42 protein-coding genes are annotated in these 51,866 nt (G+C 60.2%); 18 read left to right on the top strand and 24 right to left on the bottom strand.

Features of this window, described 5'->3' with window-relative positions; genetic code table 11:
• The 7 genes from ACIPLA_RS19400 to betI form a co-directional block, all read right to left on the bottom strand.
• Positions 1 to 297 (bottom strand): DEAD/DEAH box helicase (locus ACIPLA_RS19400; protein WP_401175166.1); only part of this gene is annotated, 297 nt, incomplete at its 3' end.
• Positions 298 to 528: 231 nt separating this feature from the next.
• A complete protein-coding gene (gene mdtD, locus ACIPLA_RS19395; RefSeq protein ID WP_401175118.1) occupies positions 529 to 1,956 on the bottom strand; it encodes a multidrug transporter subunit MdtD in 1,428 nt (475 codons plus the stop codon).
• Between the two features lie 163 nt (positions 1,957 to 2,119).
• Entirely contained in the window at positions 2,120 to 3,469 is a 1,350-nt protein-coding gene (locus ACIPLA_RS19390) for a TldD/PmbA family protein (protein WP_401175116.1), read from the bottom strand.
• Entirely contained in the window at positions 3,469 to 4,911 is a 1,443-nt protein-coding gene (locus ACIPLA_RS19385) for a TldD/PmbA family protein (protein WP_401175114.1), read from the bottom strand. The genes ACIPLA_RS19390 and ACIPLA_RS19385 overlap by 1 nt, the downstream gene beginning before the upstream one ends.
• Before the next feature lie 283 nt (positions 4,912 to 5,194).
• Positions 5,195 to 6,898 carry a choline dehydrogenase gene (gene betA, locus ACIPLA_RS19380; protein WP_192344860.1) on the bottom strand — a complete coding sequence of 568 codons (1,704 nt, stop codon included), beginning with the start codon at positions 6,896 to 6,898 and terminating at the stop codon, positions 5,195 to 5,197.
• Positions 6,899 to 7,079: 181 nt separating this feature from the next.
• On the bottom strand, positions 7,080 to 8,552 hold the full coding sequence (gene betB / locus ACIPLA_RS19375; RefSeq protein ID WP_401175111.1) for a betaine-aldehyde dehydrogenase: 1,473 nt from the start codon (positions 8,550 to 8,552) through the stop codon (positions 7,080 to 7,082).
• Between the two features lie 106 nt (positions 8,553 to 8,658).
• Positions 8,659 to 9,252: a transcriptional regulator BetI gene (gene betI / locus ACIPLA_RS19370; RefSeq protein ID WP_192344858.1), complete on the bottom strand. Its 594-nt coding sequence runs from the start codon at positions 9,250 to 9,252 to the stop codon at positions 8,659 to 8,661.
• 380 nt (positions 9,253 to 9,632) lie between these two features.
• Between betI and ACIPLA_RS19365 the strand changes: the two genes are divergently transcribed.
• Positions 9,633 to 11,582 carry a BCCT family transporter gene (locus tag ACIPLA_RS19365; RefSeq protein ID WP_401175163.1) on the top strand — a complete coding sequence of 650 codons (1,950 nt, stop codon included), beginning with the start codon at positions 9,633 to 9,635 and terminating at the stop codon, positions 11,580 to 11,582.
• A 221-nt stretch (positions 11,583 to 11,803) separates the two neighbouring features.
• Here ACIPLA_RS19365 and choV read toward each other — a convergent pair whose 3' ends face one another.
• The 3 genes from choV to ACIPLA_RS19350 all read right to left on the bottom strand — a co-directional run bounded on the left by choV (position 11,804) and on the right by ACIPLA_RS19350 (position 14,837).
• A complete protein-coding gene (gene choV, locus ACIPLA_RS19360; RefSeq protein WP_218395248.1) occupies positions 11,804 to 12,982 on the bottom strand; it encodes a choline ABC transporter ATP-binding protein in 1,179 nt (392 codons plus the stop codon).
• Entirely contained in the window at positions 12,979 to 13,824 is an 846-nt protein-coding gene (gene choW, locus ACIPLA_RS19355) for a choline ABC transporter permease subunit (RefSeq protein WP_218395247.1), read from the bottom strand. Before choW ends, choV begins: the two co-directional genes overlap by 4 nt.
• Before the next feature lie 65 nt (positions 13,825 to 13,889).
• A complete protein-coding gene (locus tag ACIPLA_RS19350) occupies positions 13,890 to 14,837 on the bottom strand; it encodes a choline ABC transporter substrate-binding protein (RefSeq protein ID WP_008072543.1) in 948 nt (315 codons plus the stop codon).
• A 437-nt stretch (positions 14,838 to 15,274) separates the two neighbouring features.
• Between ACIPLA_RS19350 and ACIPLA_RS19345 the strand changes: the two genes are divergently transcribed.
• Together ACIPLA_RS19345 and ACIPLA_RS19340 are read left to right on the top strand one after the other, a co-directional pair.
• Positions 15,275 to 16,651: an L-serine ammonia-lyase gene (locus ACIPLA_RS19345; protein ID WP_123497247.1), complete on the top strand. Its 1,377-nt coding sequence runs from the start codon at positions 15,275 to 15,277 to the stop codon at positions 16,649 to 16,651.
• Positions 16,652 to 17,183: 532 nt separating this feature from the next.
• Entirely contained in the window at positions 17,184 to 18,287 is a 1,104-nt protein-coding gene (locus tag ACIPLA_RS19340; RefSeq protein WP_008072536.1) for a GlxA family transcriptional regulator, read from the top strand.
• A gap of 115 nt (positions 18,288 to 18,402) precedes the next feature.
• Here the strand turns inward: ACIPLA_RS19340 and ACIPLA_RS19335 are convergent, their stop codons facing one another.
• The 6 genes from ACIPLA_RS19335 to choX all read right to left on the bottom strand — a co-directional run bounded on the left by ACIPLA_RS19335 (position 18,403) and on the right by choX (position 23,859).
• The gene (locus ACIPLA_RS19335; protein WP_095633693.1) at positions 18,403 to 18,666 is read right to left on the bottom strand and encodes a hypothetical protein; all 264 of its coding nucleotides are present in this window, start codon (positions 18,664 to 18,666) and stop codon (positions 18,403 to 18,405) included.
• Between the two features lie 373 nt (positions 18,667 to 19,039).
• Complete coding sequence (locus tag ACIPLA_RS19330; RefSeq protein ID WP_401175105.1) at positions 19,040 to 20,203, bottom strand: gamma-butyrobetaine dioxygenase; 1,164 nt, start codon at positions 20,201 to 20,203, stop codon at positions 19,040 to 19,042.
• A gap of 13 nt (positions 20,204 to 20,216) precedes the next feature.
• Positions 20,217 to 20,693 (bottom strand): thioesterase family protein, encoded by a 477-nt coding sequence (locus tag ACIPLA_RS19325; RefSeq protein WP_401175102.1) that lies wholly within the window; start codon positions 20,691 to 20,693, stop codon positions 20,217 to 20,219.
• Between the two features lie 129 nt (positions 20,694 to 20,822).
• Entirely contained in the window at positions 20,823 to 21,788 is a 966-nt protein-coding gene (locus ACIPLA_RS19320) for an L-carnitine dehydrogenase (protein ID WP_401175099.1), read from the bottom strand.
• A 141-nt stretch (positions 21,789 to 21,929) separates the two neighbouring features.
• On the bottom strand, positions 21,930 to 22,817 hold the full coding sequence (locus ACIPLA_RS19315) for a 3-keto-5-aminohexanoate cleavage protein (protein ID WP_008008106.1): 888 nt from the start codon (positions 22,815 to 22,817) through the stop codon (positions 21,930 to 21,932).
• Positions 22,818 to 22,914: 97 nt separating this feature from the next.
• Positions 22,915 to 23,859: a choline ABC transporter substrate-binding protein gene (choX, locus tag ACIPLA_RS19310; protein ID WP_401175096.1), complete on the bottom strand. Its 945-nt coding sequence runs from the start codon at positions 23,857 to 23,859 to the stop codon at positions 22,915 to 22,917.
• A 223-nt stretch (positions 23,860 to 24,082) separates the two neighbouring features.
• On the opposite strand from choX, the gene ACIPLA_RS19305 reads away from it, so the two are divergent.
• Complete coding sequence (locus ACIPLA_RS19305) at positions 24,083 to 25,030, top strand: GlxA family transcriptional regulator (RefSeq protein WP_218395242.1); 948 nt, start codon at positions 24,083 to 24,085, stop codon at positions 25,028 to 25,030.
• A gap of 116 nt (positions 25,031 to 25,146) precedes the next feature.
• Here ACIPLA_RS19305 and ACIPLA_RS19300 read toward each other — a convergent pair whose 3' ends face one another.
• The 4 genes from ACIPLA_RS19300 to ACIPLA_RS19285 all read right to left on the bottom strand — a co-directional run bounded on the left by ACIPLA_RS19300 (position 25,147) and on the right by ACIPLA_RS19285 (position 26,772).
• Complete coding sequence (locus ACIPLA_RS19300; RefSeq protein WP_218395241.1) at positions 25,147 to 25,563, bottom strand: DUF3010 family protein; 417 nt, start codon at positions 25,561 to 25,563, stop codon at positions 25,147 to 25,149.
• Positions 25,564 to 25,595: 32 nt separating this feature from the next.
• Positions 25,596 to 25,919, bottom strand: coding sequence for a helix-turn-helix domain-containing protein (locus ACIPLA_RS19295; protein ID WP_123719627.1), 324 nt, complete (start codon positions 25,917 to 25,919; stop codon positions 25,596 to 25,598).
• Positions 25,903 to 26,157 carry a type II toxin-antitoxin system RelE/ParE family toxin gene (locus ACIPLA_RS19290; protein ID WP_123497261.1) on the bottom strand — a complete coding sequence of 85 codons (255 nt, stop codon included), beginning with the start codon at positions 26,155 to 26,157 and terminating at the stop codon, positions 25,903 to 25,905. Before ACIPLA_RS19290 ends, ACIPLA_RS19295 begins: the two co-directional genes overlap by 17 nt.
• Positions 26,158 to 26,370: 213 nt before the next feature.
• Complete coding sequence (locus tag ACIPLA_RS19285; protein ID WP_218395240.1) at positions 26,371 to 26,772, bottom strand: lysozyme inhibitor LprI family protein; 402 nt, start codon at positions 26,770 to 26,772, stop codon at positions 26,371 to 26,373.
• A gap of 236 nt (positions 26,773 to 27,008) precedes the next feature.
• Between ACIPLA_RS19285 and ACIPLA_RS19280 the strand changes: the two genes are divergently transcribed.
• The 7 genes from ACIPLA_RS19280 to ACIPLA_RS19250 all read left to right on the top strand — a co-directional run bounded on the left by ACIPLA_RS19280 (position 27,009) and on the right by ACIPLA_RS19250 (position 35,639).
• Positions 27,009 to 27,986 (top strand): dipeptidase, encoded by a 978-nt coding sequence (locus tag ACIPLA_RS19280; protein WP_007907542.1) that lies wholly within the window; start codon positions 27,009 to 27,011, stop codon positions 27,984 to 27,986.
• Positions 27,987 to 28,148: 162 nt separating this feature from the next.
• Positions 28,149 to 28,679, top strand: a complete 531-nt coding sequence (locus ACIPLA_RS19275; RefSeq protein ID WP_007926354.1) for a DUF5943 domain-containing protein — start codon at positions 28,149 to 28,151, stop codon at positions 28,677 to 28,679.
• 15 nt (positions 28,680 to 28,694) lie between these two features.
• Positions 28,695 to 30,755, top strand: coding sequence for a dimethylglycine demethylation protein DgcA (dgcA, locus tag ACIPLA_RS19270; protein WP_008008115.1), 2,061 nt, complete (start codon positions 28,695 to 28,697; stop codon positions 30,753 to 30,755).
• A 173-nt stretch (positions 30,756 to 30,928) separates the two neighbouring features.
• On the top strand, positions 30,929 to 32,878 hold the full coding sequence (dgcB, locus tag ACIPLA_RS19265) for a dimethylglycine demethylation protein DgcB (protein WP_218395239.1): 1,950 nt from the start codon (positions 30,929 to 30,931) through the stop codon (positions 32,876 to 32,878).
• On the top strand, positions 32,878 to 34,098 hold the full coding sequence (locus ACIPLA_RS19260; protein WP_401175089.1) for an electron transfer flavoprotein subunit alpha/FixB family protein: 1,221 nt from the start codon (positions 32,878 to 32,880) through the stop codon (positions 34,096 to 34,098). Before dgcB ends, ACIPLA_RS19260 begins: the two co-directional genes overlap by 1 nt.
• 15 nt (positions 34,099 to 34,113) lie before the next feature.
• Positions 34,114 to 34,884: an electron transfer flavoprotein subunit beta gene (locus ACIPLA_RS19255; protein ID WP_030128552.1), complete on the top strand. Its 771-nt coding sequence runs from the start codon at positions 34,114 to 34,116 to the stop codon at positions 34,882 to 34,884.
• 188 nt (positions 34,885 to 35,072) lie between these two features.
• Complete coding sequence (locus tag ACIPLA_RS19250) at positions 35,073 to 35,639, top strand: GNAT family N-acetyltransferase (RefSeq protein ID WP_401175086.1); 567 nt, start codon at positions 35,073 to 35,075, stop codon at positions 35,637 to 35,639.
• Between the two features lie 404 nt (positions 35,640 to 36,043).
• Here ACIPLA_RS19250 and ACIPLA_RS19245 read toward each other — a convergent pair whose 3' ends face one another.
• Positions 36,044 to 36,274 (bottom strand): hypothetical protein, encoded by a 231-nt coding sequence (locus ACIPLA_RS19245; RefSeq protein ID WP_401175083.1) that lies wholly within the window; start codon positions 36,272 to 36,274, stop codon positions 36,044 to 36,046.
• A 500-nt stretch (positions 36,275 to 36,774) separates the two neighbouring features.
• Here ACIPLA_RS19245 and ACIPLA_RS19240 point away from each other — a divergent pair, with 500 nt between their 5' ends.
• The 3 genes from ACIPLA_RS19240 (at position 36,775) to ACIPLA_RS19230 (ending at position 43,512) form a co-directional block, all read left to right on the top strand.
• Positions 36,775 to 40,233: a GMC oxidoreductase gene (locus ACIPLA_RS19240; protein WP_401175081.1), complete on the top strand. Its 3,459-nt coding sequence runs from the start codon at positions 36,775 to 36,777 to the stop codon at positions 40,231 to 40,233.
• Between the two features lie 139 nt (positions 40,234 to 40,372).
• Positions 40,373 to 42,241: a hypothetical protein gene (locus ACIPLA_RS19235; RefSeq protein ID WP_401175078.1), complete on the top strand. Its 1,869-nt coding sequence runs from the start codon at positions 40,373 to 40,375 to the stop codon at positions 42,239 to 42,241.
• A 26-nt stretch (positions 42,242 to 42,267) separates the two neighbouring features.
• On the top strand, positions 42,268 to 43,512 hold the full coding sequence (locus ACIPLA_RS19230) for a metallophosphoesterase family protein (protein WP_401175076.1): 1,245 nt from the start codon (positions 42,268 to 42,270) through the stop codon (positions 43,510 to 43,512).
• A 123-nt stretch (positions 43,513 to 43,635) separates the two neighbouring features.
• Here ACIPLA_RS19230 and gbcA read toward each other — a convergent pair whose 3' ends face one another.
• Positions 43,636 to 44,931, bottom strand: a complete 1,296-nt coding sequence (gbcA, locus tag ACIPLA_RS19225; protein WP_401175073.1) for a glycine-betaine demethylase subunit GbcA — start codon at positions 44,929 to 44,931, stop codon at positions 43,636 to 43,638.
• A 284-nt stretch (positions 44,932 to 45,215) separates the two neighbouring features.
• Here gbcA and gbcB point away from each other — a divergent pair, with 284 nt between their 5' ends.
• Complete coding sequence (gene gbcB / locus ACIPLA_RS19220) at positions 45,216 to 46,316, top strand: glycine-betaine demethylase subunit GbcB (protein WP_123497283.1); 1,101 nt, start codon at positions 45,216 to 45,218, stop codon at positions 46,314 to 46,316.
• 101 nt (positions 46,317 to 46,417) lie between these two features.
• Here gbcB and ACIPLA_RS19215 read toward each other — a convergent pair whose 3' ends face one another.
• Together ACIPLA_RS19215 and ACIPLA_RS19210 are read right to left on the bottom strand one after the other, a co-directional pair.
• Positions 46,418 to 47,242, bottom strand: coding sequence for an NAD(P)-dependent oxidoreductase (locus ACIPLA_RS19215; protein ID WP_218395232.1), 825 nt, complete (start codon positions 47,240 to 47,242; stop codon positions 46,418 to 46,420).
• 204 nt (positions 47,243 to 47,446) lie between these two features.
• Positions 47,447 to 48,487, bottom strand: coding sequence for a low specificity L-threonine aldolase (locus tag ACIPLA_RS19210; RefSeq protein WP_218395231.1), 1,041 nt, complete (start codon positions 48,485 to 48,487; stop codon positions 47,447 to 47,449).
• 131 nt (positions 48,488 to 48,618) lie between these two features.
• On the opposite strand from ACIPLA_RS19210, the gene ACIPLA_RS19205 reads away from it, so the two are divergent.
• The 3 genes from ACIPLA_RS19205 to ACIPLA_RS19195 form a co-directional block, all read left to right on the top strand.
• Positions 48,619 to 49,335, top strand: a complete 717-nt coding sequence (locus ACIPLA_RS19205) for a TraX family protein (protein ID WP_401175068.1) — start codon at positions 48,619 to 48,621, stop codon at positions 49,333 to 49,335.
• Positions 49,336 to 49,619: 284 nt separating this feature from the next.
• On the top strand, positions 49,620 to 50,873 hold the full coding sequence (glyA, locus tag ACIPLA_RS19200; RefSeq protein ID WP_401175065.1) for a serine hydroxymethyltransferase: 1,254 nt from the start codon (positions 49,620 to 49,622) through the stop codon (positions 50,871 to 50,873).
• A gap of 23 nt (positions 50,874 to 50,896) precedes the next feature.
• A partial coding sequence (locus ACIPLA_RS19195) for a sarcosine oxidase subunit beta family protein (protein WP_401175062.1) occupies positions 50,897 to 51,866 on the top strand: 970 nt, incomplete at its 3' end.

Raw genomic sequence — 51,866 nt, 5'->3', positions numbered from 1 at the left:
GAAGGACACGCCGCCACACAGGGTCAGGACCTTGATGTTGTCTTCGGCGCGGGCCAGACGACGGATTTCCTTGGCGACCTGGTCAGCCAGCTCGCGAGTCGGGCAAATGACCAGCGCCTGGCAACCGAAGAAGCGCGGATTGATCGGGTTCAGCAAGCCGATACCGAAGGCGGCGGTTTTGCCGCTGCCGGTCTTGGCCTGGGCGATCAGGTCCATCCCCTGGAGGATCACCGGCAAGCTTTGCGCCTGGATCGGCGTCATCTGGGCATAACCGAGGGAGTCGAGGTTAGCCAGCATGGCGGCGGACAGCGGCAAAGTATTAAAAGCGGTGGCGATGGTGGTCACGGGACTGGCCTGCAAAACAAAATGTCGCGCAGTGTATCAGTCTCATGGCCATTCGCCTGAAGTTTCCGGACGAGAAGTCGTAGCAGCTGCCGAGGCACGAGGCTGCGTTGGGCTACGAAGCAGCCCCCGAGGGCGGTCCTGCGGACACGCAACGCAGCCTCGTGCCTCGGCAGCTGCTACAAATCAATGTTCTATATCGTGCTCGCGGCTGACCATCCGTCGGCCATCCTTGGGTGAAAGCTGCGAGAAGATGGTTGCAGCGAGCATCGCCATGATTCCAACCGTCACAAACGTCAGCTGGAACGCGCCCAGAACCGTGTCCACGCCGTCATTGCCGATCTCTGCCGTGAAGCCACCGAGCAGGGCGCCGGCGCAGGCCACACCGAGGCTCAGGGACAATTGCGCGACCACCGACAGCAAACTGTTGCCGCTGCTGGCGCTGGCGTCGTCGAGGTCGATCAGGGTGACGGTGTTCATCGCGGTGAACTGCAAGGAGTTGATCGCCCCCAGAACCGCCAACTGAGCCAGCAGCAGCCAATACGGCGTCTGCTCGCTGACCAGGCCCATGCTGGCCAGCATGATCCCCAGCGCCAGTGTGTTGCCGGTCAGCACGCTGCGATAGCCGAAGCGTTCGATCAGCGGCCGCGCCACCGACTTGGCGACCATCGCGGCCGCAGCCAGGGGCAGCATGCTCATCCCGGCCTGAGACGGCGAGTAACCCAGCGCCACTTGCAGCAGCAACGGCACCAGAAAGGGCAGGGCGCCGCTGCCGAGGCGAGCGAACAGGTTGCCGAGGATGCCCACGGCGAAGGTTCGGGTCTTGAACAGCGAGGGCGCAAACAGCGGATTGTCGATGTGCCCGGCCCGCAGCCAATACGCCGCCAGACACGCCATGCCGCCGAACAGCAGCAACATCACCCGCAAGTGCGGCAGGTGCAGTTCGCCGAGGCCTTCCATGGCGATGGTGATCAATACCATCGCCGCGCCGAACAGCAAAAAGCCCAGGCTATCGAAGCGCGTGCGTTCACTGCCGCGCAGGTCAGGGATGAATTTCCACACCGCGTAGCAACCGAGGACACCTACCGGCAGGTTGATCAGAAAGATCCAATGCCAAGTCAGGTATTGCACCATCCAGCCGCCCATGGTCGGGCCGATCAGCGGGCCGAGCAGGCCGGGAATGGTGATAAAACCCATGATCCGCACCAGTTCCGAGCGCGGATAGGCGCGCAGCACCACCAAACGCCCGACCGGCAACATCAACGCGCCACCGAGGCCCTGGATCACCCGGGCGCCGATGAGCATGCTCAGGGTGCTGGACAAGGCGCAGAGCAATGAGCCGAGGCTGAACAGGAGGATGGCGCCGAAAAAGATCTTTTTGGTGCCGAAACGGTCGGCGATCCAGCCGGAGGCGGGGATCAGTAAGGCGACGGTGAGCATGTAGGCGATGATGACGCCCTGCATGCGCAGCGGGTCTTCGGCCAGGTCCCGGGCCATGGCGGGGAGCGCGGTGTTGAGGATCGTCCCGTCGAGGGACTGCATGAAGAAGGCAATGGCCACAACCCACGGTACCCAGCGGGCGGTGATGGCGTCGAGAGGTGGGCGGTCGGGCATGGGACCTCTTGTGGGTGTAAGTCAGGTAAACCGTGGTGACTTCTTCGCGGGCAAGCCTCGCTCCTACAGGTTTGGAGCCGGCCGCAAAATCCACGACAACGTTTGCCGCAAATCCGCGGCAACCCCCGATCCTGTAGGAGCGAGGCTTGCCCGCGAAGCTTTTTTACAGCGTCAACGTCAGTCGGCTGACGAGCGCGCCCGGCAACAGTGCCGAAGCAGTCGCCCGCTGACTGTAGGTGCTGGCCGACAGCAGCAATTCACGCTCCTCGGTCAACGCTTCCAGCTGCGAACCGAGCAGGCTGTAGACGCTGTCATCAAACCGCATAGTGCTCACCGGCGCCTGAATCTCGCCGTTCTCGACCCAGAAGGTCGCAAATCGGGTCATACCGGTCAGGCGCGCTGCCGGTTGGTCCGAGTAGTTCAGGTACCAGAGGTTACTGATGTAAAGCCCGGTGCCGAGGCGCTTGAGGATGTCCTTCTGCTCCAGATCGCCGCCGTTCATGACCAGCGCCGTCGGGTACTCATGGCTGCTGGCGCCGTTGGCAGCGAGGCCGTATTCGGCGGCGCTGCGGGAATTGATCAGTCGGGCATTGGCCATGCCTTTGGCGATCAACCCCAGATCATCGCGGGGATAACCTTCGTCGGAAAACGCCGGGCTCAAGGAACCGCTGACCTGCTCACTCAACCATACGTTGGGGCTGAAGCAGGCTTCGCTGGCGTAGAACTTCTGCAATGGGCTCTGTTTGCTGGCAATCGCCTGGGCCGAAAAACCGCCCCAGCTCAGCATGCCCATGATTTCTTCCAGCGCAGCCGGCGCCAGGTAGGCGCGGTATTCGCCGGGCGCCAGCGTGCGCAACGGCCGACCCAGAAACGCCAACTGCTCGCGGGCCTGCTGGAAGCGCCTGGCAAAGCCTTCGCTGCTCCAGTCGTGCCCGGCATAGCTGGCTTTCACCGCCTGACCGTTTTCATGAAACAGGCTGAAATCGAAGTTGAAGCTGTTGGCCTGATGCCAGCCGAACGCGCCCGAGGAGCTGGCGAAACCGCGACTGATCGGCCCGGCGGCATAGAAGCCGACCAGATCCAGCCCTTCGGCAGCCTGGGTGATTTCAGCGACCACTTGCTCGGTGTCCGGCAGCGGATGCTCCTGCACGTTGTTGCTCTGCCAGTCGTTCTGGTTAAGCAGCAGGTATGGATCCTGAGGCAACAGTGGCAAGGTTTCGCGCAACTGTTGCAGGCCTTCGGCCAGACGCTGAAGATCAACTTCGTGGTCGCCCGACAGCGTGATATTCAGATCGGCATGACGACCATCGTTAATCAGTTTGAACCCGACACTCGCTTGCTGCACCTGCCCGGCCTGACGGACCTTGGCGTGGTTGAAACGCACGAAAGCCGATGACTCGGCGGCGTAGCTGAGGGTGAATTGCTCCGGCGTGCGCAGTGCATCGCGCAGCCAATTGACCAGGTCCTTGAACGACTCGGCCTGGCTATTTGAAGTGCTCGTGGCAGTACTCATCAGGCATCTCCCCCAAACACATCCACATTGCTGAACACACAGGCCGGCGACGCGTGACCGACGCGGATCACCTGGTTCGGTTCGCCCTTGCCGCAGTTCGGCGTGCCTAGCACTTTGACGGTGTTGGCATCGCCGACAGCGCTGAGGCTTTTCCAGAATTGTGCGGAAATTGCCCGGTAGTTCGGGTTCTTCACCACACCCTTGAGTTCGCCGTTTTCGATCAACTGGCCCCATTCGCAACCGAACTGGAATTTGTTGCGCGCATCGTCGATGGACCACGAACGGTTGGTGCTCATCAAAATGCCGTGCTCGATGTTGCCGATCAGCTGTTCCAGCGGCTGATCGCCGGGCTCGATGTTGAGGTTGGCCATGCGGTCGATCGGCGGCCGGTTCCAGCCGCAGGCGCGGCTGTTGGCAACGCCATCCATGCCGGCGCGAAATTGCGACAGCGCACCGCCCAATGGCCGCAGCAGCAAACCTTCCTTAATCAGAAATTGCTTGCTGGCGGCGCTGCCATCATCGTCATGGCCGTAGCTGGCGAGTTGCTCGGGGATGTCCGGGTCGAACGTCACGTTGAGCAGTTCGGAGCCGTATTGCAGGCTGCCGAAGTCTTCTGCCTTGACGAAACTGGTGCCGGCATAATTGCGCTCATCGCCCAGGATGCGGTCCAGTTCCAGCGGGTGACCGATGGACTCGTGGATCTGCAGCATCATTTGATCGGGCATCAGCAACAGATCGCGGGGGCCTTGCGGGGTGTTCGGCGCCAGCAGCAATTGCAGCGCCTGATCGGCGACTTTCGGGCCGGCACCGATCAGGCCGCAACGGCTGATCACATCAAAGCCGCCCTGCTGGCCGAAGTTCTCGCGGCCCAGGCTACGGGTCTGGCTGTCGCTGCCGTCGAAGGCGGTGACGTCCATGCTCGGGTAGACGAAGCGCTGGGCCTGACGCAACTCGGCACCGGCGCTGTTGAGGTAGATTTGCTCGACGTTGGTGATGCCGATGCTCGCCTGCCAGTTCACCAATCGCTCGTCCTTGGGCACGGCGGCAGATTCGGCGCCGAGCAACTGGTAGCAATCGCTCAGGGACGGGAAGGGCTGGTCAAGATTGGGTGATAAGTAGTCGGCGCGGTCGCTGGAGACGGCTTGCTCGCGCAGGTCGAGCAGGGCGTGAGGTTTGAGTCGACGGGCTTGTTGCTCGGCTTTCTCCAGCGCGGCTTGCAGACCGGATTGGGACAGGTCATTGGTCGCGGCATAGGCTTCGACGCCGTTGACCCGAACGGTCAGCATCGCGCCTTCGTCACGGCTCAGGCTCGGCGGTTCGGCGACGTTCTTGCGCACCGACAGGTACTGGCCGGATTCGCGTACATAACGCAGCGAAAAGAATTCAGCGCCCGTGCGCAAGGCAGCAAAACGCTGCTTGAGCTGGGGGTGGAAATCGAACATTCGGGAACCTCCTTGGCATGGAGTTGCGATGTATCGGTATTGCGAGGGGGAGAAACGTTTGCGTGGCGCTAGATTAGGCCTGCGCAAGGGGAGGATCAAGGGCGTAGCGGAGTAAGAGAGGATTGCCCGGTATGGAGCAGGAAATTATGTATTGTTTGTTGGGGCCCCTTCGCGAGCAAGCCCGCTCCCACATTTGATCTCTGGCGTTCACAAAATTTGTGTTCACTACCGATCTAATGTGGGAGCGGGCTTGCTCGCGAAGGCCGCGCCTCGGTATTACGCCTTACTGAGCAGTCAGGCTCACATCCCGCAACGGCTTGCCACGCACCGGTGCATCACCGGCCACGTAGTAGGCAGCCTTGCTACGCGGCAATGGCTTGCGACCGCGGATCTTGTCGGCGATTTTCTCGGCCATCATGATTGTTGGCGCGTTCAGGTTGCCGGTGGTGATGATCGGCATGATCGAGGCATCGACCACGCGCAGGGCTTGCATGCCGTGCACACGACCTTCGCCATCGACCACGGCCATCTCGTCGGTGCCCATCTTGCACGAGCAGGACGGGTGGAACGCGGTTTCGGCGTGTTCGCGGATGAACTTGTCCAGCTGCTCATCGGTTTGCACCTCGATGCCCGGGCTGATTTCGCGGCCACGGAAGGCGTCCAGCGCTGGTTGCTGCATGATTTCACGGGTCAGGCGGATGCCATCGCGAAATTCCTGCCAGTCCTGCTCGGTGGCCATGTAGTTGAACAGGATGCTCGGGTACTCGCGCGGATCCTTGGACTTGGCCTGGATGCGACCTCGGCTTGGAGAACGCATGGAGCCCATGTGCGCCTGGAAGCCGTGCTCTTTCACACCGTTGCTGCCGTTGTAGTTAATCGCCACCGGCAGGAAGTGGTACTGAATGTTCGGCCAATCGAATTCCGGACGAGTGCGGATGAAACCACCGGCCTCGAACTGATTGCTGGCGCCGATGCCGGTGCCGTTGAACAGCCACTCGGCACCGATGGCTGGCTGGTTGTGCAGCAGCAGCGAGGGGTACAGCGAAACCGGTTGGGTGCAGGCATATTGCAGGTACAGCTCAAGGTGATCCTGCAGGTTTTCACCAACGCCTGGCAGGTCGTGGACCACCGGGATGTCGAGTTTTTTCAGCAGTTCGGCCGGGCCGACGCCGGAGCGTTGCAGAATCTGCGGCGAAGCGATGGCTCCGGAGCACAGCAATACTTCTTTGCGGGCGCGGGCTTCAACGCGCTCTTCAGCGGCGCCGATCAGGTAACGCACGCCGACCGCACGCTTGCCTTCGAACAGGATCTTGTCGGTCAGGGCATGGGTGACGATGGTCAGGGTCGAACGCTTCTTGGCGACGTCCAGGTAACCACGCGCGGTGCTGGCGCGACGGCCGTTCGGCGTCACGGTGCGGTCCATCGGGCCGAAACCTTCTTGCTGGTAGCCGTTGAGGTCTTCGGTGCGCGGGTAACCGGCTTGCACGCCGGCTTCAACCATCGCGTGGAACAACGGGTTGTTGCCGGCTTTCGGCGTGGTCACGCTGACCGGACCGTCGCCACCGTGGTAGTCGTTCGGGCCGATGTCACGGGTTTCCGCCTTGCGGAAATACGGCAGACAGTCGAGGTAGGTCCAGTCTTCCAGACCGGGCAGCTTCGACCAGTTGTCGTAGTCCATGGCGTTACCACGGATGTAGCACATGCCGTTGATCAGCGAAGAACCACCCAGGCCCTTGCCGCGACCGCATTCCATCCGGCGACCGTCCATGTGTGGCTCTGGATCGGTTTCATAGGCCCAGTTGTAGCGACGACCTTGTAGTGGGAATGCCAGGGCGGCCGGCATTTGCGTGCGGAAGTCGAGACGGTAATCCGGGCCGCCCGCTTCGAGCAGCAGGACGGTGACGCCTTCGTCTTCAGTCAGACGGGTCGCCAGGGTGTTACCGGCCGAGCCGGCACCGATGATGATGTAATCGAATTCTTGGGACATTGAATGCACCCTCTTTGAAAGTGGTCAGGTCATGGCCGTGGCGAGTGCTGCGCACTCGATTCGCGGGCAAGCCTCGCTCCTACAGGTTCGGCGTCGTGCACAAACCTGCGGCAAACCTCGATCCCGTAGGAGCGAGGCTTGCCCGCGAAGGCGGCCTCGCGGGCAACACAAGACTCGGGGCTTAGAACACCGAGGCGTAATCGCCCAGTTCGACCTGTACCGATTTGATGCGTGTGAAGTTGTTCAGCGAGCTGATGCCGTTCTCACGACCCACGCCCGACTGCTTGTAGCCGCCGACCGGCATCTTGGCGTCGGACTCGCCCCAGGCGTTGATCCAGCAGATACCGGCTTCCAGTTGATGGATCACACGGTGAGCGCGGTTCAGGTCTTTGGTGACGACACCAGCCGCCAAACCGAACTCGGTGTCGTTGGCGCGACGGATCACTTCTTCTTCGGTTTCGTACGTCAGGATGCTCATCACCGGGCCGAAGATTTCTTCGCGAACGATGGTCATCTCGTCGGTGCAGTCGGTGAACACGGTCGGTGCCACGAATGCGCCTTTGGCGAATTCGCCTTCGGTCAGACGGCTGCCGCCGCACAGAACGCGAGCGCCTTCTTCCTTACCTTTGGCGATGTAACCCAGCACGCTTTCCATGTGGGCGAAGCTGACCAGAGGACCGAAGTTGGTGTTCTCGTCTTCCGGGTTGCCGACGCGGATGCGGGCAACGCGCTCAACGATCTTGGCTTCGAACGCGGCTTTCAGGTGGCTCGGTACGAACACGCGAGTGCCGTTGGTGCAGACCTGACCGGAGCTGTAGAAGTTGGCCATCATTGCGGTGTCGGCGGCGCGATCCAGGTCGGCGTCGTCGAAGATGATCAGCGGGGATTTGCCGCCCAGTTCCATGGTCACGTCTTTGAGCGACGAAGCGGAAGCGCTGGCCATGACCTTCTTGCCGGTGTCGGTGCCGCCGGTGAAGGAGATTTTTTCGATGCGTGGGTGTTCGGTCAGCCAGGTGCCGACTTCACGGCCACTGCCGGTCAGAACGTTGAACACACCGGGCGGCAGGCCAGCTTCGGTATATATCTCGGCCAGTTTCAGGGTAGTCAGGGAAGTGACTTCGCTTGGCTTGAAGATCATCGCGTTACCGGCCGCCAGGGCCGGTGCGGATTTCCACAGGGCGATCTGGATCGGGTAGTTCCACGCGCCGATACCGGCCACGACGCCCAGCGGCTCGCGACGGGTGTAAACGAAAGACGTGGTGCGCAGCGGAATCTGCTCGCCTTCGATGGCCGGCACCAGGCCTGCGTAGTACTCCAGCACGTCAGCGCCGGTGACGATATCGACGTAACGGGTTTCGGAGTACGCCTTGCCGGTGTCCAGAGTTTCCAGAGCGGCCAGTTCATCGTTGCGCTCGCGCAGGATGTCGACGGCGCGACGCAGGATGCGCGAACGCTCCATGGCGGTCATTGCAGCCCAGATTTTCTGACCCTTTTCGGCGCTGACCACAGCGCGCTCAACGTCTTCCTTGGTTGCACGTTGTACGGTTGCGAGGACTTCACCGTTAGCCGGGTTGATGGCTTCGAAAGTGGCGTCGCTGCTGGCGTCGGAGTAACCGCCATCGATGTAGAGTTTTTGCAGTTCGAAACGGGCCATAAAGTCCTCGCAAGTGCATAAGTGGTTGGCGTTGACCACCGGGCGAGCCGTGTAGCAGTGGCGTCGCGGTCGGTAGCGGTTCAGGTGCTGAGCGGTTCTGTGTGCTCTAACTCACCTGCTTGGCCAGTTGGAAATCCATGTATTCGTAAGCGATCTGGTGCGCCTGCCCGGTGTCGAAAGCATCTCCCGACAGCGCGCCGCGCAACCACAAACCGTCAATGAGGGCTGCCAGGCCGCGGGCGGCGCTGCGCGCTTGATCAAGCGGCAACACACGGCGGAACTGGCAGCACAGGTTGGAATACAGACGGTGATCGTTGATCCGCTGCAACCGGTGCAAAGACGGGTGGTGCATGCTGGTGGCCCAGAAGGCCAGCCAGGTTTTCATTGCCGGGCCATTGACCTGGCTGGCGTCGAAGTTGCCTTCGATAATCACCTGAAGGTGAGCCCGTGGGCTGGTGTCCTCCAGCGCCTGACGGCGCGCGGTGACGTTCTCGCTGAGGACACTCATCAGATACTGCGCCGTGGCGGCGATCAGGCCGTTCTTGTCCTGAAAGTAGTGACTGATGATGCCATTCGAGACACCGGCCAAACGGGCGATCAGCGCAATGCTGGCGTCCCCCATGCCGACCTTGTCGACAGCCTGTAACGTGGCTTCGATCAATTGCTGGCGGCGGATGGGTTGCATACCGACCTTGGGCATCTTGCACATCTCCTTAGGCCTTCCGGTGGACGAAAAACGGCTACCGGATTGTGGGCCAGTCTATTTTGTTTTGATTGAACGTTCAATCAACAAAGAATAAGATCTGCGACAAATCGTCGCTACCTACAGGTTTTTCCTACGTGTAGTTGGCGGAAAAACGACATCCCAAAATGCTCGAAACCCATACGCGCAGGCGTCCCAAGGGTTTCGGGCTTTTTTCGGGGTGTCTTTATATCACCCGCCGGTCGGCTGCCAACTAACCGATTGGTCGGGTAACGCGCTGCCTTGTGTTCTTCTCTCGCACTGCCTGGAGCATCTGTGCCATGAGTTCTGCCTCTCTAATAAAGACCCCACCCGAGAAGGTGACGGTCAACGGTTGGGTGTTTTACACCTCTACCGCGTTGATTCTGCTGTTGACCGCCATTCTGATCATCGCCCCGCAAGAGGCCGGCAGAATGCTCGGCATTGCCCAGGCCTGGTTGTCCCGCAGCTTCGGCTGGTACTACATGGTGGTGATCGCCGCTTATCTGGTTTTTGTGGTTGGCCTGGCGTTTTCGTCCTACGGCAAGCTCAAGCTGGGCAGCAAGGACGACACCCCGGACTTCAGCTACGGCGCCTGGGCGGGGATGCTGTTCTCGTCGGGTATCGGCATCTCGTTGCTGTACTTCGGTGCTTCCGAACCGCTGGATCATTACTTCAATCCGCCGGAAGGCGTGGCTGGCAGCAATCTCGCGGCTCGTCAGGCGGTGCAACTGACGTTCCTGCATTGGGGCCTGCATGGCTGGGCGATCTACGCACTGGTCGGCCTGGCCGTGGCGTACTTTGCTTACCGTCATAACCAGCCGCTGGCGTTGCGGTCGGCGCTGTATCCGCTGGTCGGCGAGCGTTGGGTCAAAGGCGCGGCCGGTCATGCGGTGGACGGCTTCGGCATGTTCGTGACCTTGCTGGGGCTGGTGACGAACCTGGGGATTGGTTCGCTGCAAGTGTCGTCGGGGCTGGAAAACCTGTTCGGCATGGAACACAGCAACGCCAACCTGCTGATCGTGATCATCGTGATGAGCACCGTGGCGACCATCGCCGCTGTGTCCGGTGTGGAAAACGGCATCCGCCGCCTGTCCAACCTGAACATCGTGCTGTTCAGCGGTCTGCTGATTTTCGTGCTGCTGTTCGGCCCGACCCTGCACCTGCTCAACGGCTTTGTGCAGAACATCGGCGACTACCTGAACGGCGTGGTGCTGAAGACGTTCGACCTCTATGTGTATGAAGGCGACAGTGAGAAGTCTGACCGCTGGTTGGGCCTGTGGACTCTGTTCTACTGGGCCTGGTGGATTTCCTGGGCCCCATTCGTCGGCATGTTCATTGCGCGTATTTCCCGTGGTCGCACGGTGCGTGAATTGGTGGCCGGCGTGTTGCTGATTCCGCTGGGCTTCACCCTGGCATGGCTGTCGATTTTCGGTAACTCGGCCCTGGACCTGGTGATGAACCATGGGGCGGTGGAACTCGGGAAGACGGCGCTGGAACAGCCATCGATGGCGATCTACCAATTGCTTGAGCATTACCCGGCGTCGAAAATCGTGATCGGCGTGTCGATTTTTGTCGGCTTCGTGCTGTTCCTGACCCCGGCGGATTCCGGCGCGGTGATGATGGCCAACCTTTCCTGCAAGGGCGGTAATGTTGACGAAGATGCGCCGCACTGGCTGCGGATTTTCTGGTCAGCAGTGATCACTCTGGTGACCATTGGTCTGTTGTTCGCCGGTAACTTCGAAGCCATGCAAACCATGGTGGTGCTGGCCGGTCTGCCGTTCTCCGTAGTGCTGGTGTTCTTCATGTTTGGCTTGCACAAGGCCATGCGCCAGGACGTGCAAATCGAACAGGAGCAAGCGGAACTGGCAGCGCGTGGTCGTCGTGGTTTCAGCGAGCGTTTGACCCAGCTGGACCTGCAACCGAACCAGTCGATCGTTCAGCGTTTCATGGACAAGCAAGTCAGCCCGGCGCTGGAAGATGCCGCTGTGCAATTGCGTGCTCAGGGCCTGGATGTGCAGACGTTGCTGGGCAAGTCGAAACGCTGCATGGGCGTGCGGATCGAGATGGAAGAGGGCAACCCTTTTGTCTACGAAGTGAGCCTGGACGGTTATCTGGCGGCGGCGAGCGACACGGTGTCTGCTGAAAGCGCTGATGAACCGCGCGCACGTTACTACCGTGCCGAGGTGTACCTGCATAACGGCAGCCAGGATTACGACTTGATGGGCTTCACTCAGGATCAGATCACCCGTGACGTGCTCGATCAGTTTGAAAGCCATCGGCAATTGCTTGGCCGGGTTTATAGCTAAGAGGTGAGTGGCGCGGTGTTCCAGTGACACCGTGTCGTATTCTTCGCGGGCAAGCCTCGCTCCTACAGGTATTCGGTTGATCACCTATTTATGATTCAACCCCTAACCTGTAGGAGCGAGGCTTGCCCGCGAAGGGGGCATCAGCCGCAAAACTGCATGACCCGATATCCCGCAAACAAAAACGCCGCGATCTCTCGCGGCGTTTTTGTGTCTGCTGCTTCTTACCCCAGGTTCTTGCCGAGCAGCGCGTGGTACAGCTCGCTGTCGCCAAGAATCCCGACAACCTTGTTGTTGTCATGCAACACCAGCTTATTGCCGGTCTGGTAACGAATCTGCAACGCATCGCGCATGCCGATGTTGGAGTCCACCAATGTTGGCCGACGCCCCAAACCTTCAACCGCTTGCCCCGGTATCCAGTTCTGCAGGTCCAGGCTCGAACCGTTCTGGCGTGCGCCTTTGATGGTGTTGCCTTCGGCCAGGTCCAGCCACGAATCGCCGCCCGGATCCAGGCACACCGAACCGTTGATGCGTTTGCAGTTGTCCAGGGTGCGCATCAGGCTGCGACCACACAATACGTTCAGCGGATTGGTGTGGGCGACGAAGGTGCGCACGTAATCGTCCGCAGGGTTCAGCACGATTTCTTCCGGTTTGCTGTACTGGATGATCCGGCCGTCTTTCATGATGGCGATACGGCTGCCGAGCTTCAGGGCTTCATCGAGGTCGTGGCTTACGAAAACGATGGTCTTGCTCAGTTTGCGTTGCAGTTCCAGCAGTTCGTCTTGCAGGCCTTGGCGGATCAGCGGGTCGAGGGCCGAGAACGGTTCGTCCATCAGCAGAATGTCGGCGTCCATCGCCAGCGCTCGGGCCAGGCCGACACGCTGTTGCATACCACCGGAGAGCTCATTGGGTTTCTTGTTGCGCCACTGGGTCAGGCCTACCAGCTCAAGCTTCTCGTCCACCAGTTTGCGGCGTTCTTTCTCGGGGCGTCCTTGCATTTCCAGGCCGAAGCTGATGTTCTCGCGCACCGTCAGCCAAGGCATCAGGGCGAACTTCTGGAACACCATCGCGATGCGCTTGGTGCGCATCATTTTCAGTTCCGCCGGGGTGCAAGAGGCGATGTCGATCTGCTTGCCTTCGTGCTCGACGAACAACTTGCCACGGCTGACGGTGTTAAGGCCGTTGATGCAGCGCAACAGGCTGGATTTGCCGGAGCCGGACAGGCCCATCAGTACGCAGATTTCGCCTTTTTCGATGTCCAGGCTGGCCTTTTCGACACCGACGATTTGCCCGGTCTTTTTCAGAATCTCGTTGCGGGTCATGCCCTGGTCGAGGAGTTTGAGCGCCTCGCGCGGGTCTTTGGAGAAGATCACGTCCACGTCTTCGAAGCGAATAATGCTCATGCGTCACCCCCTACTTTAGCGTCGGGTTGTTTGCAGATACGGTCGAGCATGATCGCCAGCAGTACGATCGCCAGGCCTGCTTCGAAGCCCAGAGCGATATCAGCAGTGTTCAGTGCGTTGACCACGGGTTTGCCCAGGCCATCGGCGCCCACCAGTGCCGCAATCACCACCATCGACAACGACAGCATGATGCACTGGGTGATACCGGCCGCGATGCTTGGCATGGCGTGGGGCAGTTCAATTCGCGAGAGCAGCTGACGGCGCGAGCAGCCAAAGGCCTTGCCGGCGTCCATCAGTTCGTCCGGAACATCGCGGATACCCAGGTAGGTCAGGCGGATGGGCGCGGCAATCGCGAACACCACCGTCGAGATCAGACCTGGGACCACACCCAGACCGAAGAGGGTCAGGGTAGGAATGAGGTACACAAAGGTCGGCACGGTCTGCATCAGATCGAGCACCGGCCGCATCACTGTGTAGAACATCGGTTTGTGCGCGGCGACGATGCCCAACGGCACGCCGATCAGCACGCACACCAGGGTGGCGAACAACACCTGGGCGAGGGTTTCCATGGTTTCCTGCCAGTACCCCAGATTGAGGATCAGCAGAAAGGAGGCGACGACGAAAACGGTCAGGCCCCATTTGCGTTGAATGAAGTGTGCCAGTAGCGCGATGAGGCCGATCAATGCCAGCGGGTTGAACCAGGTCAGCGCAAAAGTCACACCGTGGATCATCGTTTCCAGTGACACGGCGATTGCGTCGAAGGTGCTGGCGCCGTGTTGCGTCAACCATTCAACGAAGCCCGCGATGTACTGGCCTAAAGGTATTTTCTGATCAATCAGCATGGTAGTGAACGTCCGCATGCAAGGGAATAAACAGCCCGGGCGAGCGAACTCGCCCGGCGTAAGCATTACTGCGCAAGCTTGGCTTTCACGGCCTCCAGGCCAGGTTTACCGTCAATGGTGGTCACGCCAGCGAGCCAGGTATCGAGTACCTGTGGATTCTTTTTCAGCCAGGCCTTGGCGGCCGCGTCAGGCTTCATTTTGTCGTCCAGGACGTTGCCCATCAGCGTGCTTTCCATGTCGAGGGTAAACACCAGGTTTTTCAGCAACTGACCGACGTTGCTGCATTCCTGTGCGTAACCCTTGCGGGTGTTGGTGTAGATGGTCGCCTGGCCGAAGTTCGGGCCGAAGTATTCGTCGCCGCCGGTCAGGTACTTCATCTTGAATCGCGTGTTCATCGGGTGCGGTTCCCAACCCAGGAACACCACGGCGGTGTTGCGGCGCTGGGCGCGATCGACTTGCGAGAGCATGCCTGCCTCGCTGGACTCGACCACCTTGAAGCCGGCGTCTTTCAGGCCGAAGGCGTTCTTGTCGATCATGCTCTGGATCAGGCGGTTGCCGTCGTTACCCGGTTCGATGCCATAGATCTTGCCGTCGAGTTCTTTCTTGAACTTGGCGATGTCGGCGAAATCTTTCAGACCTTTGTTATACAACTCTTCGGGGACGGCGAGTGTGTATTTTGCGTTTTCCAGATTAGCGCGCAGCGTGTCCACGGTGCCGGCATCGCGGTAGGCCTTGATGTCGTTTTCCATGGTCGGCATCCAGTTGCCGAGGAACACGTCCATGTTCTTGCCGTCGGCCAGGGACTTGTAGGTCACCGGCACGGAAATCATCGTGGTCTTGGTCTTGTAGCCCAGGGCATCGAGAACGACGCTGGTGGTGGCGGTAGTGACGGTAATGTCCGTCCAGCCGACATCGGAGAAGTTTACGGTGCTGCATTGGGCCGGTTCTGCGGCTTGAGCCAGAAACGGCAGACTCAGCATGGCGGCCAACAACAACGACGGGGAACCTTTCATAAGGGGCGACTCCTTGGTGTTTTTTTTGGCAGTGTTCCGACTGGACCACCGCACTTATCTGTTGCGGTTGGATGGCGTTTTGGAGACAGCTCTACCACGGCGCCTTGCAATCGAGTCGATACGATCATGTACCAGTGAAAATCTGACGCCTACAGGGTGCGTCGTAACCAGTACAGGGATGGTCGCATCCAGTGTCGGTAACGTCGTTTACAGCTTTTTTCAGCCCGTTTTGCCCCTCTGATCCGCAAAAAAACGGCGAAAACACAGCGTAAGCGGCCTGCGGCGCTAGCGGGCATGAGTGCGTCGGTGTGAGACGTTGAACGACATGACAAAAGCCTGATGATGCGGCCATCTCGGCGGATTGCAGCTTGAGCGTAGCAGCTCCGTCACTGGGCGCTTTTGCGCCTGGAGCAGGCACATCCAGGAGTTCAGCAGTAATGGCTATCAGCGTTTTCGACCTGTTCAAAATCGGCATTGGCCCTTCCAGTTCACACACCGTGGGGCCTATGCGCGCCGCGGCGCTGTTCGTGCAAGGTTTGCGTGAGCAGGGTCTTTTGGAACAAGTAAGGCGTGTCGAAGTTCAGCTTTATGGTTCGTTATCTGCCACCGGCATCGGTCATGGCAGCGACAACGCGGTGATCATGGGGCTGATGGGCGAGTGGCCGGACGCGATCGATCCGTCGCAAATCGGCATCCGCATCGAGACCCTGCGTGAAACCGACACGCTACTGCTCGACGGTCGCTTGTCGGTTCCGTTCATCTGGGCTCGGGACATGCGCCTGATCGACGAGAACCTGCCGTTCCATCCCAACGCCATGACCCTGGTTGCAGAAGGTGATCACGGTGAGCTGCATCGCGACACCTACTATTCCATCGGCGGCGGTTTTGTCGTCGATGAGGCACAGGCTTCCAGCGGCGTGGTGGATCTGGATAGCACCGTGCTGCCTTACGACTTCTCCAGTGCCGTCGAGCTGCTCAGTCTCTGCAAGCAGCACAACCTGCGCGTTGCAGAGCTGATGATGGCCAACGAGAAAGTCTGGCGCAGCGAAGAGGAAATTCGCGCCGGCCTGATGAAACTCTGGCGCGCGATGCAAGATTGCGTGGAGCAAGGCCTCAAGCACGAAGGCATCCTGCCCGGTGGCCTGAATGTGCGTCGTCGCGCGGCCAAACTGCACCGCAGCCTGCAAGAACTGAACAAGCCCAACGTGATCGGCTCGACCTTGAGCGCCATGGAGTGGGTGAACTTGTTCGCCCTGGCGGTCAACGAAGAAAACGCTGCTGGCGGGCGCATGGTTACGGCGCCGACCAACGGCGCGGCGGGGATCATTCCGGCGGTGTTGCACTACTTCATGAAGTTCAGCGAGGCAGTGACCGACGCCAACGTGGTCGATTACTTCCTCAGTGCCGCAGCGGTGGGGATTCTGTGCAAGAAGAACGCCTCGATTTCCGGTGCCGAGGTCGGTTGCCAGGGTGAAGTCGGTTCGGCCTGCGCCATGGCGGCGGCCGGGTTGGCGGAGATTCTGGGGGCTACACCGGAGCAATTGTGCAACGCGGCGGAAATCGGCCTGGAACACAACCTCGGCCTGACCTGCGACCCAGTGGGTGGCCTGGTGCAAGTGCCGTGCATCGAGCGCAATGCGATTGCCGCGGTGAAAGCGATCAACGCGGCGCAGATGGCGCTGCGGGGTGACGGTCAGCACTTTATCTCGCTGGATCGGGTGATCCGCACCATGCGTGATACCGGTGCCGACATGCACGACAAATATAAAGAGACATCGCGCGGTGGGTTGGCGGTTAGCGCGGTTGAGTGTTGAATCAGTAATACCGAGTCGCCTGCTTCGCGAGCAAGCCCGCTCCCACATTGGATTTGTGCATGACGCTGATTAAATGTGGGAGCGGGCTTGCTCGCGAAGGGGCCAGACCAGTCAAAACTGCGCACTAAGTGAACACCTGCACCAAAACGCGCCACCTTTTAGCGCGTCGCAAACAGGTAAGCCTGTCTCCCCCAGTCAGGGATCCAATTCAAGCCTGACCGTCCGTCACCTGTGCTTGCGGTGACACTCTCCCCAGGAGCGTCGCAGCCCTGTTCCCACAAGTGCTACCGATTTGCTCACAGGCAACAGGGTAGCGGGTTTGCGGCCTCTAATGGCACTTATGACCTCTTATCTCTGCGCGCCATATCTAGACGCATCGCGACGTCGTTTTCAGGAGTTATTGAACACGCATTCAAGTTTAGGCATGGCAATTGCTCTGTCATTACAAAGCCCGTCTCCCACGCGAGAACGATGGCAATAAAAAGAGCCTCCGCCTGAGGCCATCACCCGCTTTGTGTGAGGAGATACCGCGATGACGACGTTCAACTCCGGGGCTCAACCCCAGAACCGTGCGCCTCAATCCATCGGCTTTTTGCTGCTGGACAATTTCACGCTTATTTCTCTGGCCTCTGCAGTAGAACCTCTGCGCATGGCCAACCAATTGTCCGGCCGCGAGCTGTATCGCTGGACCACACTCACCGTCGATGGCGGTCAGGTCTGGGCCAGTGACGGACTGCAAATCACCCCCGACGCCTCCATGCACAAAGCGCCTCCCCTGGACACTGTCATTGTCTGCGGCGGCATCGGTATTCAGCGTACTGTTACCCGTGAACACGTGTCGTGGCTGCAAAGCCAGGCGCGTCAGCACCGTCGTCTCGGCGCGGTCTGCACCGGCAGCTGGGCCCTGGCTTGCGCAGGCCTGCTGGACGGTTTCGATTGCAGCGTGCACTGGGAATGCCTGGCGTCGATGCAGGAAGCTTTCCCGCGGGTGGCCATGAGCACCCGTCTGTTCACCCTCGATCGCAACCGTTTCACCAGCTCCGGCGGCACCGCGCCGCTGGACATGATGCTGCACCTGATCAGCCGCGATCACGGTCGTGAACTGTCGGCCGCGATCTCGGAAATGTTCGTCTACGAGCGCATCCGCAACGAGCAGGATCACCAGCGCGTGCCGCTCAAGCACATGCTCGGCACCAACCAGCCGAAGTTGCAGGAAATCGTGGCGTTGATGGAAGCCAACCTCGAAGAGCCGATCGACCTCGACGAACTGGCGGTGTACGTCGCTGTTTCGCGTCGTCAGCTGGAGCGTTTGTTCCAGAAATACCTGCACTGCTCGCCGTCGCGTTACTACCTGAAACTGCGCCTGATTCGCGCCCGGCAGCTGCTCAAGCAAACGCCGATGTCGATCATCGAAGTGGCGTCGGTATGTGGTTTCGTGTCTACGCCGCACTTCTCCAAGTGCTACCGCGAATACTTCGGCATTCCGCCGCGCGACGAGCGTGTGGGTTCCAACACCACGCAACAAGTGGCGATGATGCCGCTGCCGCAAGCGCTGGTGCTGTCGCCATTGTCCGGGCCGCTGTCGGCGTTGAGTCAGGCGCGCAATGAATCGACGTTTGCGAGCGTAAGGCTGTAGACCACGGTGGCTTCATTCGCGGGCAAGCCTCGCTCCTACAGGATTGATGTCGATCGCGATTGTTCGATACGACGCCAAACCTGTAGGAGCGAGGCTTGCCCGCGAAGGCGATCTATCAGGCGCTACGGCTCTGCTGATACGCCGCCAACGCCGGCAGCAATTGCTTGTCGATCGCCTGGCGCACGGCCGGCAGGATGGTCGCGCTGCTGGTGTACATCTGCTTCACCATAGTGCGCAGCGTCATCGCCCGCTCATCGTTCAAGCCTCGCACCGCACACTCGCAAGCCTGCTCGGCTGTAGAGCCATTCGGCACTTGAAAACCCAACGATTTCAGCTGGCCCAACAGGTCTTCCTGGTCAATCAAATCGGCGTGCATCATGACGCAATCCTTCTTCAGGGAACGGTGTCGTGGCTCGATTCTGGTAGGGGCTGGGGATGGCGGCAAGGACGATTTGTCGCAATGGCCGCAATACCTATGAACAGGTCGCTTTCGGCTAACTTGCCATGCATGGGAATGGGCACACTGGATTCAGCTGGCTTCACGAAGGTTTGGTCACCCTCGCGCAACAGCTCCTCAACAGTACCCTCCTCAGCTCCGATCCTGTCACGGCTTGATCGGGGTTTTTTTTGCCTGTGAATCAGTGATGAAAGTGTTGATTGGGCTGACGCTTTCGCGGGCAAGCCTCGCTCCTACAGAGTTTTGCGTGATTCCTGTAGGAGCGAGGCTTGCCCGCGAAGAACGATGACGCGGTTTATCTTTGCAACACCAAAATCCGCGACAGCAATTCATCCCTGTCGACATAACACCCCTGGAAATGCCGGGCGCCGGTAGCGGGGTCGAAAGCGTTGCGGGCGTGCAGGGTACGGCGGTTATCGAAGCACCACAGCTCACCGGGTTTGAGCCGCGTCATCACCCGGAAGCGCGCCTCGCGGGTCATCGCAATGAAGCGCCGGTAAGCGCGATACAGCTTGGGCATCTGCTCGACTGAAGCATCGAACGGCCCACGCAGAAAGTTCGCCATACGGATTTCCGACACCTGCCCGAAAGCATCCAGGGCGATGATCGGCGCCAGGCAACGGTAGTCGCTGTGACGGTCTTTATTGCGGAACTCCACGGGAATTTCACACAAGGCTTGAAACGCCTCGGGATCTTCCTGGCGCAAGGCTTGGGCGATGGCAAAACCGTCGACGAAAATGCTCTCGCCACCGTCGGCGTCATTGACCAGGCAATGCAGAAATTGCAGCCCCGGTTGCAACTCCCGAGTGGGCAGATCGCTGTGCAGCGGCAGGTTGAAGGCGGTGTAGGCATTGCTGTCGGCGTCGGCCTTGGATTGCACGTTGAACAGCACACCGAAATTGCTCTCGCGGATGAACGAAATCCGCTGGGCGATCAGCTTCAGCGAGCCCGGCTCAGTCGGTACGCCGCGAACCTGGGTCAGGCCGATGTCGCGCACGGCCAGGAGCCATTGCAGCAAGGCATCGTTGTCGTCCATCAACGCCTGATAGTCGAACACCGGCAGCTTCAGCTGGCTGTCCCACAGCTTGCTTTTCGGTTTGGCAGCCCGGCGTTCGGCCCGGGACTCGTCGTCATAAGCGTGGGCGCGCAGCCAGCCCGGGTCGAAGCGGCTGAGATGGCCGTCCTGCCAATCGACACACAGACAACCTTCGGCATCGATTTGAGCGCTGTCGGGGATCAGACTTTCCGCGACATCGACGATTTCCAGCACTTGCTCGCGGGTCACCGAGTAGACGCACTGCGGGCACGGGCAGTTGTCCCGTAGCCATTGATGATGAAAAGGGCTGACCCGACCGTCCGCCCATTGCACTTGAATGCGGTCCGCCAGGGTGTGCACGGCAGTCAACGCGCTGATCAACGGGTAGGTGCGGAAATCGGCAACAGCGGCGGCGGTGTTCATGACGAGCTCCTTGTTATTTTTCGGGCGGCAAAGCAATCACTCGGCCGATGAAGGCGGGGGCGGGCAGGTCGGCTTGCTCGGCGACAATGGCTTGCAGCTTGCTCAAGGTTTCCTCTCTGAACGGTGCGGATCGCGGCCCGGCGAGGTCGACGTGCAACAGCATTTGTTCATTGCCCGCCAGCTCCTTGTCACCGCCCACCAGATGCAGGCTGTGGTAGAGGTGCAGGCGCTTGCGGTCATGGCCGATGATCTGGGTGTGCACTTCGACGTCGGCATCGAGCTTCACTTCGTGCAGGTAGTTGAGGTGCAGCTCGAGGGTGAACAGCGAATTGCCGCTGGCTTCGCGGTTGTTGCTGTCCATGCCCAGTCGACCCATCAGCGCGTCGGTGGCGTAGCTGAAAATCAGCAGATAGAAGGCATCGCGCAGATGGCCGTTGTAGTCGACCCAATCGGGGATGATTTTGGTTTGGTAGGTGGTGAGGGTGGGCATGACGTCACATCCGAAAGGGTTGAGGTCTGTAGGAGCGAGGCTTGCCCGCGAAGAACGATTACACGGTGCATCAGGTAGACCGAGTTATCGTTCTTCGCGGGCAAGCCTCGCTCCTACAGGAGGGGGCGTTTAGTCTGCGAACGCCATCCCATGCTTCTCTTTGGTGGTTTTCACCGCCTCCAGCACTGCCAGCAAACAATCATCACGATAGCGCTCCAGCGCCGAGATGCTGTGCTTACCCAGTTGATCACTGGTGCCATCCACCACGTCATCGATCAATTTGTCGGTCAGCTCCGGTGCCGGCAGATAGGTCCAGGGCAACTGCAGCGCCGGCCCGAATTGCGCCATGAAGTGCCGCATGCCTGCGTCGCCGCCCGCCAGGGTGTAAGTCAGGAAAGTACCCATGAACGACCAGCGCAGGCCCGCGCCAAAACGAATCGCATCGTCGATTTCACCGGTGGTCGCCACACCGTCGTTAACCAGATGCAGCGCCTCACGCCACAGCGCTTCGAGCAAACGGTCGGCGATAAAGCCGGGTACCTCCTTGCGCACATGCAGCGGGCGCATGCCCAAGGATTCATAGACTTTCATTGCCGCTTGAACCGCTTGCGGCGCGGTATTTTTGCCACCGACCACTTCTACCAATGGCAGCAGGTAAACCGGGTTGAACGGGTGCCCGACCACGCAGCGTTCCGGGTGCGTCGAGCTCTCGTAGAACTCGCTCGGCAACAGCCCCGACGTACTGGAACCGATCAAGGCATTGGGCTTGGCCGCCGCGCTGATTTTGCTATGCAGTTCCAGTTTCAGCTCCAGTCGTTCGGGAGCACTTTCCTGAATGAAATCTGCGTCGCGAACGCATTCTTCGATGGTCGCGACAAAGCGCAGCCGATCCTGCGACGCGCCGGGTGCCAGGCCTTGCTTCTCCAGCGCGCCCCAGGCATTGGCGACGCGCTTGCGCAGGGCCGCTTCGGCACCGGGCGCCGGATCCCAAGCTATTACATCGAGGCCGTGGGCGAGGGCACGGGACACCCAGCCGCTGCCGATGACACCGCTGCCCAGGGCGGCGAAGGTTTTGATATCAGTGATAAAGCTCATGGCGACGTCCTAAAGAATTTCGGTAAGCCCTGTAGGAGCGAGGCTTGCCCGCGAAGAGGCCGGTACATCCAACGCATCTCTCGCGGCAGGAAAACCGCCTTCGCGGGCAAGCCTCGCTCCTACAGGGTGTGTGTTGGGGGGTTAACCGCGCTTGGTCAGGCCCATTTTTGCCCGGCCTTCAGCCGGCGTCAGAACACGGGCGCCGAGGCGGCTGAGGATTTCCGAGGCGCGTTCGACCAGTTGGCCGTTGGTCGCCAATACGCCCTTGTCCAGCCACAGGTTGTCTTCCAGACCGACCCGCACGTTGCCACCCAGCAGCACCGCTTGCGCCGCCATCGGCATTTGCATGCGACCGATGCCAAACCCGGCCCAGACCGCATCGGCCGGCAGGTTGTCGACCATGGCTTTCATGGTGGTGGTGTCGGCCGGCGCGCCCCACGGGATGCCCAGGCACAGCTGGAACAACGGGTTATCCAGCAGACCTTCCTTGATCATCTGCTTGGCGAACCACAGGTGGCCGGTGTCGAAGATTTCCAGCTCGGCCTTCACGCCCAGTTCTTGAATGCGTTTGGCGCCAGCACGCAGCTGCGCCGGGGTGGAGACGTAAATGGTGTCGCCATCGCCGAAGTTCAGGGTGCCGCAATCGAGCGTGCAGATTTCCGGCAGCAGTTCTTCGACGTGGGCCAAACGGGTCAGCGGGCCGACCAGGTCGGTATTCGGGCCGAATTCCATAGGGTTCTCGCCCGCGCCGATTTCCAGGTCACCGCCCATGCCGGCGGTGAGGTTGACGATGATGTCGACGTCGGCCTCGCGGATGCGCTCCATCACTTCGCGGTACAGCGCCACGTCACGGCTGAACTTGCCGGTTTGCGGGTCGCGAACGTGGCAGTGGACCACGGTGGCGCCAGCCTTGGCGGCTTCCACGGCGGCCGCGGCGATTTGTTTCGGGGTGACCGGCACGTGTGGGCTTCTGGCGGTCGTGTCGCCAGCACCGGTGAGTGCGCAGGTGATGATGACGTCGTGGTTCATGAGGCGGTTCCTTACAGGCGTGATTTTTGGGTGGCTCGGGGCGTGACGATTCCGTTCGCAGCCCGGCCGGGCTGCGAATCGGTGGTTCATTTCAGGTTTATTTACTGGTCAGTTTCAGGTTTTCAGCCGCCGGTTTGCCGTCGAAGGTGGTCACGCCTTCGAGCCAGCGTTGCTTGTCTTGCGGGTGATCTTTCAGCCATTGCTTGGCCGATTCGAAAGCGTCCTTGTGATCCAGCAATGGCTGCATCATCCGGCTCTCGTCTTCGGCGGAGTAGGTCAGATTGCTCAGCAAACGACCGATGTTCGGGCATTGCTCGACGTATTTCGGCGCGGTGACGGTCCAGACCGTGGCCATGCCTTCGTTCGGGCCGAGGGCGTCTTCGCTGCCGGTGAGGTAGGTCATTTGCACGTTGACGTTCATCGGGTGCGGCGCCCAGCCGAAGAACACCACGGCTTCCTTGCGCCGCACGGCGCGATCCACCGCCGCGAGCATGCCGGCTTCGCTGGACTCGACCAGCTGGAACTTGCCCAAGCCAAATTGATTCTTGGTGATCATCGCCTTGATCTGAGTGTTGGCGCCCGAGCCAGGCTCGATGCCGTAGATCTTGCCGCCCAGTTCTTTTTCGAACCTGGCGATGTCAGCGAAGGTTTTCAGGCCTTTGTCGGCGAGGTAAGTCGGAACGGCGAGGGTGGCGCGGGCATCCTTGAGGCTTGGCGCTTCCAGCACTTTGACCTGCTTGGCGTCGACAAACGGGGTGATGGTCTGGGTCATCAGCGGGTTCCAGTAGCCCAGGAACAAGTCCAGACGCTGGTCGCGAATGCCGGCGAAGATGATTTGCTGGGAGGCGCTGGTCTGCTTGGTGTTGTAGCCGAGGCCATCGAGCAAGACCTGGGTCATGGCACTGGTGGCAATCACGTCGGTCCAGTTCACCACGCCCATACGCACGTTCTGGCACGATGCGGGTTCGGCCGCCATGACGCTGGCGCTCAAGAAAGCGGTACCGCTGAGTGCAAGAACACAGCTGCTGATCAGTCGTTTCATGTCGGGTTCCTCGGCAGGTCGTTATTGTGGGTTCCGGTGTCTGATGCGCCGGTGATGCCAAGTTACGCAGCAAAGCCCCCGTGAAAGCGCACTGCGGCGACCAGCTCTTGCACTGCAGCGACCTGAGCCCTTGAATGCTCGTTGCAAGTGGCGTATCAACGTCCACACGCTACCCGCCCTCTCGTTACCTGGCCTCTTTTTACCTGCTAAGCGAGTGCGCTCCATGTCCCAGGATTTCTACTTCTTGTTGATGCCGGGTTTTTCGGCGATCGGTTTTATCTCGGCCATCGAGCCGCTGCGGGTCGCCAATCGCTTTCGTGGCGAGCTGTACCGCTGGCATGTGTTGAGCGCTGATGGCGGGGCGGTTTTGGCCAGTAATGGCATGTCGGTCAACGCCGATGCGGCGCTGGAACCCCTGAAGAAAGGCGCGACCTTGCTGGTGGTCGCCGGTTTCGAGCCGCTGAAGTTCGCCACTGCGGCACTGGAGCATTGGTTGCGTCGTTTGGACATCGAAGGCGTGACCCTCGGCGCTATCGACACCGGCAGCTTCATCCTCGCTGAAGCCGGTCTGCTCGATGGCCATCGCCTGACCTTGCACTGGGAAGCCATCGACGCCTTCAAAGAGTCCTACCCACAGCTCAGCGTCACTCAGGAGCTGTTCGAGATCGACCGTCGGCGCATCACCTCTGCCGGCGGCACGGCTTCCATCGACCTGATGCTCGACCTCATCGGCCAGGCCCACGGCCCGGAACTGGCGATCCAGGTCAGCGAACAATTCGTACTCGGGCGCATTCGCCCGCGCAAAGACCACCAGCGCATGGAAGTCGCTACGCGGTATGGCATCAGCAACAAGAAACTGGTGCAGGTGATCGGGGAGATGGAGCAGCACAGCGAACCGCCACTGAGTACGCTGGCGCTGGCGGAATCGATCAAAGTGACCCGGCGTCAGCTGGAACGCCTGTTTCGCCTGCATCTGAACGACACACCGAGCAATTTCTATCTGCGGTTAAGGCTGGAGAAGGCGCGGCAGTTGCTGCGTCAGACGAACATGAGTGTGTTGGAGGTGAGTATTGCGTGCGGGTTTGAATCGCCGTCGTATTTCACCCGCAGTTATCGGGCGAGGTTTGAGCGGTGCCCGCGTGAAGACCGACGGCAAAGCCAGAAGGCCTGAAACCGCCCCCTGTAGGAGCGAGGCTTGCCCGCGAAAGCGTCGTGTCAGGCAACAGTGATTTCGAATGTACCGGCCTCTTCGCGGGCAAGCCTCGCTCCTACAGGTATGTGTTGTTTTTACTTCTTCATCAAGGCCGAGCACGCCGCCTTGTACGCCTCATGCTGATACTTGTTCAGCGTCTCCGGCAGTGCAAAATCGAACTTCTTGTTCTGCGCATTGATGGTCTGCGGCGACAGCAGCATCACCTCGCAATTTTCCAGCAGCTGGAAAATCCCCTCAATCTTGAACGTAGTCGGCCCACCGGCGAACTCACCTTTTTTGCTGCGTTTCTTGATCGCGATCCGGTCGATGGAGTTCTCACGAACGAACGACGCCACCTGAGCAGCAAAGACTTTGACGTTGGCGGCTTCGTCGTCCTCATCGAGGGCGATTTTCCTGGTGGCGAGGGCGACGTGACTGAGCGCCTGACCGTCGAGGGAGGCCACGGCAATGATCGCTTCGCTGCCTTTGATTTCGATGCCGCAGATTTTCATTTCAATCCCTTTTCCTGATGCTGGCGTTCAGCTTACAACTCTAGTTGGTTGGCGGTGATGCCAAAAGCTGCGGCAATTTTTTCACGGGTTGCCTTGCGGGGCTTGGCGACCGTCTCTTGCTGGGCGAAAGCCGGTTGGGAAATGCCCATGCGCTTGGCAACTTCATCCTGCGTAAGGTTCAGGTGTTCGCGCCAGGCGCGAATGGGCGTCGCGCCATCGACGATGCGACTGACCACTTCGTGGGGGATCAGATCGGGCTCGATCTTCTGCGCCACATACTGCGCGTACGGAATGACCACGAACGCCGGTTTTCCCTCCGCGTCGTTGATGATTTGAATCTCAGTAGGTGCGTTCATCGCGTTTTTTGACCTCTTGAATACTGACCACTTTGATCGCGCCATCCCAGTCGAACATGACCCGATAACTACCGACTCGCAGTCGATAGGCGTAGTCATGACCAACCAGTGCTTTGACGTTGCCTACATCAGGCATGCCAGCTAGCGCCGTGATGGCATCACGAACCTGGATCTGATGAACGGAATGCAATTTCAAGAGCTGCTTAACGGCCTTTCGAGTCCAGTGAATGCTGTTCATGGAAGAATATAAGTCTTTTATAAGATTTTGCGAATATTTACTTATATTCTTCAGGTGGCCAACAAACGAAATTTGTCGGGATGTTGCTCGGAAAAACTGCTTTAACCCCTTACCCAGCGGGAGTTGTAGGCTTGCTCGGTGACACCTGTGGGAAAGGTCTTTATTGAGGGTGAAAGCTGGTAGGGCTACCAGCTTTCGACGGCCGATTCAGGATCACTCCTGCCCAATCGACTCTAAAAACTCCGACCGCTCATCACTCATCCGCGCCACACAGTCATTCTGCGCAATCGTGAATGCCTTGCTACCGGTCGTCGCCGGAAACGCCTCAACCGCGCAATCCGCATCCCGGGTCTTCAGCCACTGCTGTTGAGCGGCCTTGAGCTTTGCGGTGATGTCGGTCAGTTGCGCCGGGTTCTTGTCGTAGAGCGTCTGCATGCGCTCGTTCAGGCTTTTGTAGTTTTCGCTCAGGAGGTCTTCGGCGGTGGTTCTGCTGTAGACCGAGCATTCCAGGGTCTGGACCTCGTTTTCGACTTTGTCGCAGGGATTATCGTCGGCCTCTTCAGCCGCGTGTACGCCGGTCGCTATCAGTGCCAAAGCCAGGAAGATCGATTTCATTGCGCCGCCGCCCCTTTTTCCAGTAAAGCATCCAGTAATGGCGCGAATTCTGGCCCATGCGCAGGCCCTTGAACAGGTGCCCCATGACGTCCGGCGACGACCCTTTGTCGCAGATTGACGCTTTCGGCAAACCCCCTGTCGTTTTTGCACCCGGCTACCCCTGCACCGAGGCATATGCTGGCCCCAAAGCGCCGGCACACGATTCGGCGCATGAATCGCTAATAGGGGACAGCCTGATGAGCCCAGCCGAATTGCACGCCGACAGCATCGTTATCGACGGGCTGATTATTGCCAAGTGGAACCGCGAGCTGTTTGAAGACATGCGCAAGGGCGGTCTGACCGCGGCCAACTGCACCGTGTCGGTGTGGGAGGGCTTCCAGGCCACTGTCAACAACATCGCCGCCAGCCAGAAGCTGATCCGTGAGAACAGCGACCTGGTGATTCCGGTGCGCACCACCGCCGATATCCGCAAGGCCAAGGAGCAGGGCAAGACCGGTATCCTCTTTGGCTTCCAGAATGCTCACGCGTTTGAAGACCAGATCGGCTACGTTGAGGTGTTCAAGCAGCTGGGCGTCGGTATCGTGCAGATGTGCTACAACACCCAAAACCTGGTCGGTACCGGTTGCTACGAGCGCGACGGCGGCCTGTCGGGTTTCGGTCGTGAAATCGTCGCTGAAATGAACCGCGTCGGCGTCATGTGCGACCTGTCCCACGTCGGCTCGAAAACGTCCGAAGAAGTCATCCTCGAATCCAAGAAGCCGGTTTGCTACTCCCATTGCCTGCCGTCGGGTCTGAAAGTTCACCCGCGCAACAAGTCCGATGAAGAACTGAAGTTCATCGCCGATCACGGCGGTTTCGTCGGCGTGACCATGTTTGCGCCATTCCTGGCCAAGGGCATCGATTCGACTATCGACGACTACGCCGAAGCCATCGAATACACCATGAACATCGTCGGCGAAGACGCCATCGGCATCGGCACCGACTTCACCCAGGGCCATGGCCAGGACTTCTTTGAATACCTGACCCATGACAAGGGCTACGCCCGCCGTCTGACCAGCTTCGGCAAGATCATCAACCCGCTGGGCATCCGCACCGTGGGCGAGTTCCCGAACCTGACCGAGACCCTGCTCAAGCGCGGCCATTCCGAGCGGGTGGTGCGCAAGATCATGGGCGAGAACTGGGTGAATGTCCTCAAAGACGTTTGGGGCGAATAAGCCCACTTTGAACAACGATCCCTTGTAGCAGCTGCCGAGGTACGAGGCTGCGTCGGGCTGCGAAGCGGCCCCCGAGGGCGGTCCTACGGACACGCAACGCAGCCTCGTACCTCGGCAGCTGCTACGCAAAACACACAACGAATTTTCTGGAGTTAAGTTTCCATGGCCAAGATCGCCCCGCAATTACCAATCGAAGTCGACAGCGAAACCGGTGTCTGGACCTCCGACGCCCTGCCGATGCTGTACGTACCGCGTCACTTTTTCGTCAACAACCACATGGGTATCGAGGAAGTGCTGGGCGCCGACGCCTACGCCGAAATCCTCTACAAGGCCGGCTACAAGTCCGCCTGGCACTGGTGTGAAAAAGAAGCTGAATGCCACGGCCTGGAAGGCGTTGCAGTGTTCGAGCACTACATGAAGCGTCTGTCGCAACGCGGCTGGGGCCTGTTCAAGATTCAGGACATCGACCTCGACAAAGGCACCGCCAGCGTCAAGCTCGAACACTCCGCATTTGTCTACGTGTACGGCAAGGTCGGGCGCAAGGTCGACTACATGTTCACTGGCTGGTTCGCCGGTGCCATGGACCAGATCCTGGCCGCTCGCGGCAGCAAGATCCGCACTGTCGCCGAACAAGTCTACGGTGGCTCCGAAGAAGGCCACGACGACGGTTTGTTCACCGTCAAGCCGTTGTAAGTCGAGGACCCCGCCATGGCTTTCGAAGCAATGTTCCAGCCGATCCAGATCGGCAAACTGACCATCCGCAACCGCGTGCTCAGCACCGCGCACGCCGAGGTCTACGCCACCGACGGCGGCATGACCACCGACCGGTACGTCAAGTATTACGAAGAGAAAGCCAAGGGCGGGATCGGCCTGGCGATTTGCGGCGGTTCCTCCAGCGTGGCCATCGACAGCCCGCAAGGCTGGTGGAAGTCGGTCAACCTGGCCGACGACCGGATCATTCCGCACTTCCAGAACCTGGCCGATGCCATGCACAAGCATGGCGCCAAGATCATGATCCAGATTACCCACATGGGCCGTCGTTCCCGTTGGGACGGCGAGCATTGGCCAACCCTGCTGTCACCGTCGGGCATCCGTGAACCGGTACACCGTGCGACCTGCAAAACCATCGAGCCGGAAGAAATCTGGCGGGTGATCGGCAACTACGCAAGCGCCGCCGCGCGGGCCAAGGCCGGTGGCCTGGATGGCGTCGAGCTGTCTGCCGTGCACCAGCACATGATCGACCAGTTCTGGAGCCCGCGGGTCAACAAGCGTACCGATGAATGGGGCGGCAGCTTCGAAAACCGCATGCGTTTCGGCCTGGAAGTGATCAAGGCTGTGCGCAAGGAAGTCGGTCCGGACTTCTGCGTCGGCATTCGTCTGTGCGGTGATGAGTTCCACCCGGATGGCTTGTCCCACGAAGACATGAAGCAGATCGCCAAGTACTACGACGACACCGGCATGATCGACTTCATCGGCGTCGTGGGCTCGGGTTGCGACACTCACAACACCCTGGCCAACGTTATTCCGAACATGAGTTATCCACCGGAGCCATTCCTGCATTTGGCCGCCGGTATCAAAGAAGTGGTGAAGGCCCCGGTGCTGCACGCGCAGAACATCAAGGACCCGAACCAGGCAACCCGTATTCTGGAGGGCGGCTACGTCGACATGGTCGGCATGACCCGCGCCCACATTGCTGACCCGCACCTGATTGCCAAAATCAAAATGGGTCAGGTCGACCAGATCAAGCAATGCGTCGGCGCCAACTACTGCATCGACCGTCAGTACCAGGGCCTGGACGTCTTGTGCATCCAGAACGCCGCGACTTCCCGTGAATACATGGGCGTGCCGCACATCATCGAGAAATCGACCGGTGTGAAGCGCAAAGTCGTGGTGGTCGGTGCCGGTCCCGCCGGGATGGAAGCGGCTCGCGTGTCGGCCGAACGTGGCCACGACGTGACCCTGTTCGAGAAGAAAGAATTCATCGGCGGGCAGATCACTACGGCGTCGAAAGCTCCACAACGGGACCAGATCGCGGGTATCACTCGCTGGTTCCAGCTGGAACTGGCGCGCTTGAAAGTCGATCTGCGCCTGGGCGTGGCGGCGGATGCGGCGACTATTCTCGACCTGCGTCCTGACGTGGTGGTGCTCGCCGTTGGCGGCCATCCGTTCCTGGAACAGAACGAGCACTGGGGCGCGGCTGAGGGCCTGGTGGTCAGCAGCTGGGACATCCTCGACGGCAAGGTTGCGCCGGGCAAGAACGTGCTGGTTTACGACACCATCTGCGAGTTCACCGGGATGTCGACGGCTGACTTCCTCGCCGACAAGGGCAGCCAGGTCGAGATCGTCACCGACGACATCAAACCGGGCGTGGCCATCGGCGGTACGTCGTTCCCGACGTACTACCGCAGCATGTACCCGAAAGAAGTGATCATGACCGGCGACATGATGCTGGAGAAGGTCTACCGCGAAGGTGACAAGCTGGTGGCGGTGCTGGAAAACGAATACACCGGCGCCAAAGAGGAGCGGGTGGTGGATCAGGTCGTCGTCGAAAACGGCGTGCGTCCAGACGAAGAAATCTACTACGCGCTGAAGGAAGGCTCGCGCAACAAAGGCCAGATGGATATCGAAGCCCTGTTCGCGATCAAGCCGCAACCTTCGTTGAGTCAGGCAGGCGACGGTTACTTGCTGTTCCGCATCGGCGACTGCGTGGCCCAGCGCAACACCCACGCGGCGATCTATGACGCGTTGCGGTTGTGCAAGGATTTCTAAGAGCTTGTGGATAACCTGTAGGAGCGAGGCTTGCCCGCGAAAGCCGACTGACATTCAACATTGATGTTGGCTGATCCATCGCCTTCGCGGGCAAGCCTCGCTCCTACAGGGATTCGAGCAAGGCATCCAGGTAGTTAGGCCTGCAAGACCCCCGAGGTCTTTGGGAGCTCCACATGTTGAACACCCTTCTTCCAATCCTGTTGTTCGCTGCCTTGGGCCTGGCTGTCCTGGGCGCGTTGCGGCGGGTGGCTATGTGGCGTCAGGGCCGGGCTTCGAAAGTCGACCTGATCGGCGGCCTGTTCGCCATGCCCAAACGCTACATGGTCGATTTGCACCACGTCGTCGCGCGGGACAAATACATTGCCAACACCCACGTCGCCACGGCCGGTGGTGCGGTGGCGTCCATTGTGCTGGCGATTCTGGTACATGGTTTTGGCCTGCATAACCGCATCCTCGGTTATGCACTGCTGCTGATGTCGGCGGTGATGTTTGTTGGCGCGATCTTTATGTTCCTGCGCCGTCGCAACCCACCGGCCCGCTTGTCCAAAGGCCCGTGGATGCGCCTGCCGAAAAGCCTGATGGCGTTCTCGGCATCGTTCTTCCTGCTGACCCTGCCGGTCGCCGGCATCCTTCCGGAAAACTTCGGTGGTTGGGTGGTCGCTGCGATCCTCGGCGTCGGTGTGCTGTGGGGCGTTAGCGAACTGTTCTTCGGCATGACCTGGGGTGGGCCGATGAAGCACGCCTTCGCCGGTGCCTTGCACCTGGCCTGGCACCGTCGCGCCGAGCGTTTTGGTGGTGGTCGTTCCACCGGTTTGAAGCCGCTGGATCTGAATGACCCGAATGCGCCACTGGGCGTGGAAAAACCCAAGGATTTCACCTGGAACCAACTGCTCGGCTTCGACGCCTGCGTGCAGTGCGGTAAATGCGAAGCCGCGTGCCCGGCGTTCGCCGCCGGCCAGCCGCTGAACCCGAAAAAACTGATTCAGGACATGGTCGTTGGCCTGGCCGGTGGCACCGATGCCAAATTTGCTGGTAGCCCTTATCCGGGCAAAGCCATTGGCGAACACGGTGGCAATCCGCATCAACCAATCGTCAACGGTCTGGTGGACGCTGAAACCCTGTGGTCCTGCACCACTTGCCGTGCCTGCGTCGAGGAATGCCCGATGATGATCGAGCACGTCGACGCCATCGTCGACATGCGCCGCCATCTGACCCTGGAAAAAGGCGCGACCCCGAACAAGGGCGCCGAAGTCCTGGAAAACCTGATCGCCACCGACAACCCTGGCGGCTTCGCGCCGGGCGGGAGGATGAACTGGGCGGCGGATTTGAACCTGAACCTGCTCAGCGAGAAGAAATCCACCGACGTGTTGTTCTGGGTCGGCGACGGTGCCTTCGACATGCGCAACCAGCGCACCTTGCGTGCCTTCGTCAAAGTGCTGAAAGCGGCCAAGGTCGACTTCGCGGTGCTGGGGCTTGAAGAGCGCGACAGCGGTGACGTGGCCCGGCGTCTGGGCGACGAAGCGACCTTCCAACTGTTGGCCAAACGCAACATTCAGACCCTGTCCAAGTACAGCTTCAACCGCATCGTCACCTGCGACCCGCACAGTTTCCACGTGCTGAAAAACGAGTACGGCGCCTTCGACGGCAACTACCTCGTGCAGCACCACAGCACTTACATGGCGGAGATCATTGGCGAAGGCGCCCTGAACCTCGGCCAGCACAAAGGCAGCAGCGTGACCTATCACGACCCGTGCTACCTCGGTCGCTACAACGGCGAATACGAGGCACCGCGTGAAGTACTGCGCGCCCTGGGCATCGAGATCAAGGAAATGCAACGCTCCGGTTTCCGTTCGCGCTGCTGCGGCGGCGGTGGCGGTGCACCGATCACCGACATTCCAGGCAAGCAGCGGATTCCCGACATGCGCATGGAAGACATCCGCGAAACCGGCGCCGAACTGGTGGCCGTGGGTTGCCCACAGTGCACCGCGATGCTCGAAGGCGTGGTCGAACCGCGTCCACTAATCAAGGACATCGCCGAACTGGTAGCCGATGCGCTGCTCGAAGACGCCGCGCCGGGAAAGCCTTCGGCACCGGCCAAACGTGAACCTGCGGAGGTGCATTGATGAGCGACATTATCCGCCGCGACCCACGCGCCGAATGGATCGCCCGCAACCGTCTGCACCCGCTGCACGCGGCCATGCAACCGGCGCAACACAGCTGGATGGGACCTAACGGTGTCATCCGCAAGAACCCTCACGGGATCGGTTTTATCGGCCCCAACGGCATCAAGCGGATCGACCGCAGCGGCGCTCAGCAGGGCGGGGCGACCAAACGCTCGGCCGCGGTTGAAGTGCAATTGCCGCTGCATCAAGTGGTTGCACCCGCGTTCTACATCAGTGTGGTGCCGGACATGGTCGGCGGTCGCTTGAGCAGCCACGACCGCGATTTGCTTGGCCTGGCCCATCAGTTGGCCGGCAAGGACGGCGCGGTACTGGCCGTGGTCTTCGGTGAGCACAAGGAAAACGCCTTCGCTACGGCTGGCGTGGATCGCTTGCTGGTGCTTGAGGGCGACGAATTCAGCGGTTATGCACCGGAACAACGGGTCCAGGGCCTGCGGGCTGTGGATAACCAGTTCGGCCCCCGTCACTGGTTGCTGCCGGACAGCCGCAGCGGTGGTGGCGAACTGGGTCGACGCTTTGCCGCCGCACTGGGCGAACGCCCGGCCACGCGGGTCTGGCAGGTCAAGGATCAGGAGTGCATCGGCCGCGCCGGTGCTGGTTTGCAAGACCTTGCGCGTCCGGTCGCCCGCTTGATTCTGGCTGCTGCCGAATGCGCCGAACCGGTCAGCGAAACCCGACACGAAGCCTTGCCAGTGGAGTTATCCACAGCAGTCGCCCGCAGCCTGTCGCGGATCGAAGATCTGGGCGCGGTGGCGGTGGACCCGGCGGCGATTCCGATGGCCGAAGCGGAGTTCATCTTCTCGGGCGGCAACGGGGTCAAGGACTGGGGACTTTTCCACAGGACGGCCGAGGCGTTGGGCGCGACCGAAGGTGCATCGCGAGTGGCGGTGGACGACGGTTTCATGGCTCGCGACCGTCAGGTCGGTGCGTCCGGCACTTGGGTGACGGCACGGGTTTACGTGGCGGTGGGCATTTCCGGCGCGATCCAGCACCTGCAAGGCATCGGTGCCTGCGACAAGGTGGTGGCGATCAACCTCGATCCTGGCTGCGACATGATCAAACGGGCCGACCTGTCGGTGATCGGTGAGAGCGCCGAGATTCTTCAAGCCTTGATCGATGCGGTAGAGGCTTACCGCAATGAAGCCAAGCGCGATGCGGCTTAAGGAAAGGAAAGGGTTATGAGCACGAAAATCATCAGCCTGGTGTCCATCGGCGCCCACCCGACCTCCGGCCGGCCACGCCGCGCCGAGCAGGATGCACGAGCGGTTGAACTGGGCCTGCAACTGGCTGGGGATAACCTGCAAGTGCTGCATGCCGGCGACGTCGCGGAGCCTGCGCTGCGCGCTTATCTGGGCATGGGCCTGGAACAGTTGCATGTGCTGGAGCAACCGGAAGGTGCTGACGCGCTGCCAGCATTGACTGCGTATTTGCGTGATGCCGGGGCGCAAGTGGTGCTGACCGGCAGCCAGGCGGAAACCGGCGAAGGCTCGGGCATGTTGCCGTTCCTGTTGGCCGAAAGCCTCGGTTGGCCGCTGGTGGTGGGGTTGGCGCAGGTCGAATCCATCGACGGCGGTTCGGCGCTGGTACTGCAGGCCTTGCCTCGCGGTCAGCGCCGTCGCTTGAAAGTGCGCTTGCCGTTTCTGGCGACTGTGGATAACGCAGCGCCCAAGCCTCGGCAGAGCGCCTACGGTCCGGCGCGGCGCGGGGTGTTGCAGGCAGATGAAGTTGAAGTGATCGACGATGAACTGCTGGCGGTGGCCACGCTGCAACCGGCCAAGCCACGGCCAAAACGCTTGAAAGTGATCAAGGCCAAGAGCGGTGCAGACCGCATGAAAGCCGCGACAGCCAAGGCCAGTGGCGGAGGCGGGCAAGTACTCAAGGGCGTGACCGCGCAGGCGGGCGCTGAAGCCATTCTCAAGTTGTTGATTGAAGAAGGCGTGGTTCGCTAAACCTGGACAAACACAAAACCTGTGGGAGCGGGCTTGCTCGCGAAGGGGTCATCAGCTTCAACATCATCGTTGACTGACACACCGTTTTCGCGAGCAAGCCCGCTCCCACAGAGTGCTCGTGCCCGAACAGGTGAAATACCGGAAACGCAGAACCTGAAAATCATCTCATCGAAGTTTATGGGGAAATAATGGCTGTTGAATTTCGTCCGGCATTGCGCACGGATGCTCGCGAGATCGCCCGTTTGTTCCAGATTTCATCAGAGGGTGCTTCGGATTACATCTGGAGCCAACTGGCGCAGCCCGGCCAGGACCTGCTGGAGGTCGGTACCAGTCGTTACGCCCGTGAAGACGTGGATTTCTCCTATCAGAACTGCCTGATCGCGCAGGCCGAAGGAAAGGTTATCGGCATGCTGCACAGCTACGCGATGCGCCACGATCCCCAGGCCGCTCCCGTGACCGATCCGGTCCTGGCGCCGTATGCCACGATGGAAATCCCCGACACCCTTTATATTTCGAGCCTGGCCCTGCATGAGGGCTGGCGCAATCAGGGCCTGGGCAAACAATTCCTCGCCTACGCCTACGACCGTGCCAACCGGTTGGGGCTCAACGGCTTGAGCTTGATCGATTACGCGGCGAACACTGGCGCCCGGCGGTTTTATGAGCGTCATGGCTTCCGGATCGTCGATACCTGCCAGATCTCGCCCCACCCAATGATTCGGGTTACGGGTGAGGCTTATTTGATGTATCGGCCTTAAGGCTGAGCCCTGTTTGTGTGGGAGCGGGCTTGCTCGCGAAAGTGGCGGGTCAGTCGACATCGATGTTGAATGTCAGTCAGCCTTCGCGAGCAAGCCCGCTCCCACACGGGTTCTATGTCGATCATAGATTGTGTGCACACCAACAAGTCACTGTGGTTACCCACAATCCCTGTTAGCGCTTCTGTGGATAACATGTTCGCGCCTCGCTACACCCCATACCCAGCAAGCCCTCCAGCCCTCCGTACAAAAAACAACCAGCCTAACCCACGGTTTTTTCGAGCTTTTTCCACAGAGTAACGTTGCTCACACGTCGATACTTGCCCCCAATCTCTGTTGGCGCTTCTGTGGATAAGATGTTCGCTGTCCGCTACAGGCTATATAAACCGAGGCTTTCAGTGAGTTGGTCAAATAATGTTCAATTCGCCGTTTTCCCTCGTTAATCCTTCCGCAAACCCCGAATTCTCACGGCTTTCAGCAGTTTTCCACAGAGCCTGCAAAGTTGCCCCCAAAGTCTGTTGGTGCTTCTGTGGATAAGGTGTTCGCCATCCTCTACACGTCATATGAACCGTGCCCTGCAGACTTTTGATCAAAAAATGATCAGTAGCTGCATAAAACCCTGCTTCTGGATAAGTCACGGTTTTTCTTCATTTTTTGTGAATGAATTTGGGCTCTCGTCCACAGTTGTCCCCAATAGCTGTGGGTGGAGATGTGGATAACTTGTTCGCTGAACCCTGCAAGCCACGGTCTGTATAGGCCCGAACGCGATAGATCAGATTTCATACAGTTCTAAGACACTTCCTTGACTTCGATCTGTCGCCTGTCTTCACTCTCAGGCACAAGGACAGCCGTCACTTATCCACATCTGGTTCAGGGAGAACGCGTGATGGATAGCCAGCCATATCGCTCGCACCCAAACCCTTGCGTGACCTGTGTACCGACCCCCGCCACCTTGCTGCGTAAACGGATTCACCGTCGCGCCACCAATCAGCGCGCTCGCCTATAGCGCCTGAAGCCTTTCCCCATACCCTGACGCCGCTGCCATTGAGGCCCGACCGTGCCCGGTGACCAGGCGTTTGTTCGTCTATCGATTGCAGGCAACCACAGAGTTGCCCATCTGCCTGAGAGGAAATGACCCATGACACGGATCGCCACGCCCATCAGTGACATCAAGGAACATTACGACGTGATCGTCATCGGCTCCGGCTACGGCGGCGGGATCGCGGCGTCGCGCCTGTCCCGGGCCGGCAAGCGGGTGTGCCTGCTGGAGCGGGGCCGGGAAATCCAGCCCGGCGAATACCCCAACACGATGCTGGCGGCCACCGAAGAGCTGCAAGTCCATGACCCGGACGGGCACATCGGTTCGCGCACCGGGTTGTTCGACCTGCACGTCAACGCCCAGCAGAACGTGGTGGTCGGTTGCGGCCTGGGCGGCACGTCGCTGATCAACGCCAACGTCGCGCTGGAACCGGAACCTGGTGTGTTCGACGATCCACGCTGGCCGCTGGCGGTACGTGAACACCGCGACACGCTGCTCAAGGATGGGTACGCCCGGGCTCGGGAGATGCTCAAGCCCAATCCCTACCCAAGCACCTCGCCGGTGCTGCCGAAACTGGAAGCCAACAAAAAATCTGCGGACTACCTCAAGCAGGGGGCGCATTTCTACAAGCCGCCGATCAACGTGACCTTCGACAAACTGCCGAACAATCTCAACCACGTCGGCGTCGAGCAGCTGCCGTGCAACCACTGCGGCGACTGCGTGTCGGGCTGTAACAACAAGGCCAAGAACACCACGCTGATGAATTACCTGCCGGACGCCTGGAACCACGGCGCGGAAATTTTCTGCCAGGCCGAGGTGCGGCACCTGGAGCGCGACGCCGATGGCGATGGCTGGATCGTGCACTTCCAATACCTGGACAGTGGCCGCGAGAAGTTCTCGGCACCGACGCTGTTCGTCAAAGCTGACATTGTTGTGGTGTCGGCGGGCACCCTGGGCTCCACCGAAATCCTCCTGCGCTCTCGGGACAAAGGCTTGTCGACGTCCAATCAGCTTGGCGAGAACATGAGCGGCAACGGTGACATTCTCGGTTTCGGCCACAACTGCGACCAAGCGATCAACGGCATCGGTTTCGGTGCGCATCCGGCCAGTGAAATGAAACCGGTCGGCCCGTGCATCACCTCGATCATCGACCTGCGCACCGAAGGCGACTGGCGCAGCCGCATGGTCATCGAAGAAGGCTCGATCCCCGGCGCGCTAGGCCGGCCGATGGTGCCGAGCATGGCCGCTTTCGCCGGGTTGATCGGCAAGCCCACCGACGACAGTTTCACCGGCAAGCTCAAGTACGCGGAGCGCGAAACCGAAAGCTTCCTGCGCGGCCCGTATCACGGCGCCCTGCACAACATGCAGACCTACCTGATCATGAGCCACGACGACGGCAAGGGGCGCATGGTGCTCGACAGCAAGGATCAGTTGCGCATCGACTGGCCGGGCGTCGGCGAGCAGGAAAACGTGAAGATTGGCAACGATCGGCTGCACCAGAGCACCAAGGCGTTGGGCGGGATCTGGGTGGAGAACCCGATCTGGACCGAGTTGCTCAAACACAGCATCGTTTCCGTTCACCCGTTGGGCGGCTGTGTAATGGGCGAGGACGCGGAGCAGGGGGTGGTCAACCACAAGGGGCAGGTGTTCAGCAGCGCCAGTGGCACCAATGTCTATGCCGGGTTGTACGTGGCCGACGGCGCGGTGATTCCGACTTCCCTGGCGGTCAATCCGCTGCTGACCATTTCTGCCGTGAGCGAGCGCAACATGGGCCTGCTGGCGGCCGATCGCGGTTGGCACATCGACTACACGCTGCCCTCGGCACCGCGCAAACAGGTGGCGCCGCCGACCCTCGGCGTGCAGTTCACCGAAACCATGAAGGGCTATTTCTCCAAGGACTTCACTCAGTCTCAAGGCACTGATCTCAAACTCTACGAAGCGGCGGCCAAACGTGGCGAGTCGGAGAACTCGCCGATCGAGTTCACCCTGACCATCACCGCCAACGACCTCAACCGCATGATCAAGGAACCGGAGCACGCGGCGACACTGGTCGGTACGCTCAATGCGCCGGGTCTGTCGCCGGAACCGCTGACCGCCAGCAATGGCGTGTTCAACCTGTTCGAGGAATATCAGGAACAGGTCGGCGTGCGGCACATGAATTACGACATGAAACTGACCGCCGAGGACGGCAGCGATTATTACTTCAGCGCGTTCAAGACCGTGCCCGAAGACAATGGCGTGCTGAACGTCTGGCACGACACCAGCACCCTCTACGTGACGCTGTATCGTGGGTCGGACAAGACCGGTGAAGTGCTGGGTTCGGGGGTGATGCACATCCATCCAGCCGATTTCGCCAAGCAGATGACCACCATGAAGGTGCTCAACGCGCGCAACGAACGCGAGCGCATCGACGGTCTGGCGCGGTTCGGCAAGTTCTTCGCCGGCATCTTGTGGGAGAGCTACGGTGGGGTGTTCGCCGGCGACATCTACTTCAACCCCGATGCACCTGCGCGGCAGAAACGCCCATTGGATGCACCGATCCCGAGCGTGCAGTTCTTCCAGACCGAAGACAACGTACAGCTACGCCTGACCCGCTATCAGGGTGGCAGCAAAGGGCCGGTGATGCTGGTGCATGGCTTGGGCGTGGGCTCGAATATTTTCTCCACCGACACCATCCAGACCAACCTGCTGGAGTTCTTGTGCAAGCACGAGTACGACGTCTGGCTGCTGGATTTGCGGGTGAGCATTCTGTTGCCTGCAAGCAAGAAGGAATGGAACGGCGACCAGATTGCGCAGTACGACTTCAAGGCTGCCATCGCGCAGATTCAGCAGGCGACCAAGGCGGCGGACGTGCAATGTGTGGTGCATTGCTACGGCGCGACGACTTTCTTCATGTCGTTGCTGGCCGGGTTGCAGGGCGTGCGTTCGGTGGTGTGTTCGCAGATCGCCGCGGATACGGTGGTCGCCACGGCAACCGGGCTCAAGGCCGGCCTGCACCTTCCGGGGATGCTCGACGCCATCGGCATCAAATCCCTCACCGCGTATGCCGACAACAAGGAGAGCTGGTTCAACAAACTCTACGACAAGGCCCTCAACGGCTACGCCCGCATCGAGGCTCAGGGCTACTGCACCAACCCGGTATGCCATCGCATCACCTTCATGTACGCGTCGCTGTACCGCCACGACACGCTCAACGACACCCTGCATGACAACCTGCATGAGCTTTTCGGCGAATCGAACATGCAGACCTTCGAGCACTTGGCGCTGATCCTGCGCAAAGGCCATCTGGTGGACTTCAAGGGCCAGGACGCCTACATGCCGCACTTCGACCGGCTGACCATGCCGATCTGTTTCATCAGCGGCGAAGACAACCAGTGCTACCTGCCGGAAAGCACGCTCAAGACCTATGAGCGCGTGTGCAAAGCCCATGGACCGGAGCGCTACAGCCGACATGTAGTGCCGGGTTACGGGCATATCGACTGCATGTTCGGCAAGAATGCGGTGCTCGATGTGTACCCGATCATCCTGCAACACCTGGAGAAAACCGCCCTCGGCTAGTCGTTAGACCGAGTTGGATTCTTCGCGGGCAAGCCTCGCTCCTACAAAGCGGTGCGAAACCTGTAGGAGCGAGGCTTGCCCGCGAAGGCAATCTATCAGGCGCTACATCTTGCGGGTCATGCACAAGGAAATGGATGCCATGGACAGTTACATCCGCTGGTTTCAACGCTTCATCTGGATAGGCATCGTGATGAACATGGTCTTCGCGATTCCGGCGCTGTTCGCGCCGGCGTTGCTGACCTCGATGCTCGGGATGCCGCCGCAACTCTCCGATCCGTGGCTGGAAAACGCCGGCATGCTGCTGGTGGGGATCAGCCTGTTCTACATGCCGTCAGGCTTCAACGCACCGCGGTACGTCGTGCATTCGTGGCTGTGCGTGTTGTCGCGACTGGTGGCCGTGGCGTTCTGGATCTACCTGATCAACACCAGCAACCAGGCTCAAGTATTCGTGCCGATGCTGCTGGGTGACCTGAGCATGTTCCTGATCCTCGGGGTTCTGCTGTACCTGGGCAGCGCGCCGGCCAATCGGCCCCTGGCGTTACTTCGCGACGGCTGGCATGCGTGGCGCGCAGCCTGGGCGCGACGCTGGCAGCGGCACAGCTTCAAAGTCGCCACGCTGGTCGTGGTGCTGGCGCTGGGGTTTATCGGCTACGAAACCTGGTACCAGATGCTGCGGGTGGTGCCGGCAGAGCAATACGCCTCCGATGAGGATCACTACAAGTACGGCGCCATCGGCCTGGGCATCGAAGCGCGGATTCCCTATTACCTGTTCGCCGTATTGCCGCAGATGTGCCCGGATAAGCTGCCGAAACCCGGCGGCTACGAAGTTTTCGGTTTCCTCTACGAGAACGGCAAGGACCTGCCGATCGGTATGGCCAAGCGGCAGATCGGCTACCCCACCGTGGAGCCCAACTGCGCCCTGTGTCACACCGGTTCCTACCGGGCCAATACCAGCGACGTCGCCATCCCGGTGGCCACCGCTCCGGCCAATACCCTGCAACTGCAGGCCTTCCAGTGGTTCGCCTACAATTGCGCCAGCGACCCGACATTCACCCCTGACGCGGTGATGACAGCAATCAACAGCAAGTTCCAGCTCGGGTTTTTCGAACGCTTGTACAACCGCTACGTGATCATTCCGATGGCCACGAGCGCGCTGGTCAAGCAGAAACAGGCCTATGCCTGGCAACGTCTGCGCGCACCGCAAGGGCCGGGACGCACCGACACCTTCAACCCGACGAAAATGGTGGTGTTCGGCTTCCCGGATGACTCGACCATCGGCACCGTCGACTTGCCGCAAGTCTGGAACCAGAAGCCTCGGGAGTCGCTGTACCTGCACTGGGACGGCAACAACAACGACATCCATGAGCGTAATTACGCGGCGGCCATGGCCGTGGGCGCGACGCCGGAGTCAGTGTTGCCGGACAGTTTCAACCGGGTGACCAACTGGTTGCTGGGCCACAAGGCGCCGGCATGGCCGTTCGCGCTGGATCAGGCCAAAGTCGCGCGGGGCAAACCGGTCTGGGAAAACAACTGCGCCGGTTGCCATGATTTCGGCCGCACCGACACCGGTCAGGTCACCACCAGCATTGATGAACTGGGCACCGATCCCCATCGGCTGAACTCGTTCACCAATGGCTTAGTGACGGCTTTCCATGGCTTCAAGAAATCGCCGTTCGACTTTGGCGCCTATCGCAAGACCCAGAGCTACAGCAACACGCCCACCGACGGCGTCTGGTTGCGCGCGCCGTACTTGCACAACGGCTCGGTACCGACCCTGTGGGACTTGCTCCAACCACCGGAAAAAAGACCGCTGGTGTTCTTCACCGGCTCCGATGTGTACGACCAGGACAAAGTCGGCTTCGTCACCAGTGGCCAGCAGATGAAGGCCTCGGCGGACTTCAAGTACGACACCCGTCTGGAGGGCAACCACAACGGCGGCCACCTGTACGGCACGCAACTGTCGGAACTCGATAAGCGGGCGCTCATCGAGTTCATGAAAACCCTGTAATTCCACTACGGATGGAGGAAAGCGACATGTCATTGGTCAGTCATTGGGAACACGAGTACGACAAGGTCAAGCTACGCGTACATGGCTTGTTCACCCGTTTGGATATGGCCTGGAAAAAGCTCGTCAGCGAGCTTGAGCCGGAGGAGTACCAGGCCATCGTCGCGCTGCTGCAGCGGGGTCACGATCAGGCGCAATACGTGCTCAAGCACGGCGATGTGCCAGACGATCAGCCGAGTGTGCCGTGGGAGTTGGCCCATGGCTTGTCGATCCTGCACATCGGCAACGCCAGCCCCTTGCCGCAATCGGTCGACGAACTGCAAACCCGAGTGCTCAAGGACGGCAGCTTGCTCGGTTGTCGCAAATGGGAACTGCTGGATCTGCTGTGGAGCGAGGCATTGCTCAAGTGGATCGAGAACCTGCGGCATCACGCGCCGTTCGCCACCACTCCGGCGTTGATGCGCATGGACAGTGACGTGACCCTAGCCATCGCCGGCGACTGGGGCACCGGGCCGTTCGATAGCCACGCCCCGGCGGTCTCAGTCGCCAACCAGATGCAACTGGCCCAGGCTGATTTCACCATTCACCTGGGGGACGTGTACTACGCCGGCACCCGCTCTCAGGAAGACGTCGACATGGTCGGCTGGCCCATGGGCAAGCAGGGCTCGTTCACTCTCAACTCCAACCACGAGATGTACAGCGGCGCCCATGGCTATTTCAAGGAATTGGCCAAGCGTTTCCCGGCGCAGCAGGGCACCAGTTATTTTGCGTTGTACAACGATGACTGGCTGGTGATCGGCCTCGACACGGCGTATGCCTCGGATCCGATTAACCTGTACATGGACGGTGCGCTGAACAAGGAGCAGATCGACTGGATGAAAGGGCTGCCTCAGCGCAAGAAGATCATGGTGCTCAGTCATCACCAGGGTTTCGACATTACCGGGCACAACAAGACGGCGCTGTATCAACCGGTGTGCGATGCCTTGGGCCGCGAGCCGGATTACTGGTATTGGGGGCATTTGCACAACGGCATCTGCTACGCCGCTCAAGGCGGGTTGCATGCGCGCTGCGCCGGCCATGGGGCGATTCCCTACGGCAATGCCAGCGAGCTGAACGGGCATTCGCGGGTGCTGTGGTCGGAAACGCAAAATGCGCGGGATGAGGCGTACCCGGATCGGGTGTTGAACGGTTATGTGAAGGTGCGGCTGGTGGGGGAAAACATCGAAGAGACGTTTATTGGGGAAGATGGGTCGGTGCGGTGGTCTTCAAGTTGATTGGGTGAATGTGCGACCGCTTTCGCGAGCAAACCCGCTCCCACATTAGATCGGTGGCGTACACAAAATCTGTGAACGACTCGGCCAACTGTGGGAGCGGGCTTGCTCGCGAAGCTCTTGATCTTATCCCTGAACCGGAACGCCTTTGAGGTACGGCGCAGGCTCGGCCCCAAGGTTGTTCAGCAACCGCTCGCTGTACCAGTCCACAAAATTCACCACGCCAAACTCATAGGTCTTGGAGTAAGGCCCTGGCTGGTAAGCCGTGGAGTTGATCCCGCGCTGGTTTTCTTCGGCCAGGCGACGGTCCTGGTCGTTGGTCGCATCCCAGACCTGGCGCATACGCTCCACGTCGTAGTCCACGCCTTCGACCGCGTCCTTGTGCACGATCCACTTGGTGGTGACCATGGTTTCCTGAGCGCTGATCGGCCACACGGTGAACACGATGATGTGGTCGCCCATGCAGTGGTTCCATGAGTGCGGCAGGTGCAGGATGCGCATCGAGCCCAGGGCCGGGGTCTTGATCCGGCCCATGAGTTTGGCGCAGCCCTGTTTGCCGTCCATGGTCATCGACACGGTGCCCTTGAGCAGCGGCATGCGCACGATGCGGTTACGCAGGCCGAAACTGGCGTGGGCGTAAGGGATCTTCTCGGCTTCCCAGGCAGCGGCCGAAGCAGCAACGTGGTCCTTGAAGGCCTGGTCGGCACGCGGGTCGGTGACGTCGTCCCATTCCAGCAGGGTTTTCAGCAGTTCCGGGTGCGATGCGTTGCAGTGGTAGCACTCGCGGTTGTTTTCCAGCACCAGTTTCCAGTTGGCTTTCTCCATCAAGGTGGTTTGCACCGCCACCTTGGTGTTCTCCATGTCGTACGGTTCCATGTAATGGTTCAGCGTCGACAGGAAGTCATCAATGGCCGGCGGGTTTTCCGACAGGCTGATGAAGATGTAGCCGCCAGCGGTTTTCACGTTCACCGGTTTGAGGCCGTACTGCTTCATGTCGAAGTCGGCGCCCATTTCGGTACCGGCGAACAGCAGGCGACCGTCCAGCTCATACGTCCACTGGTGGTAGTGGCAGACCAGTTTGGCGACTTTGCCTTTTTCACTGGTGCACAGCCGTGAACCGCGGTGACGGCAGACGTTGTGGAACGCATGGACCACGCCTTCGGCGCCACGAATCACGATGATGGGGTTCTTGCCGACTTGCAGGGTCAGGTAGTTGCCCTTGGTCGGGATTTCGCAGGTCATGCCGGCGATCAACCACTCTTTCTGAAAGATTTCCTGCATGTCGATATCAAACAGCCGCTCGTCAGAGTAAAACGGCTGCGGCAGCGAGAAAGTGCGCTCGCGTTCTTGCAGCATCTGCGCGGTGGCCTTGCGTGCGGGTTCCAGCGGATCGCCCAGGCTGATTTTTGCGGTGACGTCCATCGATTTGATCCTCATGGCCATTCTGTGTGGCCGGCGAAAGTGGCTAATCAGGTTTGCTACGCAAGGTGTAAAGATTATGTCTTGGTATGGGGCGAGTGTGGGGCCGGCGCTCGCCAGAACCTTATCCATGGGCGACATGGCCCAATCTGTTCCCGACGCGCAACCCCCGGTAATTGGGGGCTGGTCGCGATAAGTATGTGAATGTCGCAGATAGGTAAATGGAGGAGCTGCGCTATACGCAGAATCGCCAACATAAAGGCCGGTAGTCGGCCGTGGAGAACAGCATGTCCAACAGCTTCCTGAACCCGGTAACCACCCAGACCTGGGCCAATGGTCGACACATTGTCCGTTGCGTCAAAGTCATCCAGGAAACCTGGGATGTGCGCACCTTCTGCTTCATGGCCGACCAGCCGATCCTGTTCTTCTTCAAGCCCGGGCAGTTCGTCACCCTGGAGCTGGAAATCGACGGCGTGCCGATCATGCGCTCCTACACCATTTCCAGCTCGCCGTCGGTGCCGTACAGCTTTTCGGTGACCATCAAGCGCGTGCCGGGGGGCAAAGTGTCCAACTGGCTGCACGACACCCTGCATGAAGGTCAGGAGCTGGCGGTGCACGGGCCGGTCGGGCTGTTCAACGCCATGGACTTCCCTGCGCCGAAAGTGCTCTACCTCAGCGGCGGCGTCGGTATTACGCCGTGCATGTCCATGGCCCGTTGGTTCTACGACACCAACGGCAATGTCGACATGGTGTTTATCCACAGCGCCCGTTCACCGAAAGACATCATTTACCACCGCGAGCTGGAACACATGGCGTCGCGGATCGATAACTTCAGTCTGCACCTGATCTGCGAGAAGCATGGTCTGGGCGAGCCGTGGGCCGGTTATCGCGGTTACTTGAACCACAAGATGCTCGAACTGATGGCGCCGGACTTCCTCGACCGTGAAGTCTTCTGCTGCGGCCCGACCCCGTACATGAACGCGGTCAAGCGCATGCTTGAGGCGGCGGGTTTCGACATGAAGCGTTATCACGAGGAATCCTTCGGCGCGACGCCAGCGGAAGCCCGTGCCGATGCGGTGGAGCAAGCCGAGCAAGCGGCGGATGCTCCAGAAATCGACGCGGCGGATCTGCATCAGGTGGAATTCACCGCGTCCGGCAAAAGCATTCGCGTGGCGCCAGGGGAGACCGTGCATGCGGCGGCGGCCAAGCTTGGCCTGCTGATCCCGAAAGCCTGCGGGATGGGGATTTGCGGGACGTGCAAGGTGATGAAACTGGGCGGCGAGGTCGAAATGGATCACAACGGCGGGATTACCGAGGAAGACGAGGCCGAAGGGTTCATCCTGTCGTGCTGCAGCGTGCCGAAGGGCGACGTGCGGATCGAGTTTTGAACCTGTGGGAGCGGGCTTGCGAAGGCGGCGGCACAGTCAACATTGATGTTGCCTGACACACCGCTTTCGCGAGCAAGCCCGCTCCCACAATGGTTGGTATTTCAGTCCACAAACAGGTCTGGCATCAGCTTGTCTTTGGTGTCGGGCTCAAAGCGGTAATGATCGAATTCGGTCACGCCATGCTCCCGCAGAATCTCCTCATCAATCAGCAACCGCCCGGTGATGCTGCGACCACTGCTGCTCAGAATCGCGTAAGCAGCATCCGCCATGATCGCCGGCGTGCGCGCATGTTTGAACGACTCGCGTGACCCCAGCTGAAACTCGATGGCAGCCGTGGCGATCATGGTCTGTGGCCACAGGGAATTGACGCTGATGCCGTAGGAAGCGAATTCCTCGTTCATGCCCAGGGTCAGCATACTCATGCCGTATTTGGTCACCGTGTACGGGCTGTACTGGGAGAACCACTTGGGGGCCAGATTCAGCGGCGGCGACAGATTGAGAATGTGTCCGGCGGATTTCTTCAGATAGGGCAGGGCAGCCTGACTGCACAGCAGCACGGCGCGGGTGTTGATCTGATGCATCAGGTCGAAGCGTTTGAGTTCGATGTGTTGCACGCCGGTCAGCTTGATCGCCCCGGCATTGTTGATCAGTGCATCGATGCCGCCGAAATGTGCGCTGGCGTCGGCCATGGCCTGGCGCACCGCAACTTCATCACGCACATCCACCTGCAAGGCCAACGCCTTGCCTCCCGCGGCTTCAACTTCCGCCGCCACGCTGAAAATGGTGCCGGGCAGTTTGGGGTGAGGGGTGGCGCTTTTGGCGGCAATCACGATGTTGGCCCCGTCCTTTGCTGCCCGCAGCGCAATCTCACGGCCGATGCCACGGCTGGCGCCGGTGATGAACAGGGTTTTGCCTTGTAGTGACATGCATACGCTCCTGATTGTTGTTATCTGAGCGGATCGAAACGGCTCGCCAGTCAATGTAGACGAAGTCTTGTTGGAGGGCAGTCAGTTAAGGCGCGGAACCTGTGGGAGCGGGCTTGCTCGCGAAGGCGGTGTACCAGGCGGCATTGATGTCGACTGACACTCCCTCTTCGCGAGCAAGCCCGCTCCCACAAAAGCTGGTGGGTGTCAGCCCGCCATGACCTGTCGAATATCCGCCGCCAATTCCCGCACGCGTTCTTCTTCGGTGTCCCACGAGCACATGAAGCGTGCGCCGCCGTTGCCGATGAAGGTGTAGAAGCGCCAGCCCTTGGCGGTCAGTGCGGCGATTGCCGGTTCCGACAGTTGCAGGAACACGCCGTTGGCCTGCACCGGGAACATCAGTTCCACGCCAGGAATATCGCTCACCAGTTCAGCCAGCAACTGCGCGCAGTGGTTGGCGTGGCGGGCGTATTTGAGCCAGGCGTCGTTTTCCAGAATCCCGACCCACGGCGCCGATAGGAAGCGCATCTTCGACGCCAGTTGCCCGGCCTGCTTGCAGCGGTAATCGAAGTCTTCGGCCAGTTTGTGGTTGAAAAACAGAATCGCTTCGCCCACCGCCATGCCGTTTTTCGTGCCGCCGAAGCACAGCACGTCAACGCCGGCCTTCCAGGTCAGGTCGGCTGGCGAGCAGCCAAGAAATGCGCACGCATTGGAGAAGCGTGCGCCGTCCATGTGCAGGTTCAGGCCCAGTTCTTTGCAGGTGGCACTGATGGCGCGGATTTCTTGCGGGGTGTACACGCTGCCGACTTCGGTGGCCTGGGTCAGGGTCACTACGCGGGGTTTGGGGTAGTGGATGTCCTGGCGCTTGAGGGCGATTTCGCGGATCGACTCCGGCGTCAGCTTGCCGTTTTCGGTGCGGGCGATGAGCAGCTTGGAGCCGTTGGAGAAAAACTCCGGCGCGCCGCATTCGTCGGTTTCGACGTGGGCGGTTTCCGAGCAGATCACGCTGTGGTAACTCTGGCACAGTGACGACAGGGCCAATGAGTTGGCGGCGGTGCCGTTGAAGGCGAAGAACACTTCGCAATCGGTTTCAAACAGTTTGCGGAATTGATCAGATGCGCGTGCGGTCCACTCATCGTCGCCGTAAGCGCGCTGGTGGCCGTGGTTGGCCTGTTCCATGGCAGCCCAGGCTTCAGGGCAGATACCGGAATAGTTGTCGCTGGCGAATTGTTGGCTCTTATCGGTCATGGCCGGCTTCCGTGGTCGAGGCTCTTATGGTGAAGAGCATCGTGGTCAATGATGGTGCGCACTTTACCGAAGATCGTCCGGGGAGCACACGGGATGTTGCTGTCAGAAAAATACACGGTTGACGGGCAATTATGCACATGACTCAACGGGATGGGGCGCTGGATCTGCTCAAGTGGCTGGCGCTGCTGAGCATGGTGCTCGATCACCTGCGATATGTCGGTTATTCCGTCGATATTCTGTATGTGGCGGGTAGATTGGCGTTCCCGTGGTTTTGTCTGGCGATGGCGGCGAACCTGTCGCGGCCTCGCGCAATAGCCACCGACGGGCAGTGGCGCTACTTCGGTTGGTTGTTGCTGTTTAGCGCGGTAAGCGAAATTCCCTACCGGATGTACATTCCTGATCACAACACCTTAAACGTGTTGCCCACGTTGGTTCTGGGTTTGTTGGTCGCCCGTGGCTGGCAGCACAGGCTGCTTCAGCCGCGGCTATTGGCGGCGGGTGCCTTGTTGCTGGCGGCGCTGTTCCCGGAACGACTGATGTTCGGATTCTTCGGCGTGCTGTTGCCGCTGGCGATGTTGCTGGTGATTAACCGCCCCTGGTATCTCAGTCTGCTGCCGGGGCTGGTCTGCCTGGCGGCCAATCAATGGCAAGTGCTGTATTACGCCGCGCGACTTCACAGCAGTGCAGCCATCCTCGGCATTGCCGCTTGTCTGATTGCGCCACTGCTGGGCCTGCTGCTATTGCGACATGCCCAAGGCGTTCAACCACCACCGATGCGCCGTTGGGCGTATGCGCTCTATCCTGCGCATTTCCTTATCTTGCTAGTCCTGCGCCACGCCCTCGCATAACCCTGTGGGAGCGGGCTTGCTCGCGAATGCGCCGGGCCAGTCAACATCAGTGTCGGATGACAAACCGCATTCGCGAGCAAGCCCGCTCCCACAGGGGATCCTGGCTGCTTCAAGGGTTGTGTTCGGCATGCCATTTCTCGCCATGTCGTAAACGCACCTTTGCGTGGCGTCCATAGGCATTTGACCTGTCTGCGCCGGTCATACCATCGCTTCCAAAGGGCACTGCCGTAACGCCAGTGCCTTACCGAGACGAATGGCGCATAGATGCCGCTGGGAGAGACGCGATGTTCAGCAAGCAAGACCAGATCAAAGGTTACGACGATGCACTGCTGGCGGCGATGAATGCCGAGGAGCAACGCCAGGAAGATCACATCGAGCTGATCGCGTCCGAGAACTACACCAGCAAGCGCGTGATGGAAGCGCAAGGCAGCGGCCTGACCAACAAATACGCCGAAGGTTATCCGGGCAAGCGCTACTACGGTGGCTGCGAGCACGTCGACAAGGTCGAAGCCCTGGCCATCGAACGCGCCAAGCAATTGTTCGGTGCCGACTATGCCAACGTTCAGCCGCACTCTGGCTCTTCGGCCAACAGCGCTGTGTACCTGGCCCTGCTGCAAGCCGGCGACACCATTCTCGGCATGAGCCTGGCCCACGGTGGCCACCTGACCCACGGCGCCAAGGTGTCGTCCTCGGGCAAGCTGTACAACGCCGTGCAGTACGGCATCGACACCAAGACCGGCCTGATCGATTACGACGAAGTCGAGCGCCTGGCCGTCGAGTGCAAGCCGAAGATGATCGTTGCCGGCTTCTCTGCCTACTCCAAGACCCTCGACTTCCCACGCTTCCGTCAGATCGCCGACAAGGTCGGTGCGCTGCTGTTCGTCGACATGGCCCACGTTGCCGGTCTGGTCGCTGCCGGCCTGTACCCGAACCCGCTGCCTTACGCCGACGTGGTCACCACCACCACCCACAAGACCCTGCGCGGTCCGCGTGGTGGCCTGATCCTGGCCAAGGCCAACGAAGAAATCGAGAAGAAGCTCAACGCTGCCGTGTTCCCCGGCGCTCAGGGCGGCCCGCTGATGCACGTCATCGCCGGTAAAGCTGTGTGCTTCAAGGAAGCGCTGGAGCCTGGCTTCAAGGCTTACCAGCAACAAGTGATCGACAACGCCCAAGCCATGGCCGGCGTATTTATCAAACGCGGCTACGATGTAGTGTCCGGCGGTACCGATAACCACCTGTTCCTGGTCAGCCTGATCCGTCAGGGCCTTACCGGCAAAGAGGCGGATGCAGCACTCGGTCGCGCCCACATCACCGTGAACAAGAACGCTGTCCCGAACGATCCACAGTCGCCGTTCGTGACCTCCGGCCTGCGTATCGGCACCCCGGCGGTGACCACTCGCGGCTTCAAGGTTACCCAGTGCGTTGAACTGGCCGGCTGGATCTGCGACATCCTCGACAACCTCGGTGACGCCGATGTCGAGGCCAATGTCGCGCAGCATGTGGCAGCCCTGTGCGCGGACTTCCCGGTTTATCGCTGAGCGCGGTTTTGGAGTAAATGACTATGCAACGCTATTCGGGCTTCGGCCTCTTCAAACACTCCCTCAGCCATCACGAAAACTGGCAGAAGATGTGGCGCACGCCGACCCCGAAAAAGGTCTATGACGTGGTCATCGTCGGCGGTGGCGGGCATGGTCTGGCGACCGCCTACTACCTGGCCAAGGAGCACGGCATCACCAACGTGGCCGTGGTCGAGAAAGGCTGGCTGGGCGGCGGTAACACCGCGCGCAACACCACCATCGTTCGCTCCAACTACCTGTGGGACGAGTCGGCGCACCTGTACGAACACGCGATGAAATTGTGGGAAGGCCTGTCCCAGGACCTGAACTACAACGTGATGTTCTCCCAGCGTGGCGTTTACAACCTGTGCCACACGCTTCAAGACATTCGTGATTCCGAGCGTCGGGTCAGCGCCAACCGCCTCAACGGCGTGGACGGCGAACTGCTCGATGCCAAACAAGTGGCCGACGAGATTCCGTACCTCGACTGCTCCAAGAACACTCGCTACCCGGTGATGGGCGCTACCGTCCAGCGTCGCGGCGGCGTGGCCCGTCACGATGCCGTGGCGTGGGGCTTTGCCCGTGCCGCCGATGCCTTGGGCGTGGACCTGATTCAACAAACCGAAGTGATCGGCTTCCGCAAGGAAAACGGCGTGTGCATCGGTGTTGAAACCAACAAGGGCTTCATCGGCGCCAAGCGCGTCGGTGTGGTCACCGCCGGTAACTCCGGGCACATGGCCAAACTCGCCGGTTTCCGTCTGCCGATCGAGTCGCACCCGCTGCAAGCGCTGGTGTCCGAGCCGATCAAGCCGATTATCGACAGCGTGATCATGTCCAACGCCGTACACGGTTACATCAGCCAGTCCGACAAGGGCGGCGGGGGGAGCGGGGCCGGGCGCGGCGGCGCCGGCGGGGGGGGGGGGCGGGGGTCGGTGCCGGGGGGCGGGCGGGGCGGCCGGGGCGGGGGCGGGGTGG

The sequence above is a fragment of the Pseudomonas sp. NPDC086112 genome, assembly GCF_044746425.1.
GTDB lineage: Bacteria > Pseudomonadota > Gammaproteobacteria > Pseudomonadales > Pseudomonadaceae > Aquipseudomonas.
Note: the sequence above shows the minus strand (reverse complement) of the source record. Positions and strands in the feature narration are given on the sequence as shown.

Coding starts and splice junctions, on each gene's coding strand:
- ACIPLA_RS19230 (WP_401175076.1), top strand. CDS start 42,268: ATGTCATTGGTCAGTCATTGGGAACACGAGTACGACAAGGTCAAGCTA.
- ACIPLA_RS19240 (WP_401175081.1), top strand. CDS start 36,775: ATGACACGGATCGCCACGCCCATCAGTGACATCAAGGAACATTACGAC.
- ACIPLA_RS19300 (WP_218395241.1), bottom strand. CDS start 25,563: ATGAAAATCTGCGGCATCGAAATCAAAGGCAGCGAAGCGATCATTGCC.
- ACIPLA_RS19345 (WP_123497247.1), top strand. CDS start 15,275: ATGGCTATCAGCGTTTTCGACCTGTTCAAAATCGGCATTGGCCCTTCC.
- choV (WP_218395248.1), bottom strand. CDS start 12,982: ATGAGCATTATTCGCTTCGAAGACGTGGACGTGATCTTCTCCAAAGAC.
- gbcB (WP_123497283.1), top strand. CDS start 45,216: ATGTCCAACAGCTTCCTGAACCCGGTAACCACCCAGACCTGGGCCAAT.
- betB (WP_401175111.1), bottom strand. CDS start 8,552: ATGGCCCGTTTCGAACTGCAAAAACTCTACATCGATGGCGGTTACTCC.
- ACIPLA_RS19335 (WP_095633693.1), bottom strand. CDS start 18,666: ATGATGCACGCCGATTTGATTGACCAGGAAGACCTGTTGGGCCAGCTG.
- ACIPLA_RS19290 (WP_123497261.1), bottom strand. CDS start 26,157: ATGAACAGCATTCACTGGACTCGAAAGGCCGTTAAGCAGCTCTTGAAA.
- ACIPLA_RS19235 (WP_401175078.1), top strand. CDS start 40,373: ATGGACAGTTACATCCGCTGGTTTCAACGCTTCATCTGGATAGGCATC.
- ACIPLA_RS19215 (WP_218395232.1), bottom strand. CDS start 47,242: ATGTCACTACAAGGCAAAACCCTGTTCATCACCGGCGCCAGCCGTGGC.
- ACIPLA_RS19275 (WP_007926354.1), top strand. CDS start 28,149: ATGGCCAAGATCGCCCCGCAATTACCAATCGAAGTCGACAGCGAAACC.
- dgcA (WP_008008115.1), top strand. CDS start 28,695: ATGGCTTTCGAAGCAATGTTCCAGCCGATCCAGATCGGCAAACTGACC.
- ACIPLA_RS19210 (WP_218395231.1), bottom strand. CDS start 48,487: ATGACCGATAAGAGCCAACAATTCGCCAGCGACAACTATTCCGGTATC.
- gbcA (WP_401175073.1), bottom strand. CDS start 44,931: ATGGACGTCACCGCAAAAATCAGCCTGGGCGATCCGCTGGAACCCGCA.
- betI (WP_192344858.1), bottom strand. CDS start 9,252: ATGCCCAAGGTCGGTATGCAACCCATCCGCCGCCAGCAATTGATCGAA.
- ACIPLA_RS19295 (WP_123719627.1), bottom strand. CDS start 25,919: ATGAACGCACCTACTGAGATTCAAATCATCAACGACGCGGAGGGAAAA.
- ACIPLA_RS19350 (WP_008072543.1), bottom strand. CDS start 14,837: ATGAAAGGTTCCCCGTCGTTGTTGTTGGCCGCCATGCTGAGTCTGCCG.
- ACIPLA_RS19320 (WP_401175099.1), bottom strand. CDS start 21,788: ATGAGCTTTATCACTGATATCAAAACCTTCGCCGCCCTGGGCAGCGGT.
- ACIPLA_RS19250 (WP_401175086.1), top strand. CDS start 35,073: ATGGCTGTTGAATTTCGTCCGGCATTGCGCACGGATGCTCGCGAGATC.
- ACIPLA_RS19315 (WP_008008106.1), bottom strand. CDS start 22,817: ATGAACCACGACGTCATCATCACCTGCGCACTCACCGGTGCTGGCGAC.
- ACIPLA_RS19330 (WP_401175105.1), bottom strand. CDS start 20,203: ATGAACACCGCCGCCGCTGTTGCCGATTTCCGCACCTACCCGTTGATC.
- ACIPLA_RS19255 (WP_030128552.1), top strand. CDS start 34,114: ATGAGCACGAAAATCATCAGCCTGGTGTCCATCGGCGCCCACCCGACC.
- choW (WP_218395247.1), bottom strand. CDS start 13,824: ATGCTGATTGATCAGAAAATACCTTTAGGCCAGTACATCGCGGGCTTC.
- betA (WP_192344860.1), bottom strand. CDS start 6,898: ATGTCCCAAGAATTCGATTACATCATCATCGGTGCCGGCTCGGCCGGT.
- ACIPLA_RS19260 (WP_401175089.1), top strand. CDS start 32,878: ATGAGCGACATTATCCGCCGCGACCCACGCGCCGAATGGATCGCCCGC.
- mdtD (WP_401175118.1), bottom strand. CDS start 1,956: ATGCCCGACCGCCCACCTCTCGACGCCATCACCGCCCGCTGGGTACCG.
- dgcB (WP_218395239.1), top strand. CDS start 30,929: ATGTTGAACACCCTTCTTCCAATCCTGTTGTTCGCTGCCTTGGGCCTG.
- glyA (WP_401175065.1), top strand. CDS start 49,620: ATGTTCAGCAAGCAAGACCAGATCAAAGGTTACGACGATGCACTGCTG.
- ACIPLA_RS19340 (WP_008072536.1), top strand. CDS start 17,184: ATGACGACGTTCAACTCCGGGGCTCAACCCCAGAACCGTGCGCCTCAA.
- ACIPLA_RS19205 (WP_401175068.1), top strand. CDS start 48,619: ATGCACATGACTCAACGGGATGGGGCGCTGGATCTGCTCAAGTGGCTG.
- ACIPLA_RS19390 (WP_401175116.1), bottom strand. CDS start 3,469: ATGAGTACTGCCACGAGCACTTCAAATAGCCAGGCCGAGTCGTTCAAG.
- ACIPLA_RS19305 (WP_218395242.1), top strand. CDS start 24,083: ATGTCCCAGGATTTCTACTTCTTGTTGATGCCGGGTTTTTCGGCGATC.
- ACIPLA_RS19285 (WP_218395240.1), bottom strand. CDS start 26,772: ATGAAATCGATCTTCCTGGCTTTGGCACTGATAGCGACCGGCGTACAC.
- ACIPLA_RS19325 (WP_401175102.1), bottom strand. CDS start 20,693: ATGCCCACCCTCACCACCTACCAAACCAAAATCATCCCCGATTGGGTC.
- ACIPLA_RS19385 (WP_401175114.1), bottom strand. CDS start 4,911: ATGTTCGATTTCCACCCCCAGCTCAAGCAGCGTTTTGCTGCCTTGCGC.
- choX (WP_401175096.1), bottom strand. CDS start 23,859: ATGAAACGACTGATCAGCAGCTGTGTTCTTGCACTCAGCGGTACCGCT.
- ACIPLA_RS19280 (WP_007907542.1), top strand. CDS start 27,009: ATGAGCCCAGCCGAATTGCACGCCGACAGCATCGTTATCGACGGGCTG.